The following is a 57,671-nucleotide window of genomic DNA, read 5'->3' on the forward strand; positions in this document are numbered from 1 at the left end:
GGCGTATAGAGGCCGGTAATCACGTTGAAGAACGTCGTCTTGCCGGCGCCGTTCGGGCCGATCAGACCATAGATCGTGCCCGCTTCGATCTGCAGGCCCACTTCCGAAAGCGCCTGCAGGCCGCCAAAGCGCTTGTTCACGCCCTTCACGGACAGGCGGATGGGTTTGTTGTTGCTCATGGGTAGTCTCCGTCGTGCCCCAGGCTTTAAGCGCGCACCGGCTTCTTGCTCGTGCGTTTGGCGATCTTCGCGATCTTGTCCTCGTGCTTTGCCGCAGGCCACAAACCTTCCTGGCGATACAGCATGATGACGACCATCGCGAGGCCATAGAGCAACTGGCGAATGACTTCCGTGTCGACGACCTGGTGACCGAACAGCAGGTGCTGCAGCGGGCCCATCGTCGAACGCAGGAACTCGGGGAAAATCGCGAGCAGCACCGCGCCGAGAATCACGCCAGGAATGTGGCCCATGCCGCCGAGCACGACGCATGCGAGCACAACGATCGACTCCACGAACGTGAACGACTCCGGCGAAACGAAACCCTGGAAAGACCCGAACATGGCACCCGAGAGGCCGCCGAACGATGCACCCATCGCGAACGCGAGCAGCTTCACGTTACGGGTATTGATGCCCATGGCCTTGGCCGCGATTTCGTCTTCGCGGATGGCGGCCCAGGCGCGGCCGATGCGCGAGTGCTGCAAACGCGTACACACCCAGATCACGAGCAGCGCGCACAGCACGAACACGTAGTAGTACAGATACACGGATGTGAACGTGAAACCAAACAGCGTATGCGACTGCGCGAAGTTGAATCCCGCGACGTGCAGCGGCGCAACACCGGTAATGCCTTGAGGACCGTTGGTGATATTCAGTGGCCGGTCCATGTTGTTCATGAAGATGCGCACGATTTCCCCGAAACCGAGGGTCACGATCGCGAGATAGTCACCACGCAAACGTAGGGTCGGCGTGCCAAGCAAGACTCCCGCGATGGCGGCGAGCCCCATCGCGACCGGCGCGACAATCCAGTACGGCGTTTGCAGGCCGTTCGGGAACAGGCTTGCCAGCCAGGCGAACTGTGTAGTCAGGTGCGGCGACGTCAGCAGTGCGGCGGTATAGGCGCCCACCGCATAGAACGCGATGTAGCCGAGATCCAGCAGGCCAGCAAAACCCACCACCACGTTCAGGCCGAGCGCGAGCATCACATAGAGCATTGCGAAGTCAAGCACGCGCACCCAGTAGTTGCCGCCCGCCGCGCCCACCAGGACAGGCAGCAGCGCGACGATAACTGCAGTGACAATGCCGATCATCAGCATCTTCGTCAGACTCTTCTCCGGATTGAGCGGCGCGGACGGCTCAATGAGTGGAAGGGAATTCATGAATTCGTGTCTCCGTATTTGATATGTCGTTCGCAGCATTTATGCGCGATCTGCAACACGTTCGCCCAGCAGCCCCGATGGACGGAACACGAGCACGACGATCAGAACGATGAACGCGAACACGTCCTGATAGTTACTGCCGAACACCCCACCGGTCAGACCGCCGATATAGCCTGCGCCGAGCTGCTCGATGAGACCGAGCACCACGCCGCCGACCATCGCGCCGCCAAGATTGCCGATACCGCCGAGCACCGCTGCGGTGAACGCCTTCATGCCGGGGATGAAGCCCATGTAGAAGTGCGCGTTGCCGTATTCGGAGGCGATCATCACGCCGGCGAGCGCAGCGAGCGCCGAGCCGATCATGAAGGTGGCCGAGATCACGAAGTTGGGGTTCACACCCATCAGCGATGCATTGTTCGGGTTCTCGGCAATCGCGCGCATCGCGCGGCCGAGCTTCGTCCGGTGCACGAGGAGCAGCAGTCCGGCCATCACGATGAACGCCACCGCGATGATGACGATCTCGGTCGGCGAGATCACGGCGCCCACGCCGGTTTCAGTCGGCTTGATGACGTTGATCGGATCGGTGGAGATGAGCTGCGGGAACGCGAGCGGATTGCGGCCCCAGATCATCATGGCGAGCGTCTCGAGCAGGATCGACACGCCGATCGCGGTGATGAGCGGCGCGAGGCGCGGCGCGCGGCGCAGCGGCCGGTAAGCGATTTTCTCGATCGCGTACCCGACGAAGGCGCAAACCACCGCGGCGACTGCGAGCGCGATGCACAGCGTGGCGATGTTCCCGAGGCCCGGGAAATGATTGTGCAGCACGTTGATGGCGGAGAGCGCGACCATGGCGCCGACCATCAGCACGTCGCCGTGCGCAAAGTTGATGATGCCCAGAATCCCGTACACCATGGTGTAGCCCAGTGCGATGATGGCGTAGATGCTGCCGAGTACGAGTCCGTTAAGGATCTGCTGGATAAAGATGTCCATTGCAATACCGGGTTGAATGTTGAGGCGATGTCGGTAGCGGCCATTCCCACCGCCACCGTGCGACTCCGTTGCTACGGTTGATATGAGATTACGAAGCCGATATCGATCGCACAAACGAAATCGCCGCATGAGATATGCCGGACTGGAATATATTGGCCAGGGATAACCCTGAATTGCACTGCCGAGAATTGGCAGCAATTCCTGCGAGGAATGCAAAGACAGCGCGGCGACGGCCGCGCCGGGACGACGACTTCGTCTGGATCAGATCGTGGTGAGCAGCCAGTCGCGGAACGTTGCAGCCTGCGTACTGAGAGGACGATGTTTTACATACACGAGATGATCGCCGCGCCCCGTCTCGTACTGAAACTGCCCCACTCGCTTGAGTCTGCCGGCTTCGATAGCCGTGCGTGCCATCGAATCCCAGACAAGACTCACTCCGAGTCCTTCGAGCGCGGCGTTTAGCGTCAGCGTCAACTGGTTGAACGTGATCGCTTTTCCGGGGATTTGATAATCGACACCGAAATGGTCGAACCAGTCCTGCCAGTCGAGGCAGTCCCACTGGTGCGAGTCGAGTTGTATAAGCGGTAACGAACGCAGATCGCCTGGCGTGGCAGGCTCGGGAAATTGCATCTCGACACTGCAGACCGGGTAGACAATCTCGTGAATGAGGGGCGTGCTCTCCAGCGTCGTCCAGTCACCCGATCCATAAAGGATGCCCAGGTCGTTTTCACCGACGCTGTGCTCGTTCATTGCGTTGGTCGAAACGACGCTCACCGTAATGTCCGGATACTTCTGGTTGAAACGAACGATTCGGGGAAACAGCCAATAATGCGCAACCGACAGTGTGCAGCTTATGGTGACGGCTTCCCCGGATTGCGCATTCCGGGCCTTTTGCACCGCGCGTTGCAACCTGTACAGCACGGGCTCCACTTCCTCAAGAAAGTTTGCGCCCGCCTTGCTCAACGTGATGCCGCGCGCGTGCCGGTCGAACAGCGCACAATGAAGCGACTCCTCCAAAGCCTTGATCTGTTTGCTTACGGCGCTCTGCGTGATCGAAAGCTCACGCGCGGCCGCCGTAAAACTCCCGCTGCGGGCGACGGCCTCAAAGCACACAAGCGTCTCGATCGGAGGCAACGAATTCAACATCCTCAACACATTCGTCATCTCTTCACCATTGCGTAGCCACGGGAATCCTCACGAGATCGCCGATTATAGGGGATGATCTTTAGCGCCATTCCGAATGAGCATAGACCCGATGAACCTGCGCATCAGCCAGGTCCTGTCCGTATGGCGGACGTCATTTCCCGTTTTCCATTACGGCGAAATCGGGCATGGCGCCGAGGTATTCCGTCCAGGAAGGCATCATGACGAGATTTCGTTTGCTTCAGGGATATCTTGCTCTCTACGATTTCGCTCACCTATCCCTCACTCTCTGAATGCTCATCATGATCCCGGCATCCGCTTACCTCCCGCACGATCTCGAACGTGCATTGCTGGTTGGACGAGTCTGGCGACAAACCCCTGCGGGTGCCGGCCCATGTGTCGTTGTCGTTCGCAACGGTATAGTCTTCGACATCTCCCGAGCCGCGCAGACCACGGCAGACCTGTTCGATCGAGAAGATCTGGCCGACTTCGCTCGTGCCGTATCGGGCGAACCGCTTGGCGATGTGGATGTGCTGCTCGAGCAGAGCCTCGACGCATCGCGCGACACCGGCCGGCCTTATTTGCTCGCGCCATGCGACCTTCAGGCAATCAAGGCATGTGGCGTGACCTTTGCGGTGAGCCTCCTCGAGCGTGTGATCGAGGAGCAGGCCGGAGGCGATCCAGCGAAAGCACAAACCGTTCGCGCGGAAATCACGCAACTGATCGGCACCGACCTCTCGAAGATCAGGCCGGGCTCAGAGGCTGCAAGCAGGCTGAAGGACGCGCTTCAACAGCGTGGCGCGTGGTCACAGTACATGGAGGTCGGAATCGGCCCCGACGCCGAGGTGTTTTCGAAGTCGCAGCCGATGTCCGCCCTTGGATTCGGCGCGGATATCGGCCTGCATCCGGCCTCCGCATGGAACAACCCCGAGCCGGAGATCGTTCTTGCGGTCAACAGCAAGGGCAACGTGATCGGAGCGACACTCGGCAACGACGTCAATCTGCGCGACATCGAAGGCCGTTCCGCGCTGCTGCTCGGTAAATGCAAGGACAACAACGGCTCGTGTGCGATCGGCCCGTTCGTTCGCGTATTCGACGGAACATTCACGCTCGACTCGGTTCGAGCGACCAGCGTGTCGCTTCGGGTGGAAGGCGTAGACGACGACTTCCTGCTCGAAGGCGTGAGCCATATGCAGGAAATCAGCCGTGATCCGCTCGATCTCGTGTCGCAGGCGTGGGGCCGGCACCATCAGTATCCGGACGGCTTCATGCTGTTTCTCGGCACGATGTTCTCGCCGATCAAGGACCGTGACGCGCCCGGCGGCGGCTTTACCCACCACATCGGCGACCGTGTCACAATCAGCGCGCCGCCGCTTGGCGCCATCGTCAACACCGTGCGTCTTTGCACCGAAATCGAACCGTGGACGTTTGGCGTGCGAGCCCTTTATGCCAATCTCGCCGCACGCGGTCTTTTTCAAACTGGAGTCAAATCGTAATGCAGACAGAGAACCCTGTGACGTCGGCGCCTTTCGCGCATATCGACGAAGCCGTCGCGCTTGCGCACGCAGCCCAGGCAACTTACGGCGCGGCTTCGCGCGCGGTGCGCAGCGCCCTGCTGCGCGGCCTTGCCGACGCGCTTGAGCGCGACGCCGCCCAGCTCGTCGCGATCGCCGACAAAGAGACGTCGCTTGGCGACGCGCGTCTGAATGGCGAACTCGCACGCACCGCATTTCAGCTGCGCGGCTTTGCCGAGCGCGTGGACGCCGGCATCGCCAACCTCCAGGTTGACGACGCGGCTGTGCCCGGCGCGCCGCCGGCGGGCCGCCCGCAACTCACGCGCGTGCACGTGCCGCTCGGGCCGGTCGCGATGTTCTCGGCGAGCAATTTCCCCTTTGCATTCTCGGTGCTGGGCGGCGATACGGCGTCGGCGCTCGCTGCGGGTTGCACGGTGATCGTCAAGCCGCATCCGGGCCATCCTGAACTCTCACGCCGCGTGCATGCGCTGGCCGCGCGCGTGCTGCGCGAACAGGGCCTGCCCGAAGGCGTGATCGCGTTCGTCGATCAGGCATCGCGCGAAGCGGCAGTGCACCTCGTGGGTCATGCAGATGTCGCCGCGGTGGCGTTCACGGGTTCGTATCAGGGCGGCGTGGCCCTTTGGCGCGCCACCAATGCACGCCGTCGGCCGATTCCGTTTTATGGCGAACTGGGCTCGATCAATCCGCTCGTCGTGCTGCCGCAAGCGCTCACGGATGGGGTCGAAACGCCAGCCGCGACACTCGCCGCCTCGATCACAATGGGCTGCGGACAGTTTTGCACGAGCCCCGGGTTGATCGTCGTGCACGACGATGCCGACGGCGATCGCTTTGCGCAGGCGCTGGCGCAGACGTTGTCCACCCAGAAGCCGCATGCGATGCTCACGGCGGACATGCACCGCGGCTTCGAAAGCGCTACTGCGCATGTCGCCGCGCAGGCGGGCGTGCGCGTGCGTCTTGCCGCGTCGGCAGAAAACGACGAAGCTGCGGCGCCCGCGCCCCGCCTGTTCGAAACCGACGCGCAGACGTTCATTGCCAACGCGGCGTTGCACGAAGAGATGTTCGGCCCGGCTGCATTGATCGTGAAGGTGCGCGACGAAGCGCAAACGCTCGACGTGCTCAGCGCCGTGGAAGGCTCGCTCACAGTCACGCTATGGGGTGCGCAAGCCGATACGGCCGCGAATCGTGCGCTTGCCGCTACGGCGCAACGTATCGCGGGGCGCGTGCTGTTCGGCAGCGTGCCAACGGGTGTGGCCGTCTGCGACGCTCAGCAGCACGGCGGACCGTGGCCCGCTTCGACGCAACCGCAAACGACCTCAGTAGGCTATGCCGCGATCGAGCGCTTCCTGCGCCCTGTTGCATTGCAGGGCGCGCCACAGTGGGCAATTACCGCGACTAGTGGAACGGCTACGGCGGAATAACGTGGCATGGGGCGGCGTAGGGTGACATACGGCGGCACGCTGCCCGCGGACGACGCGGCGCGGATCGTCAGCGAAATGTCCCGGCACAAATGCGTTAAAGCGAGGATTGGCGAAAGCGGTTAAAACATTTGTTGACAGGTTTTATCCGGCCGCTATAATGGCCGCCTAGCTTCAAGACGTGCCCAGGTGGCGGAATTGGTAGACGCACCAGGTTCAGGTCCTGGCGGTGGCAACACTGTGGAGGTTCGAGTCCTCTCCTGGGCACCAGAAAGCTAATCGAGCAGTAGAAAGAAATAAGCCGAAACAAACAAATAACCCCGTAAATCGTCGAATTTGCGGGGTTTTTTTGTTTACTCCCCGTGGGCGCGAAGCGCGGTATTTAAAGCGGCGACTGAGCCTGTCAACCAAGCTGACAATGACGCCCGGCGCACGCTGCTTCGAGCTGCCTCAACAGCGCATCCACACTGCCCTTCGCATCGCCGAACAGCATCCGCGTGTTGTCCTTGTAGAACAGTGGATTGTCGACGCCGGCGTAACCGGTCGCCATGCTGCGTTTCGACACAACGACCGTGCGCGCCTTCCACACTTCGAGCACCGGCATGCCTGCAATCGGACTCGACGCATCTTCCTGCGCGCCCGGATTCACAATATCGTTCGCGCCGATGACGAGAACGACATCGGTTTCCGTGAACTCGTCGTTGATCTCGTCCATCTCCAGCACGATGTCGTACGGCACCTTCGCCTCGGCCAGCAGTACGTTCATGTGCCCCGGCAAACGGCCCGCGACCGGATGAATGGCAAAGCGCACGCGCACGCCAGCCGCACGCAGACGCCGCGTAATCTCGCTGATCGTGCCCTGCGCCTGGGCGACCGCCATGCCGTAGCCCGGCACGATCACGACTTCGCTCGCATCGCGCAGCAGCGAGCCCACTTCGTCCACGGTCGTCGGCACCACCTCGCCCTGCGGCGCGGCGCTCCCCGTTGACGTGCTCGCACCGAAGCCGCCCAGAATCACCGAGACAAAGCTGCGATTCATCGCCCGGCACATGATGTAGCTGAGAATTGCGCCGCTCGATCCAACCAGCGCGCCGGTCGTGACGAGCAGATCGTTGTCGAGCATGAAGCCCGTCGCAGCGGCGGCCCAGCCGGAATAGCTGTTGAGCATCGACACCACCACCGGCATGTCGGCACCGCCGATCGCCATCACCAGATGCACGCCCAGCGCCGCCGCCAATACGCACATGACGAGCAGCGCGTAGAGGCCGTTCTCGCCTGCGGGCGTACTGACAAAGCGATAGCCGAGCACGACACACGCACCGAACACGACCGCATTCAGCAGATGCCGCGCGGGCAGCGCGAGCGGCTTGCCGCTCAGCGTCCCCTGCAACTTCAGGAATGCGATGATCGATCCGCTAAAGGTCACCGTACCGATGAACGCACCCACATAGATCTCGGTATCGTGAATCACGCGCTCTACACCGGCCATCGACGTATCGCGAGACACATAATTCGACACGCTGATCAACGTCGCGGCCAGGCCGACGAAACTATGCAAAACGGCCACCAGTTGCGGCATTTGTGTCATCGCTACGCGCTTCGCAAGCACGGTGCCGATGGCGCCACCGACGACCGCCGCAACCAGCACTATCTGCAGACCCGCGCCGCCCGTAACGAGCAGCGTGGCGAGCACGGCGATCACCATGCCTGCCACGCCATAGATGTTGCCGCGGCGCGCACTCGCGGGATGACTGAGTCCGCGCAGGCTCAGGATGAAAAGCGTCGCCGCGCCGAGCCACGCCATGCTTCCGATTCCATTCAACATGACGTCTCCTCAGGTCCGCTGGAACATTTTCAGCATGCGCTGGGTGACGAGAAATCCACCCGCGATATTGATCGTCGCCACCACGAGCGCGATGCCCGAGAGCACGCGCACGATCATTCCGGCATCGCCCGGATGCAGCAGTGCGCCGATCACGATGATGCCGCTGATCGCATTGGTCACGCTCATCAGCGGCGTATGCAGCGCAGGCGTCACGTTCCAGACCACCTGATAGCCGACGAACACCGCAAGCACGAACACCGTGAAGTGCGCCACGAACGCGCCCGGAGCAACCGCGCCGAGTGCGAGCAGCAGCAAGGCGATAAGTGTCAGCGCAACGAGCGACCACACGCCGTGCCGACGCGCAATATCGTCATCGCCAGCCTTGATCGCCTTGCTCGCCGCAGGCGCAGTGCTTGCAGCCGCGCTGCCTGCAGGCGTGGGCGACGGTTCTACGGCAGGCGGCGGCCAGCACACCGTACCGCGCTGCATGACGGTCGTACCGCGTTGCACGACATCAGCCATGTCGAGTTGCAATTCACCGTCCTTCGCGGGCGTAATGTCCGCGAGTAGATGGCGCACATTGGTCGCGTAAAGCTGGCTCGACTGGTTCGCCATGCGGCTCGGGAGGTCCGTATAGCCGATCACCGTCACGCCGTGCACGCTGACGACCTCGCCGGGGCGCGTCAGTTCGCAATTGCCGCCCTGCTCCGCCGCCATATCGACAATCACGCTTCCCGCGCGCATGCACGCGAGCGTGCGCGCGTCGATGAGCAGCGGCGCCGCCTTGCCTGGAATGAGCGCGGTCGTGATGATGATGTCGACCTCGCGCGCCTGCGCCTCGAAGAGCGCCATCTCCGCTTCGATGAATTTCGCGCTCATCTGCTTCGCGTAGCCGCCCGTACCGCCGCCTTCCTCGTCGATATCGATGCTGAGGAACTCCGCGCCCATGCTCTCGACCTGTTGCCCCACTTCCGGCCGCGTGTCGAACGCGCGCACGATCGCACCGAGCCCGCGCGCCGCGCCAATCGCCGCCAGCCCGGCGACGCCCGCGCCGATCACGAGCACTTTCGCGGGCGCCATCTTCCCCGCCGCCGTGATCTGCCCGGTGAAAATACGCCCGAAATGCTGCGCCGCTTCGATCACGGCACGATAGCCCGCCATGTTCGCCATCGAACTCAATGCATCGAGTTTCTGCGCACGCGAAATGCGCGGCACGCAATCCATCGCGAGCACGGTCGCGCCGCGCGCGGCCAGCAATTCGAGCAGCGCAGCGTTTTGCGCGGGCCAGATGAAACTGATGAGCGTCGCGTCGCGCTTGAGCAGACACGCTTCGTCAGCCGATGGCGGCCGCACCTTGATCACGATATCGGCGGCGGCCCACAGCGTGTGTGCATCGGCAACGATCCGGGCGCCCGCCTCGCGATATACCTCGTCGGTGAACGATGCCTGCGCACCCGCGCCCGTCTCGACGTCGACTTCATATCCGAGCTTGATAAGATGTGCGACGCTTTCCGGCGTCGCGGCCACACGTCGCTCGCCTCGATGCGTTTCGCGCGGCACTGCAATGGTCATTGCCACAGCGCACCTCCGGCAAGCGGAATCGCAATGGCAAGGGAACAGCAGACAGAACAGATCGGCCACACGCCGTTGCGCGTGGCGTGCCGAATGCGTAGCCGCGACTTCATCAAACGTCTCCTGCTCGATGTTGGAATGCTGCGTATGGCGCGGCCTGTCGATGCGTGTCGCTTCGCGCGTACACGCTCTTATCGATCATCCAGTGCCCCGGAAATGCGGCTTACGCCACGTGCTGTGCGTTGACCGTTGTGCGTTTTGCGTTGTGACCGCAACGAGGTGAAGCGGCCATAATCAGCCCGGACGTCGTCGTTAATCGGTGTGTACCGCGAGCGTGGGATCTTGCGGCAAGCCGGTAGTCGGGCATAAATCGAAGGCGCCGGCACAGCTCACGCCGTGCCGGCGCCTCTAACGCTGATCACACCCCGATCACACCGCGCGTACTTCGTGCAGCGTCGCGATCTGCTGCGGCGTGTAGCCAAGATCGGCCAGCACTTCGTCGGTATGCTCGCCGAGCAGCGGCGAACTCTTGATTTCCGGCTTGAGATCCGAGAATTTGATCGGGCTGCCGACGGTCAGATACGAGCCGCGCTGCTTATGCGGCACCTCGACGATCGTGCCGCTCGCACGCAGCGACGGATCGTTCGCCAGCTCTTTCATGCTCAACACCGGCGAGCACGGAATGTCGAACGTGCGAAGAACGTCGACGGCTTCGAACTTCGTCTTGTCGGCAAGCCACGCCTCGATCGTTTTGAAAATCTCGAAGATATGCGGCTGGCGAGCCTTCGGCGTCGCGTAGTCCGGATCCTCGATCCACTCCGGTTTGCCGATCGCACGGCAGATCGGTTCCCATGCGTGATCCTGAACCGTGAAGTAGATGTACGCGTTCGGATCGGTTTCCCAGCCCTTGCACTTGAGCACCCAGCCCGGCTGGCCGCCGCCGCCCGCATTGCCGCCGCGCGGCACCACATCGCCGAACGTGCCATGCGGGTACTGCGGATACTCTTCGAGGAAGCCCATGCGCTCGAGACGCTGCTGGTCGCGCAGCTTCACGCGGCACAGATTCAGCACGCTGTCCTGCATCGAGACGGCCACCTTCTGCCCCTTGCCGGTCTTGTCGCGCGAGATCAGCGCCGTGAGAATGCCGATTGCCAGATGCATGCCGGTGTTGCTGTCGCCGAGCGCGGCTGCGCTCACCGTCGGCGGGCCGTCCCAGAAGCCCGTCGTCGAAGCCGCGCCGCCCGCGCACTGCGCAACGTTCTCATAGACCTTCAGGTCGCCGTAATGATGGCCCTCGCTGAAACCCTTGACCGAAGCGACGATCATCTTCGGATTCAGCTCCTTGATGCGCTCCCACGTAAAGCCCATGCGATCGAGTGCGCCCGGGCCGAAGTTCTCGACCATCACGTCCGATTCGCGGATCAGCTTTTCGAGCACTTCCTTACCTTCGGGTTTCTTCGTGTCGAGCGTCAGCGAGCGCTTATTGCTGTTGAGCATCGTGAAGTAAAGCGCATCGACGTTCGGGATGTCGCGCAACTGGTTGCGCGTGACGTCGCCCGCACCCGGACGCTCCACCTTGATCACGTCCGCGCCGAACCATGCGAGCATCTGCGTGCAGGCAGGCCCGGCCTGTACATGCGTGAAGTCGATGATCTTGATGCCGTCGAGGGGTTTGCTCATTGCGTATCTCCTGTTTTCCGATCGATTGAATTTATTTTTTCATTGCCGCGCTTTGCGGATTCAGATTCGTGAGACGGCCGCTCTCCGTGCCGGCCGCTTCGTCGATAACAGCGTTGATCAAGGTGGGCTTGCCCGATGCGATTGCTTCGAGCAGTGCAGCGGTTAGCTCCTCGGGTGTGCTGGCCTGGTGACCGATGCCGCCGAACGCTTCCATCATCCTGTCGTAGCGCGCGTTCTTCACGAACGCGGTGGGCGCGGTATCGGCGCCGCCGCCCATGTTCACGTCGGTGCCGCGATACACGCCGTTGTTGTTGAAGACGATCGTGCAAACGGGCAAGTTGTAGCGGCAGATGGTTTCGAGTTCCATGCCGCTGAAACCGAACGCACTGTCGCCTTCGATCGCGACGACCTGGGTTCGGCTCGTCACCGCTGCGCCGATTGCGAAGCCCATGCCGATGCCCATGATTCCCCACGTGCCCGAGTCGAAGCGCTTGCGCGGTTCATACATGTCGATGATGCTGCGGGCGTAGTCGAGCGTATTCGCGCCTTCGTTGACGACGTTGATGTCCGGGCGCGTCTTCAGCACGTCGCGAATCGCGCGCAGCGCGCTGTGGAAGTTCATCGGCGTCGGGCTCTTGTCGAGCGTGGCCGCCATCTTCGCGAGGTTCCTGTTCTTGCGGTCCGCCACGGCTTCGAGCCATTCGGCGGCGGGCTGCGGGAAGTGCTCGCCGATCCCTTCGAGCAGCGCCTCGACGCACGAGCCGATATCGCCGATCACCGGCGCTTCAATCGCGACGTTGCTGTCGATTTCGGTGGGCGCGATGTCGATCTGGACGAACTGCTTCGGCCCGTTTGCGGCGCCCCACGTCTTGCCCTTGCCGTGCGAGAGCAGCCAGTTCAGGCGCGCGCCGATCAGCAATACGACATCGGCTTCGGCGAGCACGAACGAACGCGCAGCGGACGCCGACTGCTCGTGCGTGTCGGGCAGGAGCCCCTTGGCCATCGACATCGGCAGATACGGAATACCGGTCTTCTCGACCAGCGCGCGAATCTGCGCATCGGCCTGCGCGTAGGCCGCGCCCTTGCCGAGCAGGATCAGCGGGCGCTTCGCGCCCTTGAGCACGTCGAGGGCGCGCTTGACCGAATCGGGCGCCGGGATCTGGCGCGGCGCGGCATCGACCACCTTCACGAGCGATTGCTTCGCGCTAACGGCATCCATCGTCTGCGCGAGCAGTTTGGCCGGAAGATCGAGATAAACGCCGCCCGGACGGCCCGATACCGCCGCGCGGATCGCGCGCGCCACGCCAATGCCGATGTCCTCTGCGTGCAGCACGCGATACGCGGCCTTCGCATACGGCTTCGCCGCGTTGAGCTGATCCATTTCCTCGTAGTCGCCCTGCTGCAAGTCGACGATCTCGCGCTCGCTCGAGCCGCTAATCAGGATCATCGGGAAGCAATTCGTCGTGGCGTTCGCGAGCGCGGTAAGGCCGTTCAGGAAACCGGGCGCGGAAACCGTGAGGCAGATGCCGGGTTTTTTCGTCATGAAACCGGTGACAGCGGCGGCGTTACCGGCGTTCTGCTCATGACGAAAGCCGATGAAGCGCATGCCTTCGGCCTGGGCGAGGCGAGCGAGGTCGGTAATGGGGATACCGACCAGCCCGAAGATCGTGTCGATATCGTTCAGCTTCAGCGCGTCGATGACGAGATGAAAACCGTCGGTAGTTTGCTGAACTTCCGGCGCTGGGCTGTTTTGCGCCTGGTTGATGCCTGCTTCTGCCATGACGTCTCCTCTTTGGCGGGGCGTTGCGTGGGCGTTACATAACTGTGATATACAATATTCCACACACAATATTAGTCAAGACGTTTTTCCCCGACCTCATACTTGCTGCATTGCGATAAATACCGGGTCGATGTGCGTCAGCACAGGAGCGCGTCCTGGAAAATTCAAAAGCCGCAAATAAATACGTACTCCACATCAATCATCAGATTGTTCGACGCTGCTGTTTAAACGAGAATGCAGCCGCAATTTCAGACGCAAAACTTATAGGCGAACGCGTTCAGTCGAGAAAATCACAATTGGCCTCGACAAACAGGGCAAGCTCGATCGAATGCTGGCGTACCAGTTGCTCGACGCGCGCCGTATCGCGTTGTTCGAGCGCCTCGATGATTCGCATGTGGTCCACGATCGAGCGCGACGCGCGGTCGCTCTGCGCGATCGTCATCCGCCGGATCGCACGCACATGCATGAAGATGTTCTTGATGGTCTCGACGATGATCGGAGACTTGGACAATTCCACCAGCGACTGGTGGAACATGATGTTCTTCTCGGAGTATTCCTCGATGTGTTCGGCCGGCATCGGATCGCTGAAGTCGGCGAACATGCGCCGCAGGCGGGCGATATCGTCGTCGGAGGCGCGCTCGCTCGCAAGTCTCGCCGCCATGCTTTCGAGCGCGGCCCACATATAGATCATCTCGACGATTTCTTCGCGCGTCTTGCGCAGGATATACACGCCGCGCCGCGGCACCGTGCGCAGAAAACCCTCCTGTTCCAGCAGCGTCATCGCCTCGCGCACCGGCGTTCGGCTCACGCCCAGCTTCTCGGTCAGCTCTTTTTCATCGAGCCGGATTTCGTCTCGCGAGCGGTAGATGTCGGTCTCCGCGATGGCATGTTTCAGCTTTGCATAGGCTTGATCGCGCAGCGAGACGGTGGCGTTGATGGGTTCGAGCGTCAAGGTGAGCTGGGCGATCCCAGCATCGGCTTGTCTATCGGCGGACATCGGTGTTTGTCTCCAACGTTCTGATTTGCCGGCTCTACTCTTAACATTCCATATTTTCAATACAATATATCAAGCAAAAACAAAGAATTCAGCCGGGTTTACGCTCACACCGCGCACAAAGCGGCTCGTTTCAAACAATCAATAAACGATGCCTTATACAAAAAGCAAAAAACTTTAACTATCGTTTATTTATCGACGCTTCTACGCTTGGCTCATCCGATCCGACATTGAGGAGACTGCAATGAGCCATTCACAAGCCAACCGGCACGGCACCGGACACGACCGCCAACTGGATGCGCATCTCGGCGCATTCAATTCGGCATTCGCGGAACTGGGCCTGCGGTTTCGCTGGGACGCGCAAACGCTCTACGCGCTTGCATCGATCGATGGCGAGCACGCGCGCATCGCGGCCTATATCGAAGCGCATCACCCGCACCTGCTCAATGCCTACAGCATCGACTTCCTGTGCGAAGCGATTCTCGCGCTCAAGCGCGCGCAGGTGCCGGGAGAATGGTTTCCGGAGCGCGCCGTGCAACGCGGACTGTCGAGAGAGCTACCCGCCACGCGGGCGCAATGGGAAGAAGACTGGCGCGAGCCGGGCGCGGGCGTACCGGCGCTCGCCGGTGCCTAACACGCGTAAGGGATTCAAAACGGCGCGGAGTTGCGGCGAATCGGCATGCAGATGATTCCAAGGCCGCAGGCGTGAGCGCTGTGGCCTCGGCTGGCCATCCGGCGCGCGCTGAGCGCGCCGGATGCGTCGTAACGCATTCGCGCGGAGAAGTTCAGCCGCGCGCTTGCGCCTCGTCTTCCTGAAGCTTGCGCCACAGGATCTTGCCGCTGCCCGACTTCGGCAGCGTATCGACGAACTGCACGATGCGCGGCGCCTTGTAGGCCGCCATGTTGGCGTGCGCCCACGCGATGATGTCGTCCTCGCTCACGCTGCCTTGCTGCTTCGGATCGAGCACCACGCAGGCTTTCACAGTTTCGCCGCGGCGTTCGTCCTGCGTGCCGATCACGCAGACTTCCTTGATCGCCGGATGACGGTACATCAACGCTTCGACTTCGGCCGGCCACACCTTGTAGCCCGACGCGTTGATCATCCGCTTCAGACGGTCGGTCATGAAGTAATAGCCTTCCTCATCGCGCCGCACGAGGTCGCCCGTGCGCAGGAAACGCTTGCCGTCGCGTTCGATGAAAGCGTCGCGCGTCGCCTGCGGATTACGCCAGTAACCTTGCATCACCTGCGGCCCGTGCATGATGAGTTCGCCCGATTCGCCGTCCGGCAATTCTTCGAGCGTGATCGGATCGACCACGCGCGCATCCACGTCGAATACCGGAATGCCGAGACACTGCGGCTTCGGACGCTGCGGCGGATTGATGTGCGTGGCCGCCATCGTCTCGGACATGCCATAGCCCTCGACGAATTCCAGCCCCGTGAGATCGCGCAGTTTCTTCACCACCGCATCGGGCATCGTGGCGCCGCCGCCGCGCATCCACGCTAGACTCGACAGATCGTATTCGTCGATGCGCGGATTCGAAATGAAATCGACCACCATCGTCGAAATCGCCTGCCAGCCGTTGATGCGATAGTGCTCGATCGCGCGCGCGGCGGCATCGCGATCCCAGCGCGGCAGGATGACGATGGTCGAGCCGTTGTAGAGCGGGCTGTTCATGCCGCCCTGCATGCCGGTCACGTGGAAGAGCGGCAGCACCGAAAGCTGCACGGCATCCTGGTTGCTGCCGAACCAGTTGCAGCCGCCCACCGCCGTGCTCATCACGCTGCGGTGCGTATGCATGCATCCCTTCGGCTTGCCCGTCGTGCCCGACGTATAGGGCATTACGCACAGGTCGTCGGGACCGGCGTTCAACGCGCCCGGAACGCAGCGCGCATCGAGCACGTCGGCCCAGTGGACGACGCCCGGCCCGGCAACATGACGCGGCGCGCTCACGAACTCCGGCGGCGGCGACGAAGGCTCGCGCTTGAGGTAATCGGAATAGGTGGCGACCAGCAGATGATGCAGACCCTCGCCCGCGCCCTCATGCACGTGCGGTGCGATCCGCGCGTAAAGATCCTGCGCAACAAACGCGGTCGTCGCGCCGCTGTCCTCGACGTAATGCGCGAGTTCCTCGGTGAGGTTCATCGGATTCACGGGCACGACCACGGCGTTGGCGCGCAGGATGCCGTAATACGCAATGATCCACTGCGGGCTGTTCTGCATGTAGAGCAGCACGCGGTCGCCTGCTTTCACGCCGCAGTGCTGCTGCAGATAACCTGCGACGCGCTCGGCCTCGTCCTTGAACTGCGCGAACGTGACAGGCGTGTCGTAGAAGTAGATATAGGGTTTGTCGGGAAAGCGCGCAGCCGAGACTTCGGCGTTATAGAACAGGTTCGTGGCCGGAATCGTCAGATGCGGCGACAGATGCGGCGGCCAGTGCGGCGAAGGCAGCGCACGTCGCGCGGGCGCCGCAGATTGAGAAGCGGACTGTGACAGTTCTGACGTGGACATGGCGGTTTCGGTCTCGTTGGATGCGCGCCGCTGCGGCGCGCATGTCGTGCAATCCGGGCATGCGCCGCGCATGAGGCGGCGCATGCTGGCTGTGATGAAACTCAGACGACGCTCGCGCCGCCGTCGACAGCCAGGTACTGGCCGGTGATGTGACGCGACGCGGCGCTCGCGAGGAAGACGACGGCGCCCTTGAGATCGTCGTCGTCGCCGAGGCGGTGCAGCGGCGTGCGTTCGATCACGGACTCGCCGAGCTGGTCGAGCAGGCCCGCCGACATCTTCGACGGGAAGAAGCCCGGGCAGATCGCGTTGACGTTGATGCCGTACTTGCCCCATTCGGCTGCGAGCGCACGCGTGAAGTGGATTGCCGCGGCCTTCGACGTGTTGTATGCGATGGTCTGCATCGGGCCGGGCGACGCTTTGAGGCCCGCCACCGATGCGACGTTGATGATCTTGCCGCGCTTGCGCTCGATCATGCAGCGTTTGCCGACTTCGCGCGCGAGGAAAAACGGCGCGTTGATGTTCAGGTTCATGACCTTGTGCCACGCCTCGTCGGGATAGTCCTCGGCCGGTGCGCCCCATGTCGCGCCCGCATTGTTCACGAGGATGTCGATCTTCCCGCATGCCGCCAGCGTTTCGTCGACGAGCGGCGCGATGCTCTCTGCGCGCTGAAGGTCGGTGACGACAGTCATCGCCTCGATGCCGCGCTCCTGCAAGTGACGCTGCGCCTGTGCGAGCTCGTCGGCCTTGCGCGCCGTGATCACGACGCGGCACCCCATCTCGCCCAGCGCCTCGGCCATCTGCAGCCCGAGGCCGCGCGAGCCGCCGGTGATGAGCGCCACCTGCCCGCCCAGTTCGAACATGTCCCTGACCTGCATGCTTGCTCCTCCTTGATCTGGGCTGGCCGGTGCGCGGCGCAGCCGATAGGGTTCGACAGACCCGGCATCGCCGGATCACCGACGATGGCGACCGATTCTAGCGACGCCTTCCATCCAGGTAAATAAGGAAAAGCACGGTCGTTCATTTGAAATGCGCAAAGGTATCGCGACGGCATCGCAAAGGTATCGCGTTGAAAAGACGAACCGTTGCGCGATTGAAATCCGTCATTGAATCGTTAATCCGAGTTAACCCGAGTTAACCTGACCGATAAATATGCGCAGAAAATCGATATTTTATCAATTACGTTTCTCTTTCCATTAACACAAATGGCTTTCAGTTGCGACAAATGCCCCCAGGGATTAGTCCGAGGTTGCCGCAACATTGGTGTGGATGTTTAATACCTGGCGTACACTCCCGCCAGGTCCATCGGCTGGCGCGTACCGGACCACACAAGACCTCGCCGCGACAGACGGTGCAGCGCAGCAATATCAGGAGAACAATCAATGAGCTGGACGCGTGAACAGAAGCACGTCACGATCGCCGCCTATCTAGGCTGGACACTTGACGCTTTCGATTTCTTTCTGACCGTATTCGTCCTGAAAGATATCGCCACGGCATTCAACGTCAAAATCCCTGAAGTCGCATTCGCCATTACGCTCACGCTGGCCATGCGCCCGCTCGGTGCGCTGATATTCGGACGCCTCGCCGACAAGTACGGCCGCCGCCCGACGCTGATGATCAACATCGGGTTGTATTCGGTGCTCGGCATGCTCTCGGGCTTCTCGCCGAATCTCACGACCTTCCTCGTCCTGCGCTCGCTCTTCGGCGTCGCGATGGGCGGCGAATGGGGCGTCGGCTCCGCGCTCACGATGGAAACCATTCCGCCGAAATCGCGCGGCATCGTTTCGGGCCTCCTGCAGGCCGGTTATCCGAGCGGCTTCCTGCTCGCCTCGATCGTGTTCGGCGTGTTCTATCAACACGTCGGCTGGCGCGGCATGTTCTTCATCGGCGTCGTGCCTGCGCTGCTGGTGCTCTATATCCGCCGTAACGTGCCGGAATCCCCGGCATGGAAGGAAATGGAAAAGCGCCCGCGTCCGAGCCTGCTCACGACGCTCAAGCACAATTTCGGCCTGTCGATCTATGCGATCGTGCTGATGACCTGCTTCAACTTCTTCTCGCACGGCACGCAGGATATGTATCCGACGTTCCTGCGCGAACAGCACCACTTCGATCCGCATACCGTCTCGGTCATCACCATCGTGCTGAACATCGGCGCGATCTGCGGTGGCCTGTTCTTCGGTTCGCTCTCCGAGAAGATCGGCCGCCGCAAGGCGATCTTCATCTCCGCGCTCATCGCGCTGCCGGTGCTGCCGCTGTGGGCCTTCTCGAGCGGGCCGGTGCTGCTCGCAATGGGTGCATTCCTGATGCAGATCTCCGTGCAGGGTGCATGGGGCGTGATTCCGGTGCATCTGAACGAGATCTCGCCCGACGAAGTCCGCGCGACGTTCCCGGGCCTCGTCTACCAGCTCGGCAACCTGTTCGCCTCGGTCAACGCGACGATGCAGGCGTCGTTCGCCGTCTCGCATGACGACAACTACGGCCTCGCAATGGCGGTCGTGGCCGGTACGGTGGCGGTCATCATCGCCGTGATGATTCTCTTCAGCCGCGAGCGCCGCGGCATCGACATGACGCAGTCCGCAAAGCAAGTGTCGGCTGTCTGATCGCGCATACGCAGTGCGGCCACGCGCCGCCGCATCGCAACACGAAACCGCGCGGGTTCACGCCCGCGCGGTTTTTCGTTTGTGCGTGATGTTCAGCAAGCTATCGCGCCGCGCCGCGGCATGGCACGATTCGGACTGACGAATGGCTGTCACACGGCTCACTGCTCGCTGCTGCTCGCCGTGGCTTGCTGCTGCTTGCTGCTGCCTCCTGCCATTCGCACCACGCTCCATGCCCGACGAACGCAACAAATACTCAAACGACGCCCGGAGAGACCTCATGACCGATCTGCCCTGCCCGCCCTCGACCACCGGCGGCGCCGCGCGACCCGCGCCGGACACCGACGGCATCTGGTACGCGTCGTATCCCGCGGACGTCCCCCGCGAAATCGACGTGCACAGCTACGCCTCGCTCACGCAATTCTTCGACGACTGCACCGCACGCTACGGCCAACGCGTGGCCTACGTGAGCGCCGGTTCGCCGATGACCTATGCCGCGCTCGCGCGCAAGGCCGCCGCGTTCGCGTCGTGGTTGCAGCGCGCAGGCGTTCAGCCGGGCGAACGCGTCGCCATCATGCTGCCCAACACGCTGCAATATCCGGTCGCGCTGTTCGGCGCGCTGAAGGCCGGCGCTATCGTGGTCAACGTGAATCCGCTCTACACCGCGCGCGAACTCACGCACCAGTTGCAGGACAGCGGCGCGCAAACCATCGTCGTGTTCGAGAATTTCGCAAAGACTCTCGAAGACGCGTTGCCCGGCACGCGCGTCAAGAACATCGTCGTGACGGGGCTCGGCGATCTACTCGGCGAAGGCTTCAACCTGAAGGGCCGCTTTATCAACTTCATGCTGCGGCACGTCAAGAAACTCGTTCCCGCGTACCGGCTGCCGCAGGCCGTCAAGCTCCTCGGCGCGCTCGCGCAAGGCGCACGGCATCCCGTCGCGCCCGTCGCCGTCAAGAGCGGCGATCTCGCGTTCCTGCAATACACGGGCGGCACGACGGGTGTCGCGAAAGGCGCGATGCTCACGCACGGCAATCTCGTCGCCAATCTCGTGCAGGCAAAGGCGTGGACGGCGGGCCAGCTCGACGCCGATCAGGAAACCGTGCTCACGCCGCTGCCGCTCTATCACATCTATTCGCTGACCGTGAACGCGATGGTGTTCATGGCGCTCGGCGGCCGCAACATCCTGATCGCGAATCCACGCGACATCAAACGCGTGATGAAGACGATCCGGCACGAGAAGTTCAGCTGCATCTCGGCGGTGAATACGCTTTACAGCGCGCTGCTCGATAACGAGGAATTCCGCCAGCGCGACTTCTCGGGCCTCAAGCTCGCGATGGCGGGCGGGATGGCGACGCAGCGCGCCGTCGCCGAGCGCTTCAAGGCCGTGACCGGCCAGCCGATCATCGAAGGCTACGGCCTCACCGAATGCTCGCCGATCGTGACGCTCAATCCCGTCGATATCGGCCACCAGCACGACTTCGACGGGATGATCGGCCTGCCCGCGCCGTCGACGCAGGTGCGCTTTCGCCGCGACGACGGCACGTGGGCGAACATCGGTGAAGCGGGCGAGCTGTGCGTGAAGGGTCCGCAGGTCATGCAAGGCTACTGGAACCGCCCCGACGAGACCGCCAAGGTCCTCGACGCCGACGGCTGGCTCGCAACCGGCGACATCGGCGTGATGGACGCACAGGGCTACGTGCGGCTCGTCGACCGCAAGAAGGACTTGATCATCGTTTCGGGCTTCAATGTGTACCCGAACGAGATCGAGGACGTGATCGCCTCGCATCCGGGCGTGCGCGAAGTGGCGGCAATCGGTGTGCCCGATCCGGTGCAGGGCGAACGCGTGAAAGTGTTCGTCGTGCGCCGCGACCCGACGCTCACCGAGGACGCGCTGATCCAGCTCTGCCGCGAGCAGCTCACGGGCTACAAGGTGCCGCGTATCGTGGAGTTCCGCGATGCGCTGCCGCAATCGAACATCGGCAAGATCCTGCGGCGCGCGCTGCGCGACGAAGTCGTCGGGAAGAAAGCGCCGGCCTGATTCGTTGATGCCGTGTCGGCACAGCTTCACCGCAGCTTCCCGCGCAGGTTCCCGGTGAGTGCGCGCCGCAACGGATCGACGAATTCATGGAGCGTGCGCCGATGAGGTTTCGCACAACGCCGTCTGCCTGTCTCCTGACCCTCTGCGCCGCGCTCGTGCTTCCGCCTGTGCTTCCTGGTGCCGTCGCGCGTGCGCCGTCCGCAGTAGCGGACATCGACGTGCGCGCACTCGCATCGCCCGGCGACGAATCCGGTGCCGACGTCGGGCGTCTGCCGCTTGACGATCAGGTCCGCTGGCTGCAACACGCCGCGCAGGACGGGAGGCTCACCACGCTCGACGACGCACAGCTTGTCGCGCTCTTCGCCTCGCTCGATCCGCGTACGCTGCCGCGCTACATCGAGGCAGGCCCGAACGGCTATGCGTCGTGCGAGTTCGTGCTGCGGCGCAAGGAGCGCATCCACGGCCGCTGGCCCGCCGAACCCGACCACATGCTCGTGCGGCTCGCGCACGCGCCGCTGCGCATCTACGCGCGCTGGCTCCCCGACGGCGCACACGCGGGCCAGGAAGTGCTCTACGACGCCGCGCGCCGCAGCGACGCCATGTACGGCCATCCGGGCGGCCTCTTTCACAGGGTGTCGCTCTGGACGCGACTCGACGGTGTGTTCGCCCATGCGCAATCGCGTCATCTGCTGACCGATCTCGGCACCGAATACATCGCGCACCGCTTTGTCGATGAGGACGCGCGCCTTGAGCAAGCGGGGCTCGTGCGGCCCGCGCAAATCAGCGTGAAGAGGGTGGACGGCGTGCGTGTGGTCGCGTTCACCTGGGACGTGCCGCCCGGCGAGAACGGTGGCTACGCGAGCAAGGAGACGCTCGGGCTCGATTTGCGGCATCCGTGGTTCCGCATGGCGCAGTCGTACGACAGCGACGGCAGGCCGTTCGAAGAGATCGTCTTCGAGCAAATCGAGCCGAAGTCCTTCGACGCGCCCACGTTCGATTCGAAGAACCCGGACTATCGCTTCCAGGCGTGGCGCTGATCATCAGCACATCAGCACATCACCACGACGGCGCCGCTCGGCGCGGCGAGACGCGCCAGCACGAACTGGTCGGAGGGCCGCAGCGCGGCAATCATGCGCGTGCGCGCTCCGGCGCGTTCGGCGCATTCGGCGCGGCGGGCAAGGCGCGCATGCCAGAGCATGCCGATGTCGTCGCCAGCGGGCCACGCCTCGATGCCCGTGCGCGCAGCATATTGCGCAAGCGCCCTGCCTCGCGCGAGCGCCGGATCGAAGAGCGCGATACACGCGCACGCACTCGCACTTTCGTCCGTGCATGCACCACGCACACCGCGCGCGGGCGCGACATCGCACGCGGCGGCGAAGAGCGCGCCGCCCGTCTCGCACAGAAATGTCCGCCGGTCCATCGCAGCCTCCCGCTTACGTGTAGCCGCGCTCGTGCCGCCACACCGCCGGCCACACGCCCTGCTTGCCCGGCGACAACACGCCATGCGGATCGAGCGCGTCCTTGAGGGTCTCCGCGAGACGCAGCAACGCGCCGTCGTTGAAGCCGTATTGCGCAGCGGCGAAGTCCATGTAAAGCAGATGCGAGCGGTACACGCCATAGCCCGCCGCGTGCGCATCGCTCATCAGTGCGCGCAGCAGATCGCCGGCACGTTCGGCATCGTTGCGCCGCTCGCGCGCGAAGATCGCCGCGAAGATGTGATGCAAATGGCGGCCCGCCGCCGTGAAGCCGCCGTAGTAATCGAAGCCGTATTCAGCCGCGCGCGCCTTCACGAGCGTGTACTGGCGCATCGCATCGCGCCCATCGGCGGGACACAGCGGCGAAAAATCCACATGCGCGCCGGAACCGCCGCGCCAGTCGAGCATGCGAAACGCGGTCATCGTCGGAATGCCCACGAGGTTGCGGTCCGCACCGCCTTGCGGCTCGTCGCCTGCTACGTCGTCCGCTAAGTAGCGGGTCGCGACGATGCGCGCGTGCGGCACCGCTGCAAACGCGCGCTCGACCACGCGCCGCTGCGCGTCGATGACTTCGGGCGTGCCGTACAGCCCGAAATGCAGATTCCAGCGGCCCACGCCGAGATCGCGCTGCATCGCGCTCACGGCAGCCTCCGGCATCGGCCCGTCGCCGTCGAACCAGCGCGTACGCGGCGCGATGCCCGCCGCGCGCCGGATCACGCCTTCGATCGCCGCATGGTTGCGGATCGTCCCATCGAGTTGCAGCGGGCGCAGCGTGTCGACGAGCGCTGCGAGATCGCCTTCGTCGGGCGCCTGCACCTCGCCGAGCAGATACGCCGGCGGCGCGGGCATCAGCCATACGCCCAGCTTCGTGACGACGCCGTAGTTCGACTGCGTGAAGAGCGCATCGAATCCGGGGCCGTAGCCATGCCGGTAAAGCTGCCATGCGGTGCCGGTTTCGATTGCGCCCATGCCGGTGCGCACGATGTCGCCGTTCGCGAGCACGACCTCGATGCCGCACAGCGTCGCGGCGTGATCGCCATAGGGCGTCGTGCCGAAGCCGCGTTCGAGCGTGTTGCCGGTCACGCTGCCCCACCCGGCAGCGGGCGGATCGACCCACAGCCGGTAGCCGCCGTCGCGCAGATGGGCGTACAGATCGAAGTAGCTCACGCCGGGTTCGACAAGCGCGTAGGCGAGCCGCTCATCGACGGCGAGAATGCGTTTCAGGCGCTGCAGGTCCAGCACGACCGATCCGGACAGACGCGGCGCCGCACCGCCGTAGGCGAAGTTGCGGCCCGTCGAAACCGTCCACAGAGGCACGCGCGTCTCGTTCGCGACGCGCAGGATCGCGCGGACTTCGTCCACGTCGGCGGGCAACAGCGCCGCCGACGGCGCGAACGCGCGCGGATTCGCAGCCGGTACGAAGGGATCGAGATACGGTTCGAGCGCCGCGCCGCCACGACACACGTTGGGTGTGCCGACGATTCGCTGGAACGCCGCCAGCGCGCGCTCGAAGTGTGCCTCGCTCATGCCCGGCGGCAAGATGCGCGCGGCGTCCTGCTTCGCGCCGCCCGTCACCACTGGCCCCACTGAGAGGGCTTGCCGCCCAGCGCGCCGCAGAGTTCGTACGCGATGGCCTGCAGCTTGCCTTCGGTGGGCGGGCCGGAGAGCGCGTAGCCCATGCGGTCGGTGGTCCAGTAGAACGTGCGTCGATTGCCGTCGCGCAGCAGGCGCACCGCGCCGCTGTCCTTGCCGGATGCGCCAACGTACAGCGTGAGCCGCTCGCCCGCATCGTTCTCGTACATGAACTGCGCAGCCGGTCCCGTAGTGCCCGGCAGCAGCCGTCCGCCGACGAGCGCGTAGCCATACTCGCTCAGCGACGGCACCGAAAGCGGCTTGCCGAGCCGCTTCGACAGCCACGCGACCAGATGCGTCTCATCGGCCGCGCCGACTTCGACCGGATGGCGTTGCTCGGGCGTATAAACGGCGTAGGCGACGTCCGCATGGCGCGCGAAGGCGTCGGGATCGTCGGGCGTGACAAAGCCGCCTGCGCGCGCGCTGTCCGCTTCAGCAACCGATCCGGCGCTTGACCCGGTAACCACCACGGTCGCTCCGCCGCGCGGCACGAATGCGGCGGCAGCGAGCGCGATGCCCGCACCCGCAGCGCACCAGGCGGCGGCCATGCCGAAGTTCCACCACCACGGATTGCGTGGCCGCAGCACGAGCCAGGAAGCCGGGGTCGGGTCCGCATCGCTTGCGCGGCAGAGCGCCCGCAACGCCGATTTCTGGGCGAAATACGCGCCAACGCGGTTTGCGGCGAGCGGATCGTCCGTAAGCCGTGCATGCAGTGCGGCCCGTTCGTCAGACGACAGTTCGCCGTCCACGTACGCCGAAAGCGTTGCGAGATCCGTTTCGGGCACGCTGCCATCGGCTGCTGCGGCCAGCAGGCGCTCCCGATCGCGTTCGAGGTCGTCGTGATTCATCGCGTAGTCCCCACCACCCTGAGCGATGCAGTGCGCCGCACGGGGTCCTGGCCGAGCAGCACCCGCAGATGTTCGCGCGCGCGCGACAGGCGCGACATCACGGTACCGGACGGCACGCCGAGCACGGCCGACGCTTCCTGGTAACTCAGTTCCTCGACACACACGAGCAACAGCACCTCGCGCTGTGCGGCGGGCAGCAGATAGAGCGCGCGCTGCAGGTCGCGCAGATCGAGCCCGTCGACCTCGCCGTGCGGCGCTTCGAGCGTGCGCCACGGCGCGCTTTCGTCGTCGACCGTAATCTCGCGGCGGCCGCGCAACTGGTCGATATAAATGTGACGCAGGATCGTCAGCAGCCAGGCGCGCAGATTGCTGTCGGGCCGAAACGAATTCCAGTGCGAGAGCGCACGCTCCGCCGCATCCTGCACGAGATCGTCGGCCCAGGCGGCGTCACCCGTCAGCGAGCGCGCATAGCGCCGCAGTGGCGCGAGCTGCGCCACCACTTGCGCCTCGAACTCCCTGGACGGATGGCGCAGCACCCCGTCCGCCCGTCAGTAACCGCTGCCCGAACTGCTGCCCGCACTTCCCGACGACGAGCTACCGCTCGTATTCATGTCGCTGCACGCGGCCAGCCCTGTCCCGGAAACAGCGACCAGCATCAGGAACACCAGTAGCTTGCAAAACCGCTTCATCGTCACCTCCTTCACAGGACGCGCCTCGCCGTGTTGCCCCGGATACCTTGCGAAGCGCGCGTTGCGCGACGCAAGTGCCGACAAACGGATAAACGCGTCTAAAGTCCCCGTTATTCCCGCTGCGTACGTTGTTTCTGGTTGTTTTATTGGTTGGATATCGTATGCAGTCGCGTGCATGTTGCATGTGAGGCACCGCACATAACGAATGGGGCGCAAGACGCGAGAATGACTGCCGCTGTAAAGCGAAAGTAAAGTGTCGGCAATCGGCGAGAATCAGTTGCGCACGGGCGGCCGCTTTGCACTACGCTGTGAGCGTACGCCGCAAATGCGGCGCACTGTCACAGATCGGGCGTGAGTGCCGTCGCAGGTGTCGTCACGGGTGTCCACGCAGGTTTCAGGCGCGGATGCAATGTAGCGGACGCCGAAGACGCCCTGGGCACGAGGCCGACTCCGCCCGCAACCCTGCCGCCGCCGAGGGAAGCAACGATGAGCACGACCCGCCACTCTGCCGATCCGGCGCCGAGCCGGTATAGTGCTGCAGTAGCGCGTGCTCACGCGCGCGAATCCCGCCGCCACAAGGTAGAATCCCGGCGAGCAAACGTTTTCAACTGAATGCGGCATCGAGCCGCCAGGTCATATTTCGTCCATGCCTTCCGCAGAATCGCATCCTCAAAACGACTTCATGAACGCCGCGCGCAAGGAACGTAAGCGCGTCGAAATCTATCTGGTCAACGGCATTCGCCTGACCGGCTGCATCGAGTCGTTCGATCAGTACCTCGTGATGCTGCGCACGCCTGTCGGCCTGCAAGGCATCTACAAGCGCGCCATCTCCACGATCCAGCTCGACACCGGCACGCGGCCGGGCCCGCGCCCGGCGCGACCGGCGCATGCCGGCGAGCACACGAGCCGCGGCGTCCATGGCAGCCACGGACCGCGCGAGCCCCGCGAACCGAGAGAGCCGCGCGAATCGCAGGAATCGTGGAGCGCGCCCGCCCCGTCAGGCGATCGTCCGCCGCAGGACGGCCCGGTGGTCGTCACGCGCCGACGCCGGCTCTACGGCACCGGCAATAACGGCGGCAACGACTCCGGCAACGTCTGAGCGGTATTGCTGCGCGCATCGCCGCGCACGCGTTTTCCACCGGAAACCGGCGACCCGACGCGGTCGCCGCACCGGTACGCAGCGGCGCGTCTGCCGCACATAGCGCCTCTTTTGCCACTTCCATTGCTTTCGGGCCGCACCGCACGTGCAGCCCGAAACCCGCCTGCATCCAGGGTTTTATCCGTTGGGATATGCTGAAACACGCACGTCCTGCCACGGAGAACATCATGAGTGCGTCGAAGAAAACCCCCATGCGGTCACCTGCAGATCCGCTCGACGAAGCGCTGGAAGAAACCTTTCCGGCGAGCGATCCGATCGCGGTCAGGCCTTCCCCAAGCAAGCCCGAGCATCACCACGCGGTGAAGCGAGGAAGACGCGCGGGCACCACATCCCACGGCGTCAGGCATTGAGTTGCGCGATACGCGCGGCAGCGCGCACGGCAAACATCGCACGCAGATGATCGTCGCGCGCAGCCGGGCCGCTGCAACGCTTCAAGAGGCTATGTCGGCAGTCCGGGAGAGAGGGGCACGCCGTAAATCACGCATCCAACAACGAGCGATGTTGGCGGCGGATGATCGCACGCAAGAACAGGCAAGCGCGCGCAGTGGCTAAATCACCGCGCGCGAAGGGACATGAAGCCGCCGAACGTCGCAGCCCCATGAAAGAAATGTGTTACGGCGAACCGGCGTGCCGAAGCCTCGTCGCGCAGGCGAGCACGCACAAAGGCGGCGGTACGTCCGGGACGCCCGTCCGCCCTTTGATCGCGAATGATTCATGCCGCCGCAAACCGCAGCGGCACGACACTTACTGCGTCGGCAAGCCGCCTTCGACCTGACGCTGCAGTTCGCGCACCTGGCGCTGCACCGAGCGCAGCTGATCTTGCGCCGCTGTCTTCTGAGCCTGCAGCGCAGTCGCCTGCTCGCGCGACTGCTTCTGCTGGTCGGCCACGAGCGCCTGCTGCTGACGCGCGACCGTGAGGTCGGCCTGCAGCCTGCTTGCGTGCTCCTGGGTCAGCGCAATCATGCGATCGGTGAATGCCTTCTGCGCCTCGAGGCGGATGCCGCGAATCTCGACTTCCGAAAGCTGCTGGGTCTTCGCCGCGAAATCGCGGTAAATCGCTTCGGCGCGCTTTTCGTCGCTCGTCTTGATGACGCGCCAGAACGTCTTGTTCTGGAACAGTGCAACGTAGTACGTCATCTCCTTGCCGTAAAACAGCAAGCTTGCGCCGTACGCACCGTTGTAGGTCTTGCGAAGCTCATTGAGCTGCGACGCGCCGATCATCTTCTGAAGCTCGGCCACGTTGCCTGCCGCGTTCTGCTGCGCCTCGTCTGGCGTCAGCACATCCGTCTGGCCCGGAGCTACCGATGCTGCCACAGTCGCCTGAGGCGCCGACGCCGCGACAACCGCGGCAGGCCGGGCCGCTGAATCCGTGTTAGCTGCTTCAACGCCCTGCGTTGTTTGCTGGGTGGTCGGCCCAGCGGATTGCAATGCAGACTGCGCGCAGCCCGCTTGCGTACCCCCGATTAGCACCATGACTGCCAGTGCCGCGTTTCGAACTCTCCGGTCGTAGTTCATGTAGTTCCTGCTTTGAACAGTTCTAGTTTTGGCAAAACGGCCTAATTATTACTCACTTTCCCCGGTTTCGGGCTTCTCATCGCAAAATTGCTGCTTCCACTACTTTTCCTGCAACACTTTTCGCCTGATACCGGGAAATCGTGACTTATCTTTGCGTCGGCATTTGTACCCGCAGCGGGTCTGGTAGACGGCAGCGGAGGCGACGCATCGCGCCCGCATGCCCGACACACAACTTCGCGATGCCAGTTTGCACCAGGAACCCTGCGTTGCCGGGCGCGAGTGTGGACTCGCCTTGAGCCGTCGCAAGGCTTACTGCCGCCGGCACGGCCATCGCGCCGATCTTCACGCCCCTCTGGGATGCCGTTGAGCGGCGTTGATGACGGAAATCGCGAGTTCAGGATGCAATGAAGTAGCGCGTTGCCCGCATAGGTTTGCCCGTATGGCGATCGAACTGGATCGTCTGAGATCGAAACGCAGCAAGCGAGTGTCGACAACCCGGACCTGCGCCTCGCTCAAGCACAAGGCGACGAGTGGCTGGGCCAACGGCCCGGATGCTGCTCAACGGTGCGCGCCGCGCGCTCAACGGCACAAGCACCGATGCGGCGATTAATAAGGATGCCTGCCGATAAACGATTGACACCACGCGCAGCCAGTCCGGACCACGCAAAGCACGGTGCAATTCAAGCCGCGACTGCGCCCTCATGCCAGATGGCTCGAACACGACATACGCGTCGCCACCGACCCATCGCGCGAGCGACTAGAGTCCCTCCTCTCAAACGGAGACACCGCTTTCGCGTATGCTGCCCACACCGCCGTGCACGGCGCGCGCGATGCGCGGTCCGCACGGCCAGGACAAACCATAGGAGACAAAGGATGAACCGGATCACCGGACGCACCGTTGCGTTCGCCGCGCGCGCGGCAACCCAGCTCGCGCTCGCGAGCGCCTTGCTCGGCGGCGCCATTGCGGCCTACGCCCAGACCGATACGCCGGTCGGCGTTTGGCAGACCGTCGACGATCACACCGGCCAGCCGAAGGCGCTCGTCCAGATCAGCGACGACGGCAGCGGCCAGCTCAGCGGCAAGGTCATCAAGGGACTCAGCGCCAACAATAATCCGGAGCGCAAGTGCACGGCGTGCACGGACGCACGCAAGGATCAGCCGATTCTCGGCATGACGGTCATTGACGGGATGAAGAAGACTGACGATGGCTGGGACAACGGTCACATCCTCGATCCGGAAAACGGCAAGGTGTACCGCTGCAAGATGCACGTCGAAGACGGCGGTCACAAGCTCGTGGTGCGCGGCTATCTGGGCATCGCCCTGCTCGGCCGCTCACAAACGTGGATTCGCCAGCAGTAGCAGCGTTTCGACGTGGATGAGGAGAACGGATGCGAAGCAGTGCGGGACCGCGAGACATCGCGCGCACCCGCCTGCATGCGCATCCGGAAGTAGCTTCGCCGGCCACAGCGAACCTGCGGGTCGGACAGCGGCCCGGCCAGGTCATGAGGCTATTCAGGAACTCGGGCGGAACAGCAGGCGATGAGTGGGGAATGGCGGCGTCCCCGTGGATGTGACCGGGCCGAACGGCGAACCCTTCTTCACCGGCGGCGGCTCGTTGCGCATGCCCTTGCCCGCGCGGTTCATCGGCTTGCGCATGCGCGATTCAAACGCATGGCAGACAACCGCGCCTTCGTCACCGAACAGTTCGGCCATCACGCGCTTGAGTACGCCTTCGTCGTACCAGGCTTTGAAGCGGCGATGGCAGGTCTGGTACGAGGGATAGCGGCGCGGCATGGCCGACCACGTCGCGCCGCTATACATGACCCACAGAACACCATTGAGTACCGACCGCGTATTGGCGAGCGGCCGGCCGCGCAATTCGGTACGCTGCCGCAATTCGGGGAACAGCGGCATGACGCGTTCCCATTCGTCCTCGTTAATATCGCGATGCGGGGTCAAGGTGTTCTCCTTTGTCGGGGCTGTCACCGACAAACGATATCCACTTGCCCCCGCGCCGAGTATCAGACGGGTCTGAATCTTGAAAACATCGACGCGCCCGTTTTTCACGACATTCGCGACATTCGCGACGACGCGCGGGCGCGCTTGCTCAGGTGAGCGACGTATCGACGATACGGCGCGGCGCTTCGAGATATTCCTTCGACTGCATTTCGACGATCCGCGAGACCGTGCGCGTGAATTCGTTCGCCATCGGGCCTTCGACGTATAGCGCCTCGGGACACACCGCCGCCGACATCAGCAGCTTCACCTTGTGGTCGTAGAACACGTCGATGAGCCATGTGAAGCGACGGGCTTCGGACTGCATGCGCGGCGTCATCTGCGGCACGCCCGACAGAATCACGGCGTGAAAGCGGCTCGCCAGTTCCAGATAGTCGTTCTGCGAGCGCGGCCCGCCGCACAGCGTCGCGAAGTCGAACCAGACGACGCCGTCGGCGCGGCGCAGCGCCTTGATCTCGCGCTTCTCGATGTGCAGGATCGGGCTCTCGTCGGGCACCGCCGCGAGTTGCGCGAACGAGTGCCGCAGTGCGCGGTCGGCTTCGGCGCCGAGCGGCGTATGGTAGACCTCGACCTGCGCGAGCGTGCGCTGCCGGTAGTCGATGCCCGCGTCGACGTTGAGCACGTCGAGCTTGTCCTTGAGCAGCGCGATGGCGGGCAGCATGCGGTCGCGATGCAGGCCGTCCGGATAGAGCAGATCGGGATCGTAGTTGGACGTCATCACGAACTGCACGCCGTTCGTGAAAAGACGGTCGAGCAGCCGATACAGGATCATCGCGTCGGCGATGTCCGAGACATGGAATTCGTCGAAGCAGATCAGGCGATATCGCTTCGCAATGCGGCGTGCGAGTTCGTCGAGCGGATCGGCCTGGCCCTTGAGTTCCTCCAGCTCGCGATGCACCTCGCGCATGAATTCGTGGAAGTGCAGGCGCGTCTTGCGCTGCACGGGCACGACCGCATAGAAGCTGTCCATCAGGAAGCTCTTGCCGCGCCCCACGCCGCCCCACATGTACACGCCGCGCGGCAGATCGGGGTGAATGATGAACTTCTTGAACGCGTTCGAGCGGCGCGCCTTGTACGCAACCCATTCGTCGTAGCACTGCTGCAGCCGGTCGACTGCGGCGCGCTGGGCCGCATCTGACTGGTACCCGCGGTTTTGCAGTTCCTTTTCGTAGTACTCGGTGACGTTCATTTCATGGGCCGCAAATAAGCAAAGGCGGATGGGATAGAACCCACCCGCCTCTTCGTCGTGATGCAAATTACTACGCGGCAGAGCATCCGACGAGAATTGACAACCCCGCCGGACGTCCTGCCCGCGCGCATTACATGTTGAGTGCGCGCTTGTCGGTGGCGAGAGCCGCCTCGCGCATGACTTCGGAGAGAGACGGGTGCGGATGGCAGATGCGGCCGATGTCTTCGGCGGCCGCCTTGAATTCCATCGCCACCACGGCTTCCGCGATCAGATCCGATGCGTTCGCCGAGATGATGTGCACGCCAAGCAATTCGTCGGTCTTCGCGTCGGCGATCATCTTCACAAAGCCATCGGCCTTGTTGATGCCGAGCGCGCGGCCGTTCGCCATGAACGGGAACTGGCCCGTCTTGACTTCGCGGCCTTCAGCCTTCAGCTGCTGCTCCGTCTTGCCGACCCATGCGATTTCCGGCTCGGTGTAGATCACCCACGGAATGCAGTTGTAGTCGATGTGCGGCTTCTGGCCGTCGATGATCTCGGCCACCAGCACGCCTTCGTCTTCGGCCTTGTGCGCGAGCATCGGGCCGCGCACCACGTCGCCGATCGCGTACACGTTCGGCACGCTCGTCGCGCAGTGGTTGTCGACGTCGATGAAACCGCGCTCGTTCGCCTTCAAGCCGATCGCTTCGAGACCGAGGTTGTCGGTGTTCGGCACGCGGCCCACCGAGACGATCAGGCGGTCGGCTTCGAGCGTCTGCGCCTTGCCGTCCTTGTCCGTGTAGGCGATCGTGACGTTCTTGTCCGTTGCCTTCACTTCGCCCACCTTCACGCCGACGTGAATGTCGAGCCCCTGCTTCTTGAGGAGCTTGGCGGCTTCCTTCGACAGCGACTGGTCAGCCGCGCCGAGGAATTCCGGCAGCGCTTCGAGCACCGTGACTTCGGAACCGAGACGACGCCACACCGAGCCGAGCTCCAGGCCGATCACGCCTGCGCCGATCACGGCGAGCTTCTTCGGCACGGCGTCGAACGAGAGCGCGCCTTCGTTGTCGGCGACGATCTTGTTGTCGACCGGAATGCCCGGCAGGTGACGCGCCTTCGAACCGGTCGCGATGATGACGTTCTTCGCCGTCACGACTTCCGCGTCGGCTTCGCCGCTCACTTCGATCTGCACGCCGGCTTCGTTCTTGCCGACGAACTTGCCGTGGCCCTTGAGCCACGTGATCTTGTTCTTGCGGAACAGGAACTCGATCCCCTTCGTCATCTTTTCGACGATGTCGTTCTTGCGGGCCAACATCTTCGAGACGTCGATCTTGACGTCCGAAACGCTGATGCCGTGATCGATCAGGTGATGCTGGGCGTTTTCGAACTGTTCCGACGAAGCGAGCAGCGCCTTCGACGGAATGCAGCCCACGTTCAGGCAGGTGCCGCCGAGCTTCAGCGCGCCGGCCGGGTTCTTCCACTTTTCGATGCAGGCAACCGACTTGCCGAGTTGGGCAGCGCGGATCGCCGCGATATAGCCGCCGGGGCCGGCGCCGATCACGACGACGTCAAATTCTTTGGACATGGTCATCCTTTCGAGACGTGAGCGCGGCACGCGGGCGGTGGTTTCCACCGCCCGCGCACGCGACGCTCAGAGAGACTTGATGATGCGAATGATGCGCAATGAAGAAGCGCTGCTTTACAGATCGAGCAGCAGACGAGCCGGATCTTCCAGCGCGTCCTTCATGGCAACCAGCGACAGGACGGCTTCGCGGCCGTCGATGATGCGGTGGTCGTACGACATCGCGAGGTAGTTCATCGGACGGATCACGATCTGGCCGTTCTCGACGACAGCGCGCTCCTTCGTGGCGTGCACGCCGAGGATCGCCGACTGCGGCGGGTTGATGATCGGGGTCGAGAGCATCGAGCCGAACACGCCGCCGTTCGAGATCGAGAACGTACCGCCCGTCATTTCCTCGATCGACAGCTTGCCGTCCTTCGCCTTCTGACCGAACTCGGCGATCTTCTTTTCGATGTCGGCGAGGCTCATCTGGTCGGCGTTGCGCAGGATCGGCACCACGAGACCGCGCGGCGAGCCGACAGCGATACCGATGTCGAAGTAGCCGTGATAGACGATGTCGTTACCGTCGATCGACGCGTTCACGAGCGGGAACTTCTTCAGCGCGTGCACAGCCGCCTTCACGAAGAACGACATAAAGCCGAGCTTCACGCCGTGTTCCTTCTCGAACTTGTCCTTGTACTTGTTGCGCAGGTCCATGACCGGCGCCATGTTCACTTCGTTGAACGTCGTGAGGATAGCGTTGGTTTGCTGCGATTCGAGCAGACGCTCGGCGATACGCGCACGCAGACGCGACATCGGCACGCGCTGTTCCGGACGGTCGGCGAGCCAGTTGCCGGCAGCGGCCGGCGCCTTGACGTCCGGCAGCGACGGGCGTGCGGCGGCGGGCTTCGCAGCCGGTGCGGGTGCAGCGGCCTTCGGCGCACCGGCGCCGAGCACGTCCTGCTTCGTGATGCGGCCGTCGCGGCCCGTGCCGGCGACGTCCGAACCCGACAGACCCTTCTCGGCCATCAGCTTCGAAGCGGCGGGCGAGGCGACGCTGCTGCTGGCGCCCGTCGTTGCTGCCGCGGCGGCAGCGGCGGGGGCTGCAGCGGCAACCGGAGCGGCGGCGGCGGCGGGTGCTGCTGCGCTTGCCTTGCCTTCCGTGTCGATCTTCGCGATCACTTGATCGGCCACGACGGTGTCGCCGTCGTTGGCCAGGAACTCGGCCAGCACGCCGGCTGCGGGCGCCGGCACTTCGAGCACAACCTTATCGGTCTCGAGTTCGATGAGGATTTCGTCCTGGGCGACAGCTTCGCCCGGCTTCTTCTTCCACTGCAGCATGGTGGCTTCCGAAACCGACTCCGAAAGCTGGGGGACCTTGACTTCAACGATAGCCATGTGAATTTTTCCTGAATACGTACCGGGGTTTCCCCCGTGAAACGAACCGGGTCGCGCACGTGAGCGCGGGAAAGCGCGCTATTCGCGAGTCGCGCCTTCCCGGTTCGAGTTGCTCTTTCGTGCTTACTTCGCGACCTGCGCGCCCTTCAGGCGGCCGAACGCACCTTCGATCAGCGACTTCTGCTGCTCGTAGTGCTTCGCGTAGTAGCCGACCGCCGGCGAGGCGGAAGCAGGACGGCCGCTGTACGCGAGCTTCTGCCCTTCCTTCATGCCTTCCTTCAGATGGTGCTCGATGTAGAACCACGGGCCCTGATTCTGCGGCTCGTCCTGCACCCAGACCACTTCGGTCGCGTTGTCGTACTTCTTCATTTCCGCTTCGAACTGCTTGTGCGCGAACGGATAGAGCTGTTCGATACGAACGATCGCGACGTCGCCCACCTTCGCTTCGCGGCGATGCGCGACGAGGTCGTAGTACACGCGGCCCGAGCAGGCGACCACGCGCTTGACCTTCTTCGGATCGATCGACTCGTCCACTTCGCCGATGACCGGCATGAACGTGCCGTTCGCGAGTTCCGACAGGTCCGAAACGGCTTCCTTGTGGCGCAGCAGCGACTTCGGCGTGAAGACGATGAGCGGCTTGCGGAAGAGGCGGATCATCTGGCGGCGCAGCAGGTGGAAGACCTGTGCCGGCGTGGTCGGCTGAACGACCTGCATGTTGTGCTCGGCGCACAGTTGCAGATAGCGTTCGATACGCGCCGACGAGTGCTCCGGACCCTGGCCTTCATAGCCGTGCGGCAGCAGCATCGTGAGACCCGAAACGCGGCCCCACTTCACTTCGCCCGACGAGATGAACTGGTCGATCACGACCTGAGCGCCGTTCGCGAAGTCGCCGAACTGGCCTTCCCACAGCACGAGCGTGTTCGGTTCGGCGGTCGAGTAGCCGTACTCGAAACCGAGCACCGCTTCTTCGGACAGCACCGAGTCGATCACCGTGAACTTCGCCTGGTTCTCGGCGATGTTCTGCAGCGGGATATACGTGCCGTCGTTCCAGCGCTCGCGATTCTGGTCGTGCAGCACCGCGTGACGGTGCGTGAACGTGCCGCGGCCCGAATCCTGGCCGGTCAGACGGACGGTGTAGCCCGAAGCGACCAGCGACGCGAACGCGAGGTGTTCGCCCATGCCCCAGTCGAGCTTCGCGTCGCCCTTGCCCATCGTGCGGCGGTCGTTGATGACGCGCTCGACGAGCGGGTGAACCTTGAAGTTCTCGGGGACCGTGGTGATGCGTTCGGCGAGGCGCTTGAGCTCGGCGAGCGGAACGGCCGTATCGGCGGCGTCGGTCCACTTGCGGTTCAGGAACGGCACCCAGTCAACGGCGTACTTGCTCTTGTAGTTCGAGAGCACCGGGTCGACCGTGTGGTTGCCTTCGTCCATCGCGGCGCGATACGCCTTGACGTAGCCGTCGGCGTCCGCTGCCGTGATCACGCCCTGCTGCACGAGCTTCTCGGCGTACAGCGCACGGGTGCCTGGGTGCTGCGCGATCTTCTTGTACATGAGCGGCTGCGTGACCGCCGGCGTGTCCTGCTCGTTGTGGCCGAGCTTGCGGAAGCACACGATGTCGACGACGACATCCTTGTGGAACTGCATGCGGTATTCGATCGCGAGCTGCGTGGCGAGCACGACGGCTTCGGGATCGTCGCCGTTCACGTGCAGCACCGGCGCTTCGATCATCTTGACCACGTCGGTGCAATACAGCGTCGAGCGCGTATCGCGCGGGTCCGACGTTGTGAAGCCGATCTGGTTGTTGATGACGATGTGCAGCGTGCCGTGCGTGCCGTAGCCGCGCGTCTGCGCGAGGTTCAGCGTTTCCATCACGCAGCCCTGGCCCGCGAAAGCCGCGTCGCCGTGGATCTGCACCGGCAGCACCTGCAGGCCGTTTTCGTCGCCGCGGCGATCCATACGCGCCTTGGCCGAGCCTTCGACCACCGGGTTGACGATTTCGAGGTGCGACGGATTGAATGCGAGCGACAGGTGGACCGGGCCGCCTTCGGTGGCCATATCCGACGAGAAGCCCTTGTGGTACTTCACGTCGCCGGCCGGCAGATCGTCGACGTGCTTGCCTTCGAATTCGGCGAAGAGGTCGGCCGGCATCTTGCCGAGCGTATTGACCAGCACGTTCAGGCGGCCGCGGTGGGCCATGCCGATGACGATTTCCTGCACGCCCTTCGCGCCTGCGTGACGGACGACTTCGTCCATCGACGCGATGAAGCTCTCGCCACCTTCGAGCGAGAAGCGCTTCTGGCCGACGTACTTGGTGTGCAGGAAGCGCTCGAGGCCTTCGGCGGCCGTCAGGCGCTGCAGGATGTGCTTCTTCTTGTCGTTGGAAAAGTTCGGCGTCGAACGGATCGTCTCGAGCTTTTCCTTCCACCAGCGCTTCTGTTCAGGATCGCCGATGTACATGTATTCGACGCCGATCGTACCGCAGTACGTATCGCGCAGCGACTTGACGATCTCGCGCAGCGTCGCGCGCTCGTAACCGAAATACAGGTTCGTCGCGCTGAACGTCTCGTCCATGTCGGCTTCGGTGAAGTCGTAGAACGCGGGCTCGAGTTCGGGGATATTCGGACGCTCGCGGCGCTTGAGCGGATCGAGGTTGGCCCATTGCGAGCCGAGGAATCGATACGCGCCGATCAGCGACTGAACGTAAACCTGCTTGCGTGCCGTGGCGAGATCTTCGCCGCCGCCGCGCGAAACGAATGCGTTGGCCTTGGCACGCTGTGCGAACGACTCGACGATCGGGCCGTGCGCGACGTCGCTGTCCGCCGTGCCGCTCGACGAGGGCACGTTTTGCAGCGCGTCGAAATACTCGCGCCAGGTGTCCGGTACGGACGCGGGGTTATCAAGATATGCTTCGTATAGCTCTTCGACATACGGAGCATTACCGCCGAACAGATAGGAGTTCAGCTGGAATTGCTTCATCGTTTCCGACATTTACGCTCACCTTTCTTCGAGTTTCTCGAGAAATAGCGGGTTACTCAACCTTCCGCGACACGGCCTGACCGTTTAGCGGATTGCGAATCAAGTCTGCTTGGAAGGACCTAAATCATGCATCCGCGGAGGATAGCACATAAGTGCTGCTCTCCGTCGGACGCAACGCGACGCGAGAACCGTACGCAAACCCTTTCCAGGCAGGCTTTCGCGGCTCTTGCGGCACATTTTTTTGCACTGCAATACAGTTATTCCGGACGCAAAAAAGCCGCCTGCATAGGGGCGGCTTTTTTGCATCCTTATTTGTATTGCAGTGCGCAAAATTGTTGAACCCGATTATTCGGCAACGGCTTCACGGCTTGCGCGACGGCGCTCGTGCTCTTTCAGGTGACGCTTGCGCAGGCGAATCGACTGCGGCGTCACTTCAACGAGTTCGTCGTCGTCGATAAATTCGACCGCATATTCGAGCGACATCTGGATCGCCGGCACGAGGCGCACAGCTTCGTCGGTGCCCGAGGCGCGCACGTTGGTGAGCTGCTTGCCCTTGATCGGGTTCACGACGAGGTCGTTGTCGCGGCTGTGGATGCCGATGATCATGCCCTCATACAGCGCGTCGCCCGGCTTCACGAACATGCGGCCGCGATCCTGCAGCTTCCACAGCGCGTAGGCGACGGCCGCGCCGTCGTCCTGCGAGATCAGCACGCCGTTGCGGCGCTCGCCGAGCGAACCGTCCTTGATCGGACCGTATTCGTCGAACACGTGGCTCATCAGGCCGGTGCCGCGCGTGAGCGTCATGAACTCGCCCTGGAAGCCGATCAGCCCGCGCGCCGGAATGCGGTACTCGAGACGCGTGCGGCCACGGCCGTCCGACGCCATGTCGAGCATTTCGCCCTTGCGGCGGCCAAGTTCTTCCATCACGCCGCCCTGGTGGCCGTCTTCGACGTCCACCGTCAGTTGTTCGTACGGCTCCATCTTCACGCCGTCGACTTCGTGCAGCACGACGCGCGGACGCGACACGGCCAGCTCGTAGCCTTCGCGGCGCATGTTTTCGATCAGGATCGTGAGGTGCAACTCGCCGCGGCCCGACACTTCGAACGTAGTTTCGTCGCCCGTGTCCTTCACGCGCAGCGCGACGTTGTGGTTCAGTTCCTTCGTGAGGCGGTCGCGGATCTGGCGGCTCGTCACGAACTTGCCTTCCTTGCCCGCGAGCGGCGACGAGTTCACGAGGAAGTTCATCGTGAGCGTCGGCTCGTCCACCGTGATCATCGGCAGCGCTTCGGGATTGTCGACCGCGCAGATCGTGGCGCCGATGCCGATATCCTCGATGCCGTTGATCAGCACGATGTCGCCGGCTTCGGCCGACTCGACCTGCACGCGCTCAAGGCCGTGGAACGACAGCACCTGGTTGATCTTGCGGTTCATCACGTCGCCTTCCGGGCCGAAGCGCAGCGCGACCGGCTGGCCCGGCCTGATGCGCCCGCGCGTGATGCGGCCCACGCCGATGCGGCCGACGTAGGTCGAATAGTCGAGCGAGGTGATCTGCAGTTGCAGCGGGCCTTCCGGATCGGCGGCGCGCACCGGCACGTGCTGGAGGATCGCCTCGAAGAGCGGGCGCATGTCGCCTTCGCGGGCCGATTCGTCGAGCGACGCGTAGCCGTTCAGGCCCGACGCGTACACCACCGGGAAATCGAGCTGCTCTTCGGTCGCGCCGAGCTTGTCGAAGAGGTCGAACGTCTGGTTGATGACCCAGTCGATGCGGGCGCCCGGGCGGTCGACCTTGTTGACGACGACGATCGGCTTGAGGCCGAGCGCGAGGGCCTTCTTCGTGACGAAGCGCGTTTGCGGCATCGGGCCTTCGACGGCGTCGACGAGCAGCAGCACCGAGTCGACCATCGAGAGCACGCGCTCCACTTCACCGCCGAAGTCGGCGTGGCCCGGGGTGTCGACGATGTTGATGTGAGTGCCTTCGTACTCGACCGCGCAGTTTTTCGCGAGAATCGTGATCCCGCGCTCTTTTTCGATGTCGTTCGAGTCCATGACGCGTTCGGCGATCTGCTGGTTCTCGCGGAACGTGCCGGACTGGCGCAGCAGTTGATCGACGAGCGTGGTCTTGCCGTGGTCGACGTGGGCAATGATGGCGATGTTGCGAAGAGCGCGGGACATAGGAACCTGGGGACACAGTTGAGTGCGCGGCTAACAGCCAGGCATCGGGGGCATCGACGTGCAGCGTTCGTGCCCCATTCGCCTGATTCTGCCGGCTGCCGTTGCGCCGGCTCCGGACAAACCGGGACACAGCACCTCGACAAAAACGCACTTTTCGGGAACCTGAAAGTATAGCACGCGATGATGACTTCCTCTGACACATGTCCTCATCGCGGCCTGTAAGGTGACCGGACAGCCGCCCGGAGCCATCCAGACAGCACCCCGACAGCACCCCGGCAGCACCCCGGCAGCATTCGGCGGCACAAGATTCATCGTCGGGATGACCGCCTCGAATTGGCAGCTTCTATAGCGCAGATGGCGCAGCAGCCCTTTGCTACGGCCTTTCAGCGCTAAAACGGACGATTTTCCCACGCCATCGAGACCGGATTAAGCTCGATATCTGCAAGACTTTTTCGGCAATTGCGTAGTTGACGCTTGCCGCGTCAACTAATCGCACTCTATACTCCATGCCTGGTCAATCATTGCAGGCGCAGCAGAATTATGACGGATCCGGCCCATACACCTCCGTCCGAAGTCCTCGAGTACGACTTTGGAGAAAGCGTCGGCTACCTGATTTCGCGCGTGAAGTCGACCATGTCGAATCTGGTCAACCAGCGCACCGTCGCGGAACTCGGCGTCACGAGCCAGCAGGCTAGCGTGCTGTTCATGGTCGCGAGCGGCAAGTGCGTGCTCGCCGCGGAACTGGCCCGCGAGTACGGGATCGACGCGAGCGCGGTGACGCGGCTCGTCGACCGGCTGGAAACGCGTGGGCTGCTCAAGCGCGTACGCAGTTCGGAGGACCGCCGCGCGGTGCGTCTTGCGCTCACGCCCGAAGGCCACGCGATCGCGAGGCGCATGCCGGCGATGTTCACCGGCATCAGCGAGCGCCTCTTGAGCGGCCTCTCGCCCGAGGAAGTCGGGTTCCTGAAAAGCATGCTGCGGCGCGTGCTGGCGAACGGCTGCGAAGCGAGCCAGAACCCACCTGCCAATTCGTGACGGGGCAATTAAATTTGAAAGCATTTCAAAAGTAAATAGCTGCACCGTCCAGTATTACCTTCACCTCACACGCATCGAGACGAGCAATGACTCCCCATTCCCAGTCCCGGCCAGCCGTGCACCGGGTCGCCGCCGCAGCAGCAGCGGCCATGGCGGCGATGGCCCTTTCGGGATGCGCGAACTACTTCGGCATCAAGAGCGACAAGACCATTGCCCAGCCGCAGCAGTTCGAAACCTCGCAGAGCATCCCCGCACAGGGCGGCCAGTGGCCCACGCTCGACTGGGCGAACCAGTTCGGCGACGCGCAACTGCCGAAGCTGATCGACGAAGCGCTCGAAGGCAATCCGACCATCGCGCAGGCGCAGGCGCGCATCGCCAAGGCGTCGTCGTACATCCAGACGTCGAAATCGGCGCTCTTTCCGAAGGTCAACGCGAGCTACTCGTGGACCCGCGAGCTGTTCTCGGCCAATGCCCTCTACCCGCCTCCGTTCGGCGGCTCCTGGTATAGCGAGAACAACGCGCTGGCGAGCGCGTCGTGGGAACTCGACCTCTGGGGCAAGAACCGTCAGCGCCTCGCGCAGGCCGTCTCCGCGCAAAAGGCTTCCGTCGCCGACATGCAGCAGGCGCGCATCACGCTCGCGGCATCGGTCGCACGCACGTATAACCAGCTCGCCCAGCTCTACGCGCTGCGCGACATCGCCTTGCACGAAATCGACAACCGCAAGACCATTGGCACGATCACCAATGGGCGCGTGCTCGCGGGCCTCGACACCAACGTCGAGCGGCAGACCGCCAACGGCAATATCGCGTCGAGCCAGGCCAATCTCTCGCAAATCGACGGCCAGATCGAAACGGTGCGCTACCAGCTCGCCGCGCTGCTCGGCAAGGGACCGGATCGCGGGCTGCAGATCACGCAGCCGGTACTGCAGCCGGCCGCCGAGCTCGCGCTGCCCGACAGCCTGCCCGCCGATCTCGTGTCGCGCCGCCCGGACATCGTCGCCGCGCGCTGGCAGGTCGAAGCCGCCATGCACGACGTGAAGGAAGCCAAGGCGGAGTTCTATCCCGACGTGAACCTCGCGGCGGGCTTCGGTTTCGATGCGTTCGGCTGGGGCAAATTCCTCAACTTCACGAGCCGCCAGATGCAGTTCGGCCCGGCAGTCCATCTGCCAATTTTCGATGCGGGCGCCCTGCGCGGACAGTTGAAGGGCCGCTACGCCGACTTCGAACTCGATGTGGCGAACTACAACCAGACGCTCATCGGCGCGTTCCAGGACGTCGCGACCCAGGTCGCGACGATCCATTCGGCCAACCGGCAGCTCGTCGATGCCGAGCGCGCGCTCGACGCTTCGACGAACGCCTGGCAGCTCGCCGTGATCCGCTACAAGGCGGGCCTGTCCGAGCAGCTTCAGGTGCTCAACGCCGACCAGAACCGCCTCGCCGCCGAACAGACGGTGACGAACCTGAAGGCGCAGCGGCGCGACAACCAGATGGCACTCATCAAGGCGCTCGGCGGCGGGTTCGACGCACACGGCGCGGACCTCGTGCCGCCCGCCGACGTCGGCAGCGAAGCGAAGGGCCCCAACGGCGCGCCGTGGACCGGTACGACGGCGCCCACACTACCCGCACTGCCTGCTTCGGCGGCTGCAGCGACGTCGGCAGCGGCGTCGAACTGACGCCGCGCCTGCCCGACCAGAACAGCCTCGATCGAATAGTCGAACGAACGGCACAAGAGAACCCCCGGAGATCATTTCCATGACCACCCCCCAGCAACCGGCCGCCGGTCCGCAACCGAACGCGCAGCCGAGCGCGAGCAACGGCAAGCGCCGCCGCATGATGACGCTGCTTGTCCTCGTGATCGCGATTGCCGCCATTGCCTACGGCCTCTATTACTTCCTCGTCGCGCGCTATACGGAAGGCACCGACGACGCCTATGTGAACGGCAACGTCGTGCAGATCACGCCGCAGGTCACCGGCACGGTGATCGCGGTGAAGGCGGACGACACGCAGACGGTCAAGGCAGGCGACCCGCTCGTGGTGCTCGACCCGGCCGACTCGCGCATCGCGCTGCAGCAGGCCGAAGCGAATCTTGCGCAGACGGTGCGCCAGGTACGCGGCCTCTTCGCCGACGATAGCCAGTACGAAGCACAAGTCGCCGTGCGCGAGGCCGATCTCGCGCGCGCCCAGGACGACCTGCGCCGCCGCATGCTGGTTGCGCAGACGGGCGCCGTCTCGCAGGAAGAGATCTCGCACGCACGCGAGTCCGTGCGGGGCGCCGAAGCCGCGCTCGAAGCCGCCCAGCATCAACTTTCCGCCAACCGCGCGCTCACCGCGAACACGACGATCTCGTCGCATCCGAACGTCATGGCCGCCGCGGCCAAGGTCCGCGACGCGTATCTCGCGAACGCGCGCAACACGCTGCCCGCGCCGGTCACCGGCTACGTGGCGAAGCGCTCGGTGCAGGTGGGCCAGCGCGTCGCGCCGGGCACGCCGCTCATGTCGGTCGTGCCGCTCAACGCCGTGTGGGTCGATGCGAACTTCAAGGAAGTGCAGCTCAAGCACATGCGCATCGGCCAGCCGGTCGAGATGACGGCCGACGTGTACGGCTCTTCGGTGGTCTACCACGGCAAGGTCGTGGGCTTCTCGGCGGGCACCGGCTCGGCGTTCTCGCTGCTGCCCGCGCAAAACGCCACGGGCAACTGGATCAAGGTCGTGCAGCGCCTGCCGGTGCGCATCTCGCTCGATCCGGCCGACCTCGAAAAACACCCGCTGCGTATCGGCCTGTCGATGCAGGTGGACGTGAACATCAAGGACGATTCGGGCAGCCAGCTCGGCAACGCGCAGAACACGGTCTATCAGACCGACGTGTTCGACCAGTACGGCGCGGAAGCCGATGCCGAAATCGCCCGCATCGTTTCGGAAAACGCCGGGGCCAACGCCGGGACCAGGACCGGCGCGGCTGTGTCGTCGGCAAAGTCCGCCGCCCAGGCGATGTAAGCCGTCCCCGCCAACCAGAAGCGAATTAATGGCAGAGCAACAACCCGTCGTCCATCCGCCGCTGCAGGGCGCCAAACTCGTGTTCGGCACCATCGCGGTGTCGCTCGCGGTTTTCATGAACGTGCTGGACACCTCGATCGCCAACGTGTCGATCCCGTCGATCTCGGGCGACCTCGGGGTGTCGTCCGACCAGGGCACGTGGGTCATCACCTCGTTCGCGGTCGCGAACGCGATCTCCGTGCCGCTGACCGGATGGCTCACCGACCGCATCGGTCAGGTGCGTCTTTTCATGGCGTCGATCATTCTGTTCGTGATCTCGTCGTGGATGTGCGGCCTCGCGCCCACGCTGCCCTTCCTGCTCGCCTCGCGCGTGCTGCAGGGCGCCGTGGCCGGGCCGATGATTCCGCTCTCGCAGACGCTCCTGCTCGCGAGCTATCCGCGCGCGAAGGCGCCCATCGCGCTCTCCATGTGGTCGATGACAACGCTCATCGCACCGGTGGCCGGGCCGATTCTCGGCGGCTGGATCTCCGACAACATCTCGTGGCCGTGGATCTTCTACGTGAACATTCCGGTCGGCATCGTGGCCGCGTTCGCGACGTGGACGATCTTCCGCGACCGCGATTCGGTCGTGAAAAAGGCGCCCATCGACGGCGTCGGCCTCGCGTTGCTGATCATCTGGGTCGGCTCGCTTCAGGTGATGCTCGACAAGGGCAAGGACCTCGACTGGTTCTCGTCGACGACGATCGTTGTGCTTGCACTCACCGCGGTCATCGCGTTCGCGTTCTTCGTCGTGTGGGAACTGACCGACAAGCATCCGGTCGTCGATCTCTCGCTCTTCGCGCGGCGCAACTTCACGGGCGGCACGATCGCGCTCGCGGTGGGTTACGGTCTTTACTTCGGCAATCTCGTGCTGCTGCCGCTGTGGCTGCAGACCAGCATCGGCTACACCGCGACCGACGCGGGCCTCGTCATGGCGCCCGTGGGTTTCTTCGCGATCATGCTTTCGCCGATCACGGGCCGCATCCTGCCGCGCACCGATCCGCGCTATATCGCGACTTCGGCGTTCGTCGTCTTCGCGCTGTGCTTCTGGCTGCGTTCGCGCTACACGACCGGCGTGGATACGTGGGCGCTGACCCTGCCGACGCTGATCCAGGGTATCGGCATGGCGGGGCTTTTCATTCCGCTCGTGTCGATCACGCTGTCCGGGCTGCCCGGCAACCGCATTCCGGCTGCATCGGGCCTGTCGAACTTCGTGCGGATCATGTGCGGCGGCATCGGCACGTCCATCTTCGAGACCGCGTGGGATCACCGCACCACGTTCCACCACGCGCGCCTCACCGAACAGGCCACGCCGACCAATCCGGTCTTCAACGAGTCGATGCTGCAGATGCAGCACGCGACCGGTCTCGATCCGGCGCAGGCGCACGGCCTCTTCGACCGGATGCTGTCGCAGCAGGCCGCGCAACTCGGCGTCAACGACCTCTTCTACATTTCGTCGGCGATCTTCATCGTGCTGATCGGGCTGATCTGGATCACGCGCCCCGAGCGCACGAGCAGCGCCAACGCGGGCGCGGCGGCATCGGCGGCACACTGATCCGCTGATCCTGTAACACGGGAAGCGGGCGTCATGGCCCGACCCAAACAAATACGGCACGCCCGATTCACACCGGCGTGCCGTTTTGCTTTGAACGATCGAACGGGCTTAGGCGGCTGCGCTCACGCCCGGGGTCACCACGAGACGCTCCGGCGCGAGCACGCCGTTCGCGGGCTTCGCAACGCCCAGCAGACGGCCATCGTCGCCATACACGCGCACGCGCTGCGCGTCGCCCCACTGCGACCGGTCGGCCGCAAGCTCGGCCAGCGGCAAACGCTGGCCGTGGGTGAATCTGCGCGACGCTTCTGCATCGAGCGTTACGGCGGGAAACGTCGAAAGCAGCGCATCGACCGGTTGCAGCCACGCATCGCGCGATGCGTCGTCGGCGTCCGAAAGCGCGTCGAGCGTTACGGCGTGTTCGAGCGTCAGCGCGCCGACGCCCGTGCGCCGCAGCATCACGAGATGCGCGCCGCAGCCCAGCGCCTCGCCGATGTCCTCGGCGAGCGTGCGCACATACGTGCCCTTGCTGCACGTCACGCGAAACGTCACGTCCGGCAATGCGCACGCGATGATCTCCAGCACGAGGATCGTCACCTGACGCCCTTCGCGCTCGACGACCTGGCCCGCGCGTGCGTATTCGTAAAGCGGCTTGCCGTCGCGTTTGAGCGCGGAGTACATCGGCGGAATCTGCACGATGTCGCCGACGAACTTCGTCATCGCCTCGCGCACCGACGCTTCGTCGCAGGTCACTTCGCGCGTGTCGAGCGCTTCGCCTTCGGCGTCGCCCGTCGTCGTGCGAATGCCGAGGCGCATCGTGGCCTCGTAGGTCTTGTCGGCATCGAGCAGATCCTGCGAGAACTTGGTCGCTTCGCCGAAGCAAAGCGGCAGCAGGCCCGAAGCCAGCGGATCGAGCGTACCGGTGTGGCCGGCCTTTTTCGCGCGGTAGAGGCGCTTTGCGCGGATCAACGCGTCGTTGCTCGAAAGGCCGATGGGCTTGTCGAGCAGCAGCACGCCGTCGAGCAGGCGGCGCGGAACCTTCGGCCGGGCCGCGCCAGGTTGGACAGATGAAGAGGATGCAGTCATGTCAGGCAGAAAAAACAGCCAGGCGAGCCGTTCATAAACACGTTCGCAAGCACGTTCGCCCGCCGCCTTCGGCGGGCATGAACCGCAAGCGGGCTCACGCCCGGCGAGCGGCGCTCAGTCTTCCTTCGCGCGCGTCGAATTGGCCTCGTCGATGAGGCGCGACATCTCGACAGCCCGCTCGACCGTCTTGTCGTAATGGAAATGCAGCGTCGGCACGGTGTGGATATGCAGGCGCTTGAAGAGCAGGTTGTGCAGATGGCCCGCCGCGTGATTGAGCGCCTCCTGCGTGGCCAGCGGGTCGCCGGTGAGCGTCGTGAAGAAGATCTTCGCGTGGGCGTAGTCCGGCGTCAGCTCGACGCTCTGGATCGTGACGAGCCCGATGCGCGGATCCTTCACTTCACGCGCCACGAGTTCAGAGAGATCGCGCTGGATCTGGTCGGCGATCTGCACGTTGCGATTCGGAGAGGAACGTTTTTTCGTCATGATTAATCCACCTTGTTCGGCGGCTTGAAAAGCGGAACGCCGGAAACAAACACAGCGGTCCGCACAAAAACAAACGGGCGGGGCCGGCCAGCGCCCGCCCCGCCCGTCAAGCGTCGCGCCTGTGCGTTACAGCGTACGCGCGACTTCGGTGATTTCGAACACCTCGAACTGATCGCCTTCGACGATATCGTTGAAGTTCTTGATCGACATACCGCACTCGAAGCCCTGCTTCACTTCCTTCACGTCGTCCTTGAAGCGCTTGAGCGAGTCGAGTTCGCCGGTGTGGATGACCACGTTGTTGCGCAGCACGCGCACCGACGACGAACGCTTGACCATGCCGTCCGTGACCATACAGCCGGCCACCGCGCCGACCTTCGGCACCTTGAAGACCTGGCGCACTTCGACCATGCCGATGACGGTCTCGCGCTTTTCCGGCGGGAGCATGCCCGACATGGCCGCCTTCACCTCATCCACTGCGTCGTAGATGATGTTGTAGTAGCGGATGTCGACGCCGTTCGCTTCGGCCAGCTTGCGCGCCTGAGCGTCCGCACGCGTGTTGAAGCCGATAATGACCGCCTTCGAAGCGACCGCGAGGTTGACGTCGCTTTCGCTGATGCCGCCGACTGCGCCGTGCACGATCTGCACGCGCACTTCGTCGGTCGAGAGCTTGAGCAGCGCGTGAACGAGCGCTTCCTGCGAGCCCTGCACGTCGGCCTTGACGATGAGCGGCAGGTTCTGCACTTCGCCTTCGCCCATTTGTTCGAGCATGCTTTCGAGCTTCGCGGCTTGCTGCTTCGCGAGCTTGACGTCGCGGAACTTGCCCTGGCGGAACAGCGCGATTTCGCGCGCCTTGCGCTCATCCGGCAGCACGATGACTTCTTCGCCCGCAGCCGGCACTTCCGACAGACCCTGGATTTCGACCGGGATCGACGGACCCGCTTCCTTCGTGGCCTTGCCGGTTTCGTCGAGCATTGCACGCACGCGGCCGTAGGCGCTGCCAGCAAGCACGACGTCGCCGCGGTTCAGCGTACCCGACTGCACGAGCACCGTTGCCACCGGACCCTTACCCTTGTCGAGCTTCGCTTCGATCACGAGGCCCTTCGCAGGTGCCTCGACCGGCGCCGTCAGTTCCAGCACTTCGGCCTGCAGCAGCACGTTTTCGAGCAGCTCGTCGATACCCGCGCCGGTCTTCGCCGACACCGGCACGAACGGCGATTCGCCGCCGTATTCTTCCGGCACGACGCTTTCCGCGATGAGTTCCTGCTTCACGCGATCCAGGTTCGCATCCGGCTTGTCGATCTTGTTGATCGCCACGACGAGCGGCACGCCGCCCGCCTTGGCGTGAGCGATGGCTTCCTTCGTCTGCGGCATGACACCGTCGTCGGCAGCGACGACGAGAATCACGATGTCGGTCGCCTTCGCACCGCGCGCACGCATGGCCGTAAAGGCCTCGTGACCCGGCGTGTCGAGGAAGGTGATGACGCCGCGCGGCGTGTCGACGTGGTAAGCGCCGATGTGCTGCGTAATGCCGCCCGCTTCGCCCGCGGCAACCTTCGCGCGGCGGATGTAGTCGAGCAGCGAGGTCTTGCCGTGGTCGACGTGACCCATGACCGTGACGACCGGCGGACGCGGCAGCTGCTCGGCGTCCGTCGACGTGGTCTGGCCTTCGATCAGCAGCGCTTCCGGATCGTCGAGCTTCGCGGCAACCGCATGGTGGCCGAGTTCCTCGACGATGATCATCGCCGTTTCCTGATCGAGCATCTGGTTGATCGTCACCATCTGGCCGAGCTTCATCATCACCTTGATGACTTCCGAAGCCTTCACGGACATCTTGTGCGCGAGGTCGGCCACCGTGACGGTTTCCGGCACGTGCACTTCACGCACGATGGGTTCCGTCGGTGCCTGGAACGACGAGCCGCTGTCCTGGTGCTTGCCACGGCCCTTCGGACCGCCGCGCCAGCCGCGATCGACGCCACCCGAGGAGTCGCCGCGCGTTTTGATGCCACGGCGTTTCGCAGCGTCGTCCTGCCAGCCGCCCTTGCCTGCGCCCGGCTTCTTGTTGCGGTCGCCCGCACCCGCGCCCGGTGCGCCCGCCGACGGCGCAGCAGCAGCCGGAGCCGCTTTCTTCGCCGCAGCGCCAGCACCGGCCTGCGCCGGGCGTGCCGCGCCTTCCGGACGCGGCGGCTTGTGCAGCGTGCCCTTCGCTTCGGCGGTCTTCGCCGGCTCGACAGGCTTCGGCGGCTCAGGCGCCTTGACCTGCGCCTTGCGCGGCGTGTTCATCATTTCGCGGATCGCGCGCGCTTCGGCCTCGGCGGCCGCACGGCGGCGGGCGATCTCTTCCTGTTCCTTGCGCGCCTTTTCGGCAGCCTCGCGCGCAGCGGCCTCGGCCTTCTGGGCCGCTTCGCGTTGCGCGGCGCGCTCGGCTGCGGCGCGCTGCTCCTCGGCTGCGGCGCGCTGCTCTTCCTGGCGGCCTTGCTGTTCCTGCTGTTCCTGGTTCGCCTGTGCCTCGGCAGCGGTACGCTGTGCCTCGACTGCCTGGGCGGCCAGCTCGCGCGCGGCGGCATCGGCCGCTGCCTTCTTCTTCGCGGCTTCTTCCTCGGCGCGGCGGCGCTCGGCTTCAGCGGCCTCTTCGCGTGCGAGACGCTCGGCCTCTTCACGCGCGAGATGCTCCTGGCGCTCCTTCAGTTCCTGAGCCTGACGTTCGAGCAGCTCGGCCTCGCGGCGAGCTTCCTCTTCGCGGCGCTGCAGCTCGGCCTCTTCGGCGGCGACAGCGTCGGCTGCATGATTCGATGTCTCCGCCTGATCGGCGGATTCGTCACGGCGGACGAACGTACGCTTCTTGCGCACCTCGACCTGAATGGTGCGAGCCTTACCCGTCGCGTCGGACTGCTTGATCTCCGACGTATGCCGGCGCGTCAGCGTGATCTTGCGCTTGTCCGCGTCGTTCGAACCGTGCGACTTGCGCAAGTGGTCGAGCAGGCGTGCCTTATCGGTTTCCGACAAGGCATCGTCCTCACTCGATTTCTGGACGCCCGCCGCCTGCAATTGCTCGAGCAGCACGCCCGCAGGCATTTTCAGTTCCGCGGCAAATTGGGCTACGTTGATACTCGCCATTCATTCCTCTTAATGCAAGGAGCGATTCCTTGCGGTTGACATCGGTTCATGCGGCCGTTCGGGCCCCGCTCGGCGGCGGGGCCAGCCGCGATCAGTTCAGTGGGTCATGGTCGCTTCCTGCTCGTTGCGCACCGGCTTCATTACTGAAACCAGTGTTCACGCGCCTTCATGATCAACGCCTTGGCGGCGTCCTCTTCCATTCCCGTCATTTCGACCAGCTCGTCCACGGCCAGCTCGGCAAGCTCGTCGCGGGTGTGAATTGCGTGCTGCGCCAGAAGCGCAAGCAGATCCGGGTCCATGCCGTCGAGGCTCTTCAGATCCAGTACGGCGGTTTCCACCTTCTCCTCGTTCGCGATGGCCTGCGTGAGCAGCGCGTCGCGCGCGCGGTTGCGCAGCTCGTGCACGGTGTCCTCGTCGAACGCCTCGATCTCGAGCATCTCATTGAGCGGCACGTAAGCGATCTCTTCGAGACTCGTGAAGCCTTCGTCGATGAGAATGTCGGCGACTTCTTCGTCGACATCGAGACGGGCCATGAACAGGTCGCGCAGCACCGTGCGCTCCTGGTTCTGTTTCTGCGCGCTTTCGTCCGGCGTCATGATGTTGATCTGCCAGCCGGTCAGTTCGCTGGCAAGACGCACGTTCTGGCCGCTGCGGCCGATGGCGACCGCCAGCTCGCTTTCGTCGACGACCACGTCCATCGAGTGCTTTTCTTCGTCGACGACGATCGACTGGACAGCTGCCGGCGCGAGCGCGCCGATGACGAACTGGGCGGGATCTTCCGACCATAGCACGATGTCGACGTTTTCGCCACCGAGCTCATTGCGCACGGCCTGCACGCGCGAACCGCGGATGCCGACGCAGGTGCCGATCGGGTCGATGCGCTTGTCGTAGGCGACGACGCCGATCTTGGCGCGCACGCCCGGATCGCGCGCGGCCGCCTTGATTTCAAGGAGGCCCTGCTCGATTTCCGGCACTTCCATTTCGAAGAGCTTCATCAGGAACTCGGGCGCGGTGCGCGAGAGTTCGATCTGCGGACCGCGTGCCGTGCGGTCGACCTTGCTGATCCAGGCGCGCACGCGGTCGCCCACGCGCAGGTTTTCCTTCGGAATCAGCTGGTCGCGGCGCAGCAGCGCTTCGACACGGCCCGATTCGACGATGAAGTTGCCCTTGTCCATGCGCTTGACCGTGCCGGTCATGATGCTTTCGCCGCGCTCGAGGAAGTCGTTCAGGATCTGCTCGCGCTCAGCGTCGCGCACCTTCTGCAGGATCACCTGCTTGGCGGCCTGCGCGCCGATGCGGCCGAACTCGACCGACGGCACCGGCTGCTCGATAAATTCGTCGATCTGTGCGTCCGGGTTTTGCTCGCGTGCTTCGAACAGCAGGATCTCCTGATCCGGCTCCTGAAGGCCGGCCTCGTCCGGCACGACGCGCCAGCGGCGGAACGTCTCGTGCACGCCGCTCTCGCGGTCGATGTGCACGCGGATGTCCGCGTCTTCGTCGAAGAGTTTCTTGGAGGCGGACGCCAGCGCCGCTTCAAGGGCGGCAAACACCACGTCCTTGTCGACATTTTTCTCGCGTGCCAGTGCGTCCACCAGCATCAACACTTCGCGACTCATTGTTTGCGGCTCCTAAAGTCAACTTTGGGGATAAGGCGTGCGCGGTCAATGTCCGCGAGCGTGAAATCCAGCATCGCGGGACCCGCCTTCCCTTCGAATTCCAGACCGATGGTTTCGCCCTCGGGTGCATGCACGATGCCCCGGTACGACTTCCGTCCGTCCAATGGCTTTTTCAACGTGATGACCGCTTCGCAGCCTGCGAAGCGTTCGAAGTCCGCCAGTTTCTTCAGCGGACGGTCGAGGCCGGGCGACGAAACTTCGAGTCGCTCGTAATCGATGTTCTCGACCGTCAGAACGTGCTGCAGCTGACGCGTGACCTTCTCGCAGTCCTCGATCGCAATTCCCGCGGGCTGATCGATGTAGATCGTCAGCATGCCGCGCCCGGTGCGCTCGAGGTCGACCAGCTCGTAACCGAGTCCGGTGACCGTGGTTTCAATCAGTTCCGTCAGTTGCACAATACCTACTCCAGATGTTCGCGCAGCAGGCCAGCAACTTCCTGAAATCCGGTCTCGCGGGCCGCGCGCCAGGTGAGCGCGCGCTCTTGCACATTGCCTGCTCCCCGGTTGACTCACCCCTGCTTGTGCCTGCCAGCGCATGCATGCGCCCGCTCGCGCGGCTCTGCAAAGAGCCTTGTCCGTTCGCGTTCGCACGTATTACTTCCACGTATTACTTTTATTGCGCGCTGCCGCTTTGCTTCATGATGCAAAGCGGCCGGACCAAAAAAAAATGGGCGAAACGCCCATCTTCTTTTCTTGCCAAGGTGGTCGCACCTGAGGCGCAAATAAAAGCTGCACGCCCAGCGACGACGAGATTGTAGCCTTTTTTTGATTTCAGCGCAAACGAGAGCGCGCTAAATGCCTGTATGGAAAGGCTTGATTCGCGTTTGGCACAGGCTGCGCAATATTGTTTGCAATGCACCCGCACGGTAATGCAAGCGCATGTTCGAGACCCTTCGGCAACGTGCGGCGGCGCTCGCTGCTCGTGCCGCAGCGAAGCGCCGTGCTGTCGGAGTCAGTGACCGCGCGTACGGTTACGCGGGGCGCCGCGCTGGCCGCCACGGTTGCTGCCCGGTGCGCGGTTGCCGCTGGCGTTGCCACTGGTGTTGCCGTTGCCGCCAGGACCGCTGCGACGATTGCCACCCGTGTTGGCACCCGCGTTGCCGCCCGCGCGTTTGCCCGCCGCGGGCGCGCGATTGCCATCGACGTCCCGCCCGCCGCGATTGCCGTTGCGGCCGCCACCAAAACCGGTGCCGAAGCCGCCGGCCGCGCCACTGCTGTTGCTGTGGCTGCTGCCGCCGCCGAAGCCGCCAGCGACGCCGCGACGTCCCTGACGCGGCTGACTCATCGCGCCGTGCGAGCTCAGGACAGGCTCGCGGTTAATAAAGCCCATCGAGGTTTGCATCGGGTCCGGTTGACGGCGCTCCTGCGCATTGCCGCCACGGCCGCCTTTCTCCTCGGTCGGCGCCTTCAACCCGACGGCCGCCATCAGCGCGCGCACCTGGTTGTCCTCCAGCTCCTCCCAGCGACCGCGCTTGAGCCCGCGCGGCAGATCGATCGGACCGTGACGCGTGCGGATCAGGCGGCTCACCATCAGGCCGACCGCTTCGAACATGCGGCGCACTTCGCGGTTGCGGCCTTCGGCCAGCGCGACGTGATACCAGTGGTTCGTGCCCTCGCCGCCGCCATCGCGGATGCGCAGGAAATTCGCCGGGCCGTCGTCGAGTTCGATGCCCTTCAGCAGCTTCTGGCGGTTCCCCTCCGAAAGCTCGCCGACCACGCGCACCGCGTACTCGCGCTCGACGCTGTATCGCGGATGCATAAACCGGTTTGCGAGATCGCCCGAGGTGGTCAGCATCAGCAGACCTTCCGTGTTGAAGTCGAGGCGCCCGACCGCGAGCCATTTCGCCGTCTTCATCGTCGGCAGCCGGTCGAACACCGACGGGCGGCCCTCCGGATCGGCGTGACTCACGATCTCGCCGGTCGGCTTGTGATAAAGCAGCACACGCGGCGGCTTGCTCGCCAGCTTGCGCTTGATCGGCTTGCCGTTGATGCGGACCTGGTCGGTCGGCAGAATGCGCTGGCCGATGTGCGCCGGTTCGCCGTTCACCGAAACGCGCCCGGCGATGATCAGTTCTTCCATGTCGCGGCGCGAGCCCATGCCCGCGTCGGCGAGCACCTTGTGCAGCTTGGGCGCGTCGTCATCCGCGCTCAGGACGCGCCTCGCCTGCTGCGGGCGGCCGCGGCGCAGCATCGGCGCACGCACGCCGGATCCCGCGGTGTTGTCGGCGTCGAAAGCCGGCGACGTCACGTAGAGGAACAGGTCGTCCTGCGCGGCCTCGCTGGCGGCGGACGGCGCTTCGGCGCGCCCCTGGCCAGGCTGCTGCCCCTTCTGGCGTTTGCGCGCGGGCTTGCCCGCCGCTGCGGCGGCCTGGTCGGCGCCCTCGGCCTGGCCGCGGCGGCCCGGCTTCGCCGTGCGTTCCTTGCGCGGGGCGCGCGCCTGCGCGCCGGATGCACCTTCCGCCGGCATTTCAGCCGCGGCCGGCACACCCTCGGCGGGCGCTGCATCAGCGGCCTTGGCCTTGGCGCCCGCCCGGCGGCGTGCGATCAGGCTGCGCGGACCCCGGCGCAGGCCACGGCGCGGACGGTCTTCGCCCTCGCCCGAGCCACTGGACGTCTGCACCTCGGCGACATCGCCCCCGCCTTCGCGAGCATGCGGTTCGTCGCCATGCGCGGACGCCGCGCGGCGCGAGGATTCGGACGCGTCGGTCGAATCGGTGTCGTGGATATCAGTCAAAACAACCTCAAAATGTCAGGTTGCGCGCCCCATTGCGGGGCGCGTCAATCATGCTTGTTGCATCAGATGCCGCGCTGCGCGGCTTCGTCATCCGCCGTCGAGGCGGGATCGTCCTGCGCCGCGTCGTGGCGGCTTTCATGTTCGCGTTGATCTTCGCGCGAGTCTTCGCTTGCGGGCTCGACGCTCAGTGGATCATGCGCTTCGGTCGCGGCGCCAGGCGCTTCCAGGTGCGGCCCGGATTCTGCGGCGGGTGCGGCGAATGCGGCGCCGGTGTCGCCGGTGTCGCTCGCATCGCTCGTGCCGCTCACGCCGTGTGCGACAGACTCTGCCGCGGTCTCGCGGTCGTTGTCGCGGTCGCCGGCCTCGGCATCCTGCGCCGCAACGACGAGCGCCTGCGTTTGCGGCTCCACATCCGGAACCTCAACCGCTCCGAGCGTCACGGCCGCGTCAGACTCAAGCATCGTGACGGCTGGCGTTTCGTCAGCCGCTGCGCCTTCGCTGCCCGCCGCGATCCGTTGCACCGCTTCGTTGTCCGCGAACTCGATCGCGTGCTGTGCGAGCAGCTGCTCGCCGATCTGCGACGACGGGTCGTCGAGCGGCGGTAACTCCTCGAGCGATTTCAGCCCGAGGTCGTCGAGAAATTGCCGGGTCGTCGCGTAGAGCGCCGGGCGGCCCGGCACGTCGCGATGACCGATGACCTCGATCCAGTTCCGGTCTTCGAGCTGCTTTACGACCTGCGTGTTCACCGTTACGCCGCGGATTTCCTCGATATCGCCGCGCGTAACCGGCTGCCGGTACGCGATGATCGCAAGCGTTTCGAGTACCGCGCGCGAATAACGCGGCGGTTTTTCGGGGTGCAGGCGGTCCAGATACGTCCGCATCGCCGGTTTGCTCTGAAAGCGCCAGCCAGACGCGAGCCCCACCAGCTCGACGCCCCGGCCCGACCAGTCTTGCTTCAGGTCTTCGAGCAGGTGACGAACCGTGTCGGCCGAAATGTCATCCGCGAACAATTTGCGCAGATCGCCGATTTTCAGCGGCTCCTGCGTGCAGATCAATGCAGTCTCGAGGACGATTTTCGCCTCTTGGGTATTCATGCAGCCAGGTCAGACCTTAAGTCGGGTTCAAGGAACCGGATCAGACAGAGACGATATGGAACTGGAGACGCGCTCGCCCGATTCTGATCGGTCATATTGATGGGAGCACGCACCGGGGGGCCGCAATACAGGCACTAGAGCCAGACCCAGCCGGACGGAGCAGCGATAATCCCGTGGGGAATCGCTAGACTGAGCGCCATATTACGCAAAAACACCGGGTGCGTAAAGACGCCCGCGCGCAGCCCCAACTTAGCCCGAACTCAACCCACCCCGCGGGCCGCCAGATAGCCCGCAAGACGCTCGACGCCCGCATCGAGGCGCGCAGGATCGCAAGCGTAGCACCAGCGCACGAAACCCTCGCCCTCGGGGCCAAATGCGCTGCCCGGCGCGAGTCCGAGGCCCGCGTCGCGCACGAGCGCCTTGCACAGCGCGAGGCTCTGCTGCGCGCCGGGGAGTCTGAAAAACAGGTACATCGCGCCATGCGGCACCTTCACGTCGACGCCCGGCAGCCGGGCGAGCGCCGCCGCCAGATGGTCGCGCGACACGCGCAGATCGGCGACGAGGGAACGCGTAAACGGCTCGCCATGCTCGACCGCCGCGATGCCCGCCTGCTGCACGAACGACGGCGCACACGAGGTGTTGTACTCGACCAGTTTGCCGAGATCGCCCATCAGCGTGGGCGGCGTCACCATCCAGCCGAGCCGCCAGCCCGTCATGAGCCATGCTTTCGAAAAGGAATTGACGCAAATCAGGCGCTCGTCGCGCGACGTGAGGTCGAGAAACGAAGACGCCGCGCGCTCCCCAGCCTCACCGTAGTACAGTCGCTCGTAGACTTCGTCGGCGACGATCCAGATCCCGTGGCGGCGGCAGTGATCGAGCACCGTGCGCTGCTCGTCGCGCGTCATCACCCAGCCGGTCGGATTGTTCGGCGAGTTGATCATCAGCAGCTTCGTGTCCGGCGTGAGCGCCGCCAGCAATCGGTCGAGGTCGAGCGTCCAGCCGCGCTCGCCGTACGAAAGCGATACCGTCTCGACCGTCGCACCGAGAATCTTCGGGATCTCGACCAGATTCGGCCATAGCGGAGTAAGTGCTACCGTCCGGTCGCCCGTGCCAACGACAAGCTGCGCGGCAAGCATCAGCGCGTTCACGCCCGCGCTCGTCACTGCGATGCTCTCCGGCGATGTCGCGCCGTGCAGCTCGCTCACGTACCGGGCGAGTACTTCGCGCAGCGGCGCGATGCCGAGATTGTGCGTGTAGAACGTGTCGCCGCGCCCAAGCGCCTCTGCGGCGGCCTCGCGGATAAACGGCGGCGTCACGCGATCGGATTCGCCGAACCAGAACGGCAGCACGTCCGGCACCCCGAAGCCCGCGTTCGCAACCTCCCGGATCTGCGACGAGCGCAATGTTTGCACGGCGTCGCGCGCCTCAGGCAAATCGGCTTTCGACGTAAAGGACGAATCGGACGAATCGGACGAATCGGACGTGAAGGACGAAGTCAGGGCGGAATCGCTCATCGAAGGACATCCCGGGAGTTTGGCAGTTGCGCAGGCAACCAGTGTAGCGCGCACGCGACACATGTGAAGATTTACGCTTTACTTAAAAACCCTTGCACCGATGAGTTCGGTTAGCGGAATTCAATGCGGCGCCTGCCCGCGCGTTCGACCCTGATTTCGGTTTCGCGCACGCAATATCAAGCCGACGATTGTGCAATGCAAATCGCATCGCACGCCTGACCTAAGCAGCCCGGTCGGGCTAAAGCAACAAGCCGCCACGAGCACACATGGCTGCCGCAGGCCGACATCACC

The 57,671-nt window shown here is 64.1% G+C and carries 44 protein-coding genes and 1 tRNA gene; 14 read left to right on the forward strand and 31 right to left on the reverse strand.

Annotation, left to right across the window (positions count from 1 at the left end):
- The 4 genes from ACFPTO_RS05375 to ACFPTO_RS05390 form a co-directional block, all read right to left on the reverse strand.
- The coding region (locus ACFPTO_RS05375; RefSeq protein ID WP_377710096.1) for an ATP-binding cassette domain-containing protein at nt 1–179 on the reverse strand (179 nt) is incomplete at its 3' end.
- A 26-nt stretch (nt 180–205) separates the two neighbouring features.
- Nucleotides 206–1,375: an ABC transporter permease subunit gene (locus ACFPTO_RS05380; protein ID WP_377709984.1), complete on the reverse strand. Its 1,170-nt coding sequence runs from the start codon at nt 1,373–1,375 to the stop codon at nt 206–208.
- A 39-nt stretch (nt 1,376–1,414) separates the two neighbouring features.
- Nucleotides 1,415–2,365, reverse strand: a complete 951-nt coding sequence (locus ACFPTO_RS05385; RefSeq protein WP_377709985.1) for a branched-chain amino acid ABC transporter permease — start codon at nt 2,363–2,365, stop codon at nt 1,415–1,417.
- 261 nt (nt 2,366–2,626) lie between these two features.
- Nucleotides 2,627–3,511, reverse strand: a complete 885-nt coding sequence (locus tag ACFPTO_RS05390) for a LysR substrate-binding domain-containing protein (RefSeq protein ID WP_377709986.1) — start codon at nt 3,509–3,511, stop codon at nt 2,627–2,629.
- 299 nt (nt 3,512–3,810) lie between these two features.
- Here ACFPTO_RS05390 and ACFPTO_RS05395 point away from each other — a divergent pair, with 299 nt between their 5' ends.
- The 3 genes from ACFPTO_RS05395 to ACFPTO_RS05405 all read left to right on the forward strand — a co-directional run bounded on the left by ACFPTO_RS05395 (nt 3,811) and on the right by ACFPTO_RS05405 (nt 6,728).
- On the forward strand, nt 3,811–5,004 hold the full coding sequence (locus tag ACFPTO_RS05395) for a fumarylacetoacetate hydrolase family protein (protein ID WP_377709987.1): 1,194 nt from the start codon (nt 3,811–3,813) through the stop codon (nt 5,002–5,004).
- Nucleotides 5,004–6,461, forward strand: a complete 1,458-nt coding sequence (locus tag ACFPTO_RS05400) for an aldehyde dehydrogenase (NADP(+)) (RefSeq protein ID WP_377709988.1) — start codon at nt 5,004–5,006, stop codon at nt 6,459–6,461. Before ACFPTO_RS05395 ends, ACFPTO_RS05400 begins: the two co-directional genes overlap by 1 nt.
- A gap of 180 nt (nt 6,462–6,641) precedes the next feature.
- Nucleotides 6,642–6,728, forward strand: a tRNA-Leu gene (locus ACFPTO_RS05405).
- Between the two features lie 133 nt (nt 6,729–6,861).
- Here ACFPTO_RS05405 and ACFPTO_RS05410 read toward each other — a convergent pair.
- The 5 genes from ACFPTO_RS05410 to ACFPTO_RS05430 form a co-directional block, all read right to left on the reverse strand.
- Nucleotides 6,862–8,283 (reverse strand): NAD(P)(+) transhydrogenase (Re/Si-specific) subunit beta, encoded by a 1,422-nt coding sequence (locus ACFPTO_RS05410; protein WP_377709990.1) that lies wholly within the window; start codon nt 8,281–8,283, stop codon nt 6,862–6,864.
- 9 nt (nt 8,284–8,292) lie between these two features.
- Complete coding sequence (locus tag ACFPTO_RS05415) at nt 8,293–9,855, reverse strand: Re/Si-specific NAD(P)(+) transhydrogenase subunit alpha (RefSeq protein WP_377709991.1); 1,563 nt, start codon at nt 9,853–9,855, stop codon at nt 8,293–8,295.
- A 429-nt stretch (nt 9,856–10,284) separates the two neighbouring features.
- The gene (gene frc, locus ACFPTO_RS05420; RefSeq protein WP_377709993.1) at nt 10,285–11,535 is read right to left on the reverse strand and encodes a formyl-CoA transferase; all 1,251 of its coding nucleotides are present in this window, start codon (nt 11,533–11,535) and stop codon (nt 10,285–10,287) included.
- Nucleotides 11,536–11,566: 31 nt separating this feature from the next.
- Nucleotides 11,567–13,315: an oxalyl-CoA decarboxylase gene (oxc, locus tag ACFPTO_RS05425; protein WP_377709994.1), complete on the reverse strand. Its 1,749-nt coding sequence runs from the start codon at nt 13,313–13,315 to the stop codon at nt 11,567–11,569.
- Nucleotides 13,316–13,592: 277 nt separating this feature from the next.
- Nucleotides 13,593–14,312, reverse strand: coding sequence for a GntR family transcriptional regulator (locus ACFPTO_RS05430; protein WP_377709995.1), 720 nt, complete (start codon nt 14,310–14,312; stop codon nt 13,593–13,595).
- 241 nt (nt 14,313–14,553) lie between these two features.
- On the opposite strand from ACFPTO_RS05430, the gene ACFPTO_RS05435 reads away from it, so the two are divergent.
- Complete coding sequence (locus ACFPTO_RS05435) at nt 14,554–14,943, forward strand: HAD family hydrolase (RefSeq protein WP_377709996.1); 390 nt, start codon at nt 14,554–14,556, stop codon at nt 14,941–14,943.
- A 151-nt stretch (nt 14,944–15,094) separates the two neighbouring features.
- On the opposite strand, the gene ACFPTO_RS05440 is transcribed toward ACFPTO_RS05435, so the two are convergent.
- Both ACFPTO_RS05440 and ACFPTO_RS05445 read right to left on the reverse strand, forming a co-directional pair.
- Nucleotides 15,095–16,819 carry a long-chain fatty acid--CoA ligase gene (locus ACFPTO_RS05440; protein ID WP_377709997.1) on the reverse strand — a complete coding sequence of 575 codons (1,725 nt, stop codon included), beginning with the start codon at nt 16,817–16,819 and terminating at the stop codon, nt 15,095–15,097.
- A gap of 101 nt (nt 16,820–16,920) precedes the next feature.
- Nucleotides 16,921–17,694, reverse strand: a complete 774-nt coding sequence (locus ACFPTO_RS05445; RefSeq protein WP_377709998.1) for an SDR family oxidoreductase — start codon at nt 17,692–17,694, stop codon at nt 16,921–16,923.
- 504 nt (nt 17,695–18,198) lie between these two features.
- On the opposite strand from ACFPTO_RS05445, the gene ACFPTO_RS05450 reads away from it, so the two are divergent.
- The 3 genes from ACFPTO_RS05450 (at nt 18,199) to ACFPTO_RS05460 (ending at nt 22,491) form a co-directional block, all read left to right on the forward strand.
- Entirely contained in the window at nt 18,199–19,416 is a 1,218-nt protein-coding gene (locus tag ACFPTO_RS05450; RefSeq protein ID WP_377709999.1) for an MFS transporter, read from the forward strand.
- A gap of 277 nt (nt 19,417–19,693) precedes the next feature.
- Nucleotides 19,694–21,454, forward strand: coding sequence for an AMP-binding protein (locus ACFPTO_RS05455; protein WP_377710001.1), 1,761 nt, complete (start codon nt 19,694–19,696; stop codon nt 21,452–21,454).
- Nucleotides 21,455–21,555: 101 nt separating this feature from the next.
- Nucleotides 21,556–22,491: a DUF1571 domain-containing protein gene (locus tag ACFPTO_RS05460; protein WP_377710002.1), complete on the forward strand. Its 936-nt coding sequence runs from the start codon at nt 21,556–21,558 to the stop codon at nt 22,489–22,491.
- Nucleotides 22,492–22,502: 11 nt separating this feature from the next.
- On the opposite strand, the gene ACFPTO_RS05465 is transcribed toward ACFPTO_RS05460, so the two are convergent.
- The 5 genes from ACFPTO_RS05465 to ACFPTO_RS05485 are packed head-to-tail and all read right to left on the reverse strand — an operon-like array spanning nt 22,503 to nt 26,098.
- Nucleotides 22,503–22,874 carry a hypothetical protein gene (locus ACFPTO_RS05465; RefSeq protein WP_377710003.1) on the reverse strand — a complete coding sequence of 124 codons (372 nt, stop codon included), beginning with the start codon at nt 22,872–22,874 and terminating at the stop codon, nt 22,503–22,505.
- A 13-nt stretch (nt 22,875–22,887) separates the two neighbouring features.
- Entirely contained in the window at nt 22,888–24,456 is a 1,569-nt protein-coding gene (locus tag ACFPTO_RS05470) for an FAD-binding oxidoreductase (protein WP_377710098.1), read from the reverse strand.
- A 44-nt stretch (nt 24,457–24,500) separates the two neighbouring features.
- Nucleotides 24,501–25,409, reverse strand: a complete 909-nt coding sequence (locus ACFPTO_RS05475) for an anti-sigma factor family protein (RefSeq protein WP_377710004.1) — start codon at nt 25,407–25,409, stop codon at nt 24,501–24,503.
- The gene (locus tag ACFPTO_RS05480; protein WP_377710006.1) at nt 25,406–25,945 is read right to left on the reverse strand and encodes a sigma-70 family RNA polymerase sigma factor; all 540 of its coding nucleotides are present in this window, start codon (nt 25,943–25,945) and stop codon (nt 25,406–25,408) included. The genes ACFPTO_RS05475 and ACFPTO_RS05480 overlap by 4 nt, the downstream gene beginning before the upstream one ends.
- Before the next feature lie 12 nt (nt 25,946–25,957).
- Nucleotides 25,958–26,098 carry a hypothetical protein gene (locus ACFPTO_RS05485; protein WP_377710007.1) on the reverse strand — a complete coding sequence of 47 codons (141 nt, stop codon included), beginning with the start codon at nt 26,096–26,098 and terminating at the stop codon, nt 25,958–25,960.
- 646 nt (nt 26,099–26,744) lie between these two features.
- Here ACFPTO_RS05485 and hfq point away from each other — a divergent pair.
- Nucleotides 26,745–27,197, forward strand: a complete 453-nt coding sequence (hfq, locus tag ACFPTO_RS05490; RefSeq protein ID WP_377710008.1) for an RNA chaperone Hfq — start codon at nt 26,745–26,747, stop codon at nt 27,195–27,197.
- A 227-nt stretch (nt 27,198–27,424) separates the two neighbouring features.
- Entirely contained in the window at nt 27,425–27,607 is a 183-nt protein-coding gene (locus tag ACFPTO_RS05495; protein ID WP_377710010.1) for a hypothetical protein, read from the forward strand.
- Nucleotides 27,608–28,001: 394 nt separating this feature from the next.
- On the opposite strand, the gene ACFPTO_RS05500 is transcribed toward ACFPTO_RS05495, so the two are convergent.
- Nucleotides 28,002–28,772: a DUF2968 domain-containing protein gene (locus ACFPTO_RS05500; RefSeq protein ID WP_377710012.1), complete on the reverse strand. Its 771-nt coding sequence runs from the start codon at nt 28,770–28,772 to the stop codon at nt 28,002–28,004.
- Nucleotides 28,773–29,645: 873 nt separating this feature from the next.
- Between ACFPTO_RS05500 and ACFPTO_RS05505 the strand changes: the two genes are divergently transcribed.
- A complete protein-coding gene (locus tag ACFPTO_RS05505; protein ID WP_377710014.1) occupies nt 29,646–30,131 on the forward strand; it encodes a DUF2147 domain-containing protein in 486 nt (161 codons plus the stop codon).
- A gap of 153 nt (nt 30,132–30,284) precedes the next feature.
- Here the strand turns inward: ACFPTO_RS05505 and ACFPTO_RS05510 are convergent, their stop codons facing one another.
- The 6 genes from ACFPTO_RS05510 to typA form a co-directional block, all read right to left on the reverse strand.
- Nucleotides 30,285–30,731 carry a transposase gene (locus tag ACFPTO_RS05510; RefSeq protein WP_293041908.1) on the reverse strand — a complete coding sequence of 149 codons (447 nt, stop codon included), beginning with the start codon at nt 30,729–30,731 and terminating at the stop codon, nt 30,285–30,287.
- A gap of 148 nt (nt 30,732–30,879) precedes the next feature.
- Entirely contained in the window at nt 30,880–31,977 is a 1,098-nt protein-coding gene (zapE, locus tag ACFPTO_RS05515) for a cell division protein ZapE (RefSeq protein ID WP_377710016.1), read from the reverse strand.
- Between the two features lie 130 nt (nt 31,978–32,107).
- On the reverse strand, nt 32,108–33,538 hold the full coding sequence (gene lpdA, locus ACFPTO_RS05520; protein ID WP_377710017.1) for a dihydrolipoyl dehydrogenase: 1,431 nt from the start codon (nt 33,536–33,538) through the stop codon (nt 32,108–32,110).
- A 114-nt stretch (nt 33,539–33,652) separates the two neighbouring features.
- Nucleotides 33,653–34,912, reverse strand: a complete 1,260-nt coding sequence (gene odhB, locus ACFPTO_RS05525; RefSeq protein ID WP_377710019.1) for a 2-oxoglutarate dehydrogenase complex dihydrolipoyllysine-residue succinyltransferase — start codon at nt 34,910–34,912, stop codon at nt 33,653–33,655.
- Between the two features lie 123 nt (nt 34,913–35,035).
- The gene (locus ACFPTO_RS05530; RefSeq protein WP_377710020.1) at nt 35,036–37,900 is read right to left on the reverse strand and encodes a 2-oxoglutarate dehydrogenase E1 component; all 2,865 of its coding nucleotides are present in this window, start codon (nt 37,898–37,900) and stop codon (nt 35,036–35,038) included.
- A 333-nt stretch (nt 37,901–38,233) separates the two neighbouring features.
- Nucleotides 38,234–40,060: a translational GTPase TypA gene (gene typA, locus ACFPTO_RS05535; protein WP_377710021.1), complete on the reverse strand. Its 1,827-nt coding sequence runs from the start codon at nt 40,058–40,060 to the stop codon at nt 38,234–38,236.
- Nucleotides 40,061–40,600: 540 nt separating this feature from the next.
- Here typA and ACFPTO_RS05540 point away from each other — a divergent pair.
- From ACFPTO_RS05540 to ACFPTO_RS05555, 4 genes are all read left to right on the forward strand, one after another.
- Nucleotides 40,601–41,095 (forward strand): MarR family winged helix-turn-helix transcriptional regulator, encoded by a 495-nt coding sequence (locus ACFPTO_RS05540; RefSeq protein WP_377710022.1) that lies wholly within the window; start codon nt 40,601–40,603, stop codon nt 41,093–41,095.
- A gap of 86 nt (nt 41,096–41,181) precedes the next feature.
- Nucleotides 41,182–42,768, forward strand: a complete 1,587-nt coding sequence (locus ACFPTO_RS05545) for an efflux transporter outer membrane subunit (RefSeq protein ID WP_377710023.1) — start codon at nt 41,182–41,184, stop codon at nt 42,766–42,768.
- A gap of 79 nt (nt 42,769–42,847) precedes the next feature.
- Nucleotides 42,848–44,089 (forward strand): HlyD family secretion protein, encoded by a 1,242-nt coding sequence (locus ACFPTO_RS05550; protein ID WP_377710024.1) that lies wholly within the window; start codon nt 42,848–42,850, stop codon nt 44,087–44,089.
- 28 nt (nt 44,090–44,117) lie between these two features.
- Complete coding sequence (locus tag ACFPTO_RS05555) at nt 44,118–45,683, forward strand: DHA2 family efflux MFS transporter permease subunit (RefSeq protein ID WP_377710025.1); 1,566 nt, start codon at nt 44,118–44,120, stop codon at nt 45,681–45,683.
- Between the two features lie 108 nt (nt 45,684–45,791).
- On the opposite strand, the gene truB is transcribed toward ACFPTO_RS05555, so the two are convergent.
- The 8 genes from truB to ACFPTO_RS05595 all read right to left on the reverse strand — a co-directional run bounded on the left by truB (nt 45,792) and on the right by ACFPTO_RS05595 (nt 57,380).
- Nucleotides 45,792–46,766 (reverse strand): tRNA pseudouridine(55) synthase TruB, encoded by a 975-nt coding sequence (truB, locus tag ACFPTO_RS05560; protein WP_377710026.1) that lies wholly within the window; start codon nt 46,764–46,766, stop codon nt 45,792–45,794.
- Between the two features lie 114 nt (nt 46,767–46,880).
- Complete coding sequence (rbfA, locus tag ACFPTO_RS05565; protein ID WP_293036494.1) at nt 46,881–47,249, reverse strand: 30S ribosome-binding factor RbfA; 369 nt, start codon at nt 47,247–47,249, stop codon at nt 46,881–46,883.
- Nucleotides 47,250–47,375: 126 nt separating this feature from the next.
- Entirely contained in the window at nt 47,376–50,363 is a 2,988-nt protein-coding gene (gene infB, locus ACFPTO_RS05570; protein ID WP_377710027.1) for a translation initiation factor IF-2, read from the reverse strand.
- A 140-nt stretch (nt 50,364–50,503) separates the two neighbouring features.
- Nucleotides 50,504–51,979, reverse strand: coding sequence for a transcription termination factor NusA (gene nusA / locus ACFPTO_RS05575; RefSeq protein ID WP_296658214.1), 1,476 nt, complete (start codon nt 51,977–51,979; stop codon nt 50,504–50,506).
- Complete coding sequence (rimP, locus tag ACFPTO_RS05580; RefSeq protein WP_293036264.1) at nt 51,976–52,434, reverse strand: ribosome maturation factor RimP; 459 nt, start codon at nt 52,432–52,434, stop codon at nt 51,976–51,978. Before rimP ends, nusA begins: the two co-directional genes overlap by 4 nt.
- Nucleotides 52,435–52,990: 556 nt before the next feature.
- Entirely contained in the window at nt 52,991–54,772 is a 1,782-nt protein-coding gene (gene rluB / locus ACFPTO_RS05585) for a 23S rRNA pseudouridine(2605) synthase RluB (protein ID WP_377710029.1), read from the reverse strand.
- Nucleotides 54,773–54,834: 62 nt separating this feature from the next.
- Nucleotides 54,835–55,866, reverse strand: a complete 1,032-nt coding sequence (gene scpB, locus ACFPTO_RS05590) for an SMC-Scp complex subunit ScpB (protein ID WP_377710030.1) — start codon at nt 55,864–55,866, stop codon at nt 54,835–54,837.
- Between the two features lie 260 nt (nt 55,867–56,126).
- Nucleotides 56,127–57,380 carry a pyridoxal phosphate-dependent aminotransferase gene (locus tag ACFPTO_RS05595; RefSeq protein WP_377710031.1) on the reverse strand — a complete coding sequence of 418 codons (1,254 nt, stop codon included), beginning with the start codon at nt 57,378–57,380 and terminating at the stop codon, nt 56,127–56,129.
- Between the last annotated feature and the right edge of the window lie 291 nt (nt 57,381–57,671).

The organism is Paraburkholderia denitrificans (assembly GCF_042655705.1).
Lineage (GTDB): Bacteria > Pseudomonadota > Gammaproteobacteria > Burkholderiales > Burkholderiaceae > Paraburkholderia > Paraburkholderia denitrificans.

Bases quoted from the DNA above. Each gene is read 5' to 3' on its own strand.
- ACFPTO_RS05380 (WP_377709984.1), bottom strand. From the start codon at position 1,375: ATGAATTCCCTTCCACTCATTGAGCCGTCCGCGCCGCTCAATCCGGAG.
- ACFPTO_RS05385 (WP_377709985.1), bottom strand. From the start codon at position 2,365: ATGGACATCTTTATCCAGCAGATCCTTAACGGACTCGTACTCGGCAGC.
- ACFPTO_RS05390 (WP_377709986.1), bottom strand. From the start codon at position 3,511: ATGTTGAATTCGTTGCCTCCGATCGAGACGCTTGTGTGCTTTGAGGCC.
- ACFPTO_RS05395 (WP_377709987.1), top strand. From the start codon at position 3,811: ATGATCCCGGCATCCGCTTACCTCCCGCACGATCTCGAACGTGCATTG.
- ACFPTO_RS05400 (WP_377709988.1), top strand. From the start codon at position 5,004: ATGCAGACAGAGAACCCTGTGACGTCGGCGCCTTTCGCGCATATCGAC.
- ACFPTO_RS05410 (WP_377709990.1), bottom strand. From the start codon at position 8,283: ATGTTGAATGGAATCGGAAGCATGGCGTGGCTCGGCGCGGCGACGCTT.
- ACFPTO_RS05415 (WP_377709991.1), bottom strand. From the start codon at position 9,855: ATGACCATTGCAGTGCCGCGCGAAACGCATCGAGGCGAGCGACGTGTG.
- frc (WP_377709993.1), bottom strand. From the start codon at position 11,535: ATGAGCAAACCCCTCGACGGCATCAAGATCATCGACTTCACGCATGTA.
- oxc (WP_377709994.1), bottom strand. From the start codon at position 13,315: ATGGCAGAAGCAGGCATCAACCAGGCGCAAAACAGCCCAGCGCCGGAA.
- ACFPTO_RS05430 (WP_377709995.1), bottom strand. From the start codon at position 14,312: ATGTCCGCCGATAGACAAGCCGATGCTGGGATCGCCCAGCTCACCTTG.
- ACFPTO_RS05435 (WP_377709996.1), top strand. From the start codon at position 14,554: ATGAGCCATTCACAAGCCAACCGGCACGGCACCGGACACGACCGCCAA.
- ACFPTO_RS05440 (WP_377709997.1), bottom strand. From the start codon at position 16,819: ATGTCCACGTCAGAACTGTCACAGTCCGCTTCTCAATCTGCGGCGCCC.
- ACFPTO_RS05445 (WP_377709998.1), bottom strand. From the start codon at position 17,694: ATGCAGGTCAGGGACATGTTCGAACTGGGCGGGCAGGTGGCGCTCATC.
- ACFPTO_RS05450 (WP_377709999.1), top strand. From the start codon at position 18,199: ATGAGCTGGACGCGTGAACAGAAGCACGTCACGATCGCCGCCTATCTA.
- ACFPTO_RS05455 (WP_377710001.1), top strand. From the start codon at position 19,694: ATGACCGATCTGCCCTGCCCGCCCTCGACCACCGGCGGCGCCGCGCGA.
- ACFPTO_RS05460 (WP_377710002.1), top strand. From the start codon at position 21,556: ATGAGGTTTCGCACAACGCCGTCTGCCTGTCTCCTGACCCTCTGCGCC.
- ACFPTO_RS05465 (WP_377710003.1), bottom strand. From the start codon at position 22,874: ATGGACCGGCGGACATTTCTGTGCGAGACGGGCGGCGCGCTCTTCGCC.
- ACFPTO_RS05470 (WP_377710098.1), bottom strand. From the start codon at position 24,456: ATGAGCGAGGCACACTTCGAGCGCGCGCTGGCGGCGTTCCAGCGAATC.
- ACFPTO_RS05475 (WP_377710004.1), bottom strand. From the start codon at position 25,409: ATGAATCACGACGACCTCGAACGCGATCGGGAGCGCCTGCTGGCCGCA.
- ACFPTO_RS05485 (WP_377710007.1), bottom strand. From the start codon at position 26,098: ATGAAGCGGTTTTGCAAGCTACTGGTGTTCCTGATGCTGGTCGCTGTT.
- hfq (WP_377710008.1), top strand. From the start codon at position 26,745: ATGCCTTCCGCAGAATCGCATCCTCAAAACGACTTCATGAACGCCGCG.
- ACFPTO_RS05495 (WP_377710010.1), top strand. From the start codon at position 27,425: ATGAGTGCGTCGAAGAAAACCCCCATGCGGTCACCTGCAGATCCGCTC.
- ACFPTO_RS05500 (WP_377710012.1), bottom strand. From the start codon at position 28,772: ATGAACTACGACCGGAGAGTTCGAAACGCGGCACTGGCAGTCATGGTG.
- ACFPTO_RS05505 (WP_377710014.1), top strand. From the start codon at position 29,646: ATGAACCGGATCACCGGACGCACCGTTGCGTTCGCCGCGCGCGCGGCA.
- zapE (WP_377710016.1), bottom strand. From the start codon at position 31,977: ATGAACGTCACCGAGTACTACGAAAAGGAACTGCAAAACCGCGGGTAC.
- lpdA (WP_377710017.1), bottom strand. From the start codon at position 33,538: ATGTCCAAAGAATTTGACGTCGTCGTGATCGGCGCCGGCCCCGGCGGC.
- odhB (WP_377710019.1), bottom strand. From the start codon at position 34,912: ATGGCTATCGTTGAAGTCAAGGTCCCCCAGCTTTCGGAGTCGGTTTCG.
- ACFPTO_RS05530 (WP_377710020.1), bottom strand. From the start codon at position 37,900: ATGTCGGAAACGATGAAGCAATTCCAGCTGAACTCCTATCTGTTCGGC.
- typA (WP_377710021.1), bottom strand. From the start codon at position 40,060: ATGTCCCGCGCTCTTCGCAACATCGCCATCATTGCCCACGTCGACCAC.
- ACFPTO_RS05540 (WP_377710022.1), top strand. From the start codon at position 40,601: ATGACGGATCCGGCCCATACACCTCCGTCCGAAGTCCTCGAGTACGAC.
- ACFPTO_RS05545 (WP_377710023.1), top strand. From the start codon at position 41,182: ATGACTCCCCATTCCCAGTCCCGGCCAGCCGTGCACCGGGTCGCCGCC.
- ACFPTO_RS05550 (WP_377710024.1), top strand. From the start codon at position 42,848: ATGACCACCCCCCAGCAACCGGCCGCCGGTCCGCAACCGAACGCGCAG.
- ACFPTO_RS05555 (WP_377710025.1), top strand. From the start codon at position 44,118: ATGGCAGAGCAACAACCCGTCGTCCATCCGCCGCTGCAGGGCGCCAAA.
- truB (WP_377710026.1), bottom strand. From the start codon at position 46,766: ATGACTGCATCCTCTTCATCTGTCCAACCTGGCGCGGCCCGGCCGAAG.
- rbfA (WP_293036494.1), bottom strand. From the start codon at position 47,249: ATGACGAAAAAACGTTCCTCTCCGAATCGCAACGTGCAGATCGCCGAC.
- infB (WP_377710027.1), bottom strand. From the start codon at position 50,363: ATGGCGAGTATCAACGTAGCCCAATTTGCCGCGGAACTGAAAATGCCT.
- nusA (WP_296658214.1), bottom strand. From the start codon at position 51,979: ATGAGTCGCGAAGTGTTGATGCTGGTGGACGCACTGGCACGCGAGAAA.
- scpB (WP_377710030.1), bottom strand. From the start codon at position 55,866: ATGAATACCCAAGAGGCGAAAATCGTCCTCGAGACTGCATTGATCTGC.
- ACFPTO_RS05595 (WP_377710031.1), bottom strand. From the start codon at position 57,380: ATGAGCGATTCCGCCCTGACTTCGTCCTTCACGTCCGATTCGTCCGAT.